Raw genomic sequence first — 56,219 nt, 5'->3', positions numbered from 1 at the left:
CGTCGGCCCCGTCATCTCGATGACCATCACGCTAGCGGCCGTGTACGCACCGATCGGCTTTCTTGGCGGTCTCACCGGTTCGCTGTTTCGCGAATTCGCCTTCACGCTGGCGGGCTCGGTGATCGTGTCGGGCGTGGTCGCGCTGACGCTGTCGCCGATGATGTGCTCGGTGCTGCTGAAGAACACCGAAGAAGGCCGGTTCTCCAAGCTTGTGAACCGGGTGTTCGGCGCCATCACGCGGTGGTACGGGCGCAAGCTGGACCGCTCGTTGGATTACAAGGCGATCACCGGCCTGTTCGCGGTGACGATCCTCGGCTTGGTCGGCTTCCTCTACATGCACACCTCGAAGGAGCTGGCGCCGGAGGAAGACCAGGGCATCGTGTTTGCGGTGACCAAAGCGCCGAAATACGCCAACATCGACTATGTCGATTTCTATGGCGAGAAGCTCGACAAGGAATTCCAGAAATTCCCCGAGACCGATCTGCGTTTCGTGCTGAACGGCATCAACGGGCCGCAGGGCGGCATCGCCGGCATGCTCCTGAAGCCTTGGGACGAGCGCAAGCGGTCGTCGATCCAGCTCAAGCCGCTGGTGCAGGCCGAGCTCTCCAAGATCGAGGGCGTGCAGGCCTTCGCATTCAACCTGCCGCCGCTGCCGGGCGGGCCGGGCGGTCTGCCGATCCAGATGGTGATCAACTCCACCGCCGGATTCCAGACGGTCTATGAGCAGATGGAGAAGCTGAAGGACGCCGCACGCAAGAGCGGCATGTTCATCGTCTCCGACAGCGACCTTGCCTACAATCAGCCGAACGTGAAGGTCACGATCGATCGGACCAAGGCGCAGGACCTCGGCGTCAACATGCAGAACCTCGGCTCTACGCTCGCGGTGCTGCTTGGCGGCAACTACATCAACCGCTTCAACCTCGAGGGCCGCTCCTACCAGGTGATCCCGCAGGTGCCGCGCGGCAAGCGTCTGTCGCCGGAATCGCTCGGCGGCTACTATGTGACGACCAACACCGGCCAGCAGCTCCCGCTGTCCACGGTGGTGTCGATCGAGACCAAGACCGACCCGAACTCGCTGACCCACTACAACCAGCTCAATTCGGCGACGTTCTCGGCCGTGCCGATGCCCGGCGTGACCGTTGGTGCGGCAGTCGATTTCCTCGAAGGCGAGGCCAAGAAGCTGCCGCAAGGCTTCAGCCACGATTATCTGGCGGACAGCAGGCAGTATGTTCAGGAAGGTAACCAGCTCGCGATCACCTTCGGCTTCGCGCTGATCATCATCTTCCTGGTGCTGGCGGCGCAGTTCGAGAGCTTGCGCGACCCGCTGGTGATCATGATCTCGGTGCCGATGGCGATCGTCGGCGCGCTGATCCCGCTGTTCTTCGGCGTGGCGACGATGAACATCTACACCCAGGTCGGCCTGCTCACCCTGGTCGGCCTGATCACCAAGCACGGCATCCTGATGGTGGAGTTCGCCAATGAGCTCCAGGTCAGCGAGCGGCTCGACCGCCGCTCGGCCATCGAGATGTCGGCGCGCATTCGCCTGCGCCCGATCCTGATGACCACGGCCGCGATGGTGACGGGTCTGATCCCGCTCCTGACTGCGACCGGCGCCGGTGCGGCCAGCCGCTTCTCGATCGGTCTGGTCGTCGTGGCCGGCATGTCGATTGGCACGCTGTTCACGCTGTTCGTGCTGCCGGCGGTCTACGTGGTGCTGGCGACCGACCATCGCGCGGCGGCCGATTCGGAGCGGAACAAGCAAGTCAACGAGCTCGACCTCGGCTCCAACAAGGCCTTGCGGCCGACCTGAGGCTGTAGGCGCGCGAACCAGAGGGCGGCAGCGGTTTCCGTTGCCGCCCTTTTATTGTGTTTTTTGTGCCCCGGCGCGTAGTGAGGCGCCGCACCGGCCATCGGGCGGCCGCTCCCGGGTGCTTGCGAGAGACAAGGTCCGCTCTTCTTGGTAGTTTCCAAGGGATGAGCCTTTCCGTTGTTCCCGACACCCCGCAAGCCAGGACGCTGCCGACCGCGGCAGCGGATGGTGTCCCTGCCGGCGCGGGGATGGGGCAGGGGATCAGGAGCCGGTTGTTCACCAAATATGTCGCGCTGTTCGTGGCCGTGGTCACCGTCGCGCTCCTCGCCAACGGCCTGTTCGAGGTCTTCTTCTATTATCGCGAACACAAGGCCTCGCTGATCCGGGTCCAGCATGAGCAGGCCGAGGCGGCCGCGGCCAAGATCGGGCAGTTTGTCAAGGAGATCGAGAGCCAGCTCGGCTGGACCACGCAACTGCCCTGGTCGGCGGGCTCGATCGAGCAGCGCCGGTTCGACGCGCTGCGGCTGCTGCGTCAGGTGCCTGGGATCACCGAGTTTGCCCAGGTGGATTCGACCGGCAAGGAGCGGTTGCGGGTCTCGCGGCTGGCGATGGATGCGATCGACAGCGGCATCGACCTATCGAGCGACCCAAAGTTCACCGAAGCAGTCGCACACAAGGTCTATTACGGACCCATCTATTTCCGCAGGGAGTCCGAGCCGTACATGACGCTGGCGCTGGCCGGTGCGCGCAAGGATGCCGGCGTCAGCATCGCCGAGGTCAACCTCAAGCTGATCTGGGACGTTGTGTCCCAGATCAAGGTCGGTGAGCGCGGAGTTGCCTACGTGGTCGGACCGGGAGGGCGCCTGATCGCGCATCCCGACATCAGTCTTGTGCTGCGCAACACCGACATGTCTGGTCTCGCGCAGGTGCGCGGCGCTCAAGCCGGGGGCGGCGTCATGCCGGACGCATTGCAGGAGGCGACGAACATTCAGGGGCAGAAGGTTCTGACGGCCTCCGCCCCGATCGCGCCGCTCGGCTGGACAATGTTCGTGGAATTGCCGGTCGAGGAGGCCTACGCTTCGCTCTACGCCTCGTTACAGCGGCTTGCGATCGTGCTGCTGGCGGCTTCGATTTTCGCGGTGCTTGCGGGGATCTTTCTCGCGCGCCGCATGGTCGGTCCGATCCAGGCGCTGCGCAGCGGCGCCGAGCGGATCGGCGGCGGCGACTTCTCCCAGCGCATCTCGATCAAAACCGGCGACGAGTTCGAAGGTCTCGCCGACCAATTCAACGAGATGGGCGCGCGCTTGCAGGAATCCTACGCCGACCTCGAAAACAAGGTCGAACGGCGCACAGCGGAATTGAGCGAGTCCCTGCAGCAGCAGACTGCGACCGCCGACGTGCTGAAAGTCATCAGCCGTTCGGCGTTCGACCTGCAAGCCGTGCTGAACACGCTTGTTGGCTCGGCAGCCCGCCTGTGTGACGCGGACGAGGGAACGATTTTCCGGCCCAATGATGGCGTTTTCTATTTGGCGGCAAGCTGCGGGCTCGGCGCGGAGCAGGAAAACAAGCTTCGGACTTTCGCGTCTGTACCTGAACGGGGAAGTGTGGTCGGCCGCACGCTGCTCGATGGCAAGACGGTTCATGTCCCGGATGTGCAGGCCGACCCGGAATACGCGCCTTCGTCCGCCCGAAGGCGCGCCAACGTACGTACGATGCTGGGTGTGCCCTTGCTTCGAGAGGGCACACCGATCGGCGTGTTCGTTCTGACGCGACACGAGGTGCGGCCGTTTAGCGCGAAGCAGATCGGACTCGCCACGACCTTCGCAGACCAGGCCCTTATCGCGATCGAGAATGTCCGGTTGTTCGAGGAGGTCCAGGAACGGACCAGAGAGTTGTCGCAGTCGCTCGACGACCTGCGCGCCGCCCAGGATCGCCTGATCCAGACCGAGAAGCTCGCGTCCCTCGGCCAGCTCACGGCGGGCATCGCCCATGAGATCAAGAATCCGCTCAACTTCGTCAACAACTTCTCAGCGGTGTCGACCGAGCTGCTCGACGAGCTCAAGGAGACCCTGCAGTCGGCCGCGCTCGACGGCAAGATGAAGGAGGAGGTCGATGAGCTGACCGGCATGCTCAGGAGCAATCTCGAGAAAGTGGTGCAGCACGGCAAACGCGCCGATTCCATCGTCAGGAACATGCTGCTGCATTCGCGCGAGGGCTCCGGCGAGCATCGCGTCGTCGATATCAATGCAGTCCTGGAGGAGAGCCTAAATTTGGCCTACCACGGCGCGCGCGCCGAAAGACCGGCCTTCAACGTCACGTTCCAGCGCGAACTCGATCCCGCCGCCAGTATGGTCGATATCTATCCGCAGGAGATCACGCGCGTCTTTCTCAACCTGATCTCCAACGGCTTCTACGCAACTGCCAAGCGCAAGGAGAGCGCCGTTGACGCCTTCGAGCCGATCTTGCGCGCGGCAACGAAGAACCTCGGCGAGAGAGTCGAGATCCGGATCCGCGACAACGGCACCGGGATCCCGCCCGAGGTGAAGGAGAAGATGTTCAATCCATTCTTCACCACCAAGCCGGCCGGCGAGGGCACCGGGCTCGGCCTTTCCATGAGCCATGACATCGTCGTGAAACAGCACGGCGGCACGATCGACGTGAACACCGAGCCCGGTGTATTCACCGAATTCATCATCACGCTGCCGCGCATGATGGCGGCAAGTGGAACTACTGGAGACAAGACTTGAACGTTTATATCCTGGTCGTCGATGACGAGCCCGACGTCGAGGCGCTGTTCCGGCAGCAGTTCCGGCGGGAGCTGCGCGCGGGACGCTTCCAGATGGAGTTTGCGTCCTCTGCGCCAGATGCGCTGAGGCGCGCGGCCGAAGTTCGCGATCCCTCGCTGATTTTGATTCTCTCGGACATCAACATGCCCGGCATGAGCGGGCTCGACATGCTGCCGAAGGTGCGTGCCGCGCATCCGGATGTTCCCGTCATCATGATCACGGCCTATGGCGATGCCGAAACGCGCCGCAAGGCGATCGAGCGCGGCGCCGTCGGGCTCCTCACCAAGCCGATCGACTTTGCGCTGTTGCGGCAGGAGATCGACACGAGGCTCGAGCAAGCCGCATGACTGCGACCATCCTCTTCGTCGATGATGAACCGGATCTCGAGGCGCTGATTCTGCAAAAATTCCGCAGGCAGATCCGGGACGGGCTCATCGACATCATGTTCGCGCGCGACGGCCTTGAGGCGCTGCAATCGCTTGAGCGGAATCCGCATGTCGATATGGTGGTCTCCGACATCAACATGCCGCGGATGGACGGACTGTCGCTGCTCACGAAGCTTCAGGAGGCCGAGGACAAGAAGTCGACCATCATCGTCTCCGCCTATGGTGACATGAGCAACATCCGTACCGCCATGAACCGCGGCGCGTTCGACTTCCTGACCAAGCCGATCGATTTCGCCGATCTGGAAGCCACGATCGATAAAACCATTCGCCACGTCGAGATGCTGCGCGAGGTGCGGCGGCGCCAGATGGAAGCCGAGCGCGCCCATGCCTCGCTGTCGCGCTTCTTCTCGCCGGAGATCGCAAGGCGCCTGGCGGCGGATGTCGCCGGCGACGGCATGGAGGTGCAGTGGCGCGACGTCGCGACCATCTTTACCGACATCACCGGCTTCACCTCGCTGGTGGAGAGCGCACCGCCCCAGATGCTCGGCGAGCTCCTCAATGAATATGTCGGCGGCATGACCGAGATCGTCTTCGCACATGAGGGGACGGTCACGAAAATCATCGGCGATGCGATCCAGGTGCTCTTCAACGCGCCGGGGGACCAGCCGGATTATGCGACGCGTGCAGTCACTTGCGCACATGATCTCGACGCCTGGGCGGAGGCCTTCTCGGCGCGTTGGAGGGGCAGAGGCGTGAATTTCGGGACCACTCGGATCGGCGTGCATGCAGGCCCGGCGCTGGTCGGTAATTTCGGCGGCAATCGCTTCTTCGACTACACCGCCTACGGCGACACCATCAATATTGCGGCGCGGCTGGAGGCTGCCAACAAGCATCTGGGAACGCGCATGTGTGTCAGCATCAGCGTCGCCACGTCGGCCGATAACTTTCAAGGCCGCCCAATAGGCGAGCTGATGCTGCGCGGACGCAGCGAGCCGCTGCGCGCGTTCGAACCGCTGTCGGAGGCCAAATTCGAAGCGTCGGAAACGGCGCTATATTCCCAGGCTTTTGCCAAGATGGAGGCCGGCGACGTCGCCGCCATGCCGGCATTCGCGGCGCTGGTCGGCATGAACGCCGACGATCCCCTGGCCGGCTTTCACCTGAAGCGCCTGCTCAACGGCGCCAAGGGCATTCGCATGCAACTGGAATAGGAGTCCGTCATGATTCGTGAGTTCTCTGCCGGCAATTATCGTTTCATTCCGTCCGTGTTCCAGTATTCGGCGGGTGCCGCCGCAGATGACGGCTACGAGATCGAGCGCGTCCGGTTCGATCGCCTGGTGCCGCTTGCGGAAGGATTTGCGCTGGCGGCAAAGCTCATCCAGGAGGCAGGGCGGCCGCTCACGGCGTTCTGTGCCTGCGAATTGCGCTCGCCGGCGGCCTTCAGCGAGGAAGGTTTTCGCGCGTTCAACCTGCACTATGTGAAGACGCTGTCGGAATGGGGGATCTTCGACGGCACCAACAATCCCGTGGCACGCAGCAATGTCTGTCCCGAGATCGATCCGCCGTCGGAGCCGTCGTTCTACGCGTTCTCCTTCACGCGCCCGACCCCGTCGAAATCGCCGAGCTTCGTGATCGCCGGCGGAGCCGAGGCTCGCGAGGGCAGCGGCACCTATGTCGAGCGCACGGTACGTTACCGCGACCTCAGCCCGGAAGGGCTGCGGGAGAAGGTACGCTTCACGACGACCGCGCAGATGGAGAACCGGATGGCGGCCTTCGGCTTCGGCTGGAAGGACACCACCGGCGTGCAGGCCTATTCGGTGCATGACTTCCATCACGCGCTGGTCGACGAGTTGGTGCGCCGCGGCGCGTTGCGCTCCGGCCTCACCTGGCATTTTGCCCGACCACCCGTGGTCGATCTGGAATATGAGATGGACTGCCGCCGCGTGATGCGGGAGATCGTCATTTAAGATCCTCATCCTGAGGAGCGGCCGCTAGGCCGCGTCTCGAAGGATGGCTACAGGGACAGTCGGGCCTTCATGGTTCGAGACGCGCGTAAGAACGCGCTCCTCACCATGAGGGACAGCTAGCGCTGGCGCGGGTCGAGCGCGTCGCGCAGGCCGTCGCCAAGCAGGTTCAGCGACAACACCACGAGGAAGATCGCGAGCCCCGGCCAGATCGCCATCCAGGGCGCCTGGGTCAGGAAGCGCTGTGCGGCATTGAGCATGCTGCCCCAGGACGGTGCCGGCGGTTGCTGGCCCAGGCCAAGGAACGACAGCGCCGCTTCGGCGATGATGGCGGCGGCGATCGACAGCGTCGCCTGAACCAGCAGCGCCGGAAGGATGTTCGGCAGGATGTGCGAGAATGCGATCCGCCATGGCGGATTGCCGAGTGCGCGCGCGGCCTCGACATAATCCTCGGCCTTGACGCTCAGCACCTGGCCGCGGGTCAGGCGGATGAAGATCGGGGTGGCCGAAATGCCGATGGCGATCATGGCGTTGCCGAGGCTGGGGCCGAGGAATGCCGCGAGCGCAATTGCCAGGATCAGGAACGGGCAGGCGAGCATTGCGTCCGTGATCCGGCTGATCAGTGCGTCGGTGAAGCCGCCGCGATAGCCTGCGAGGAGGCCCAACGGGACGCCGATGCCGAGCGCGATCGCAACCGAGATCAGGCCCGCGAGCAGCGAGGCTCGCGCGCCGTAGACGACGCGGCTCAGGATGTCGCGGCCGAGTTCGTCGGTGCCGAACCAGTGCGCGGCGGTCGGCGGCTTGCGCACCAGGCTCCAGCTCGTCGCGATGGGATCGAAGGGAACGAGGACCGGCGCAAGCACCGCAAGAAGGATGAACGCGATGATCACGATGAGGCCAAACACAGCGGCCTTGCGCTTGAACAGGCGCCGCCGCGCGCGGCGTGCCGGGCTGTCCAGCTCGTGAGCTTGCGTGAGGGGACTGGCGAGCGTCGTGTCGCTCATGGCACTAGCCCCGCAGCCGCGGATTGACGAGAATATAGGCGACGTCCGCAATGAGATTCAGCGTGATGTAGACGGTGGCTGTCACCAGCACCACGCCCTGCACGACCGCATAATCGCGATTGAACACCGCATCCACAATCAGCTTGCCGAAGCCGGGGATGGAGAAGATCTGTTCGGTCAGCACGGCGCCTGACAGCAGCGTGCCGAGCTCGAGCGCACCGAGCGTGATGATAGGTGTCAGTGCGTTACGCATCGCGTGCTTGAGGATGACCGAGCGTTCCAACAGTCCCTTGGCGCGCGCAGTGCGGACATAGTCGCTCTCCATCACCTGGAGCATAGCGCTGCGGGTGTGCCGCATCAGGATCGCGGCAATTGCATTGCCGAGCACGAAGGCGGGCATGATGGTGGCAGCCAGGCTCGCGCGCCAGTTTTCGGTGAGCGGCACATAGCCCGAGGCCGGCAACCAGCCGAGCTCGATCGAGAACAGGAAGATCAGCATGATGCCGAGCCAGAAGTTCGGCGTGGAGATGCCCCATAGCGCGAAGAAATTGGCGCCATAGTCCCAGACGGTGCCCTTCTTCACCGCCGCGACAATGCCGGCGGGGATGCCGATCAGGAAAGCGATCAGGATTGCCATCGAGCCGAGCTGTAAGGTCACCGGCAGCTTCTGCGCGATCAGCTCGCGCACCGGCATCTTGTTGCGCAGCGATTCGCCGAAATCGCCGGCGAGTACGCCCTTGATCCAATAGGCGTACTGCACAGGGATGGGCTGATCGAGCCGGTACTGATGCCGGATCTGTTCGATCACGGCAGGATCGCGCTCTTCGCCCGCCATCACCAGCGCAGGATCTCCCGGCAACAATTGCTGGAGCGAGAAGATCAGCACCGAGACGAAGAACAGTGTCGGCACGATCTGCACAAGGCGGCGCGCGAGGAACTTCAGCATCCCTTCATTGTCACTTCAGCTTGAGGCCGATAACGCGCACGAGCCCGTCAGGCATCTGCCTGTAGCCTTCGAGCTTCGTCGCATGCGCGATGATGATGCGGCGGTGGTAGAGGTACAGGAGGGGCTCTTCGTCCTGGACCAGCCTCGCCAGGGCTTCGTAACTGGCTTTGCGCTTGGTGGGATCGGTCACCGATCGCGCATCCTCCAGCGCCTTGTCGGCCTGCGCATTGTTCCAAGCGCCGTAATTCTGCGGCGCGCCGCTGTGCAGGAAGACGAAGGTGTTGCCGTCGGGATCGACGCGCCCGCTCCAGGCCAGCATGAAGGCTTGGTAATCGCCGGCCTCAGCCTGCTTCAGCCCGGTTGCGAATTCGGTGACGCGGAGCTTCATGTCGAACCCGGCTTCGGCCGCCATGGACTGGATCACCTGCGCCGGCGTTTCGGTCTCCGCGCCCTTCGATACCAGGAAATCGACGCTGACCGGCGGTGTCACGCCGGCTTCCTTCAGCAGCGCCTTGGCCTTCTCGACGTTGCGGGGACGGACCGGCAGGGATTTCTGATAATAGGGATGATCGGGATTGACCCATTGATTGCCAACCTGAAACTCGCCGTTGAACACGACCTGGTTGATCGCCTCGCGGTCGATGGCAAGGTCGAGCGCCTGGCGCACCTTGGCCGATTGGCTGAGTGGCCCCTTGGCCTTGTCCTTGCCGATGTTGAGCGTGATGCCCTGATACCCGAGCTCGATGGCGGTCGCGACCTTCAGCCGCGAATCCGCGCGGACCTCCTTGAGGTCGGTGGCGAGCACGCGCTCGATCAGGTCCAGTCCACCGGATTTCAGGTTCGCGAGCCGCACCGTGGCATCGACGATCGGCTGGAACACGATACGATCGATGAAGACGTTGTCCTTGTTCCAGTAGTCCGCGAACCTCTCGAATACGATGCGGTCCTGCTGCACGCGTTCGACGAACTTATAGGGGCCGGCGCAGACCGGACGCAGGCCGAACTTATCGCCGGCTTCCTTCGCCGCCTTCGGCGACATCATCATGCCCGCGCGATCGGTGAGCTGCGCGAGCAATGGCGAGAACGGCGACTTCAGTACCAGCTTGATCGTGAGGGGATCGACGACCTCGACGTGATCGACCGAGGCCAGCTCCGGCTTGCGGAACGAGCCGGGAAAGGTGAGGTGGCGTTCCAACGAGAACTTGGCGGCCTCGGCATCGAACGGCTCGCCGTCGTGGAATTTCACACCGGGGCGGAGCTTGATGACGAGCGCCTTGCCGTCGTCGTCCGTTTGGCTCGATAGCGCGAGCTGCGGCACGATGTTGAGCTTCTCGTCGATGTCGAACAGCTTGTCGCAGAATGCGGAGAACACGATCCGGCCGACATAGGTGCGCGCCATGGTCGGATCGAGGATGTCGGGGTCCTCGGCGAGGCCGATGCGCAGCGTGGTCTGGGCTTGCGCTGTTACGACCGACAGCAGGAAGGCGGTGGCCGTTATGGCCAGGCGAAACATGTTCATCGGGCAGTCCCCATTGCTTCGGCTACGTCGTGGTGGGTGCGGTGCCTTGTATACCAACCCCGGAAACCGCTGCGCCTTCCGTCTTTCGGCTGAAAGCCGCGACCAATTTCGCAAGTGCTGGCGAAAACCCGCCGGCTGCCGGCAGGATGGCGTCGGTAGACGGTAGCTCTGCCGTACGGTGACAGGCGGCGGCGTGGCCCGCGCTGTCTGCCAGGAGCTCCGGCGCTTCAATGCGACAGCGCTCGACAACGAAGGGGCAGCGGGTATGGAAGCGGCAGCCCGCCGGCGGATTGAGTGCGCTCGGGATCTCGCCCGTCAATAGGACGGTCGTTCGTTTCGCTTTCGGCTGGGGCAGGGGGATCGCGGACAACAGCGCCCGGCTATAGGGATGGCGGGGCGCTGCGAACAGCGCGTCCGCCTCCGCCGTCTCGACGATCTGGCCAAGATTCATCACCGCCACGTGGTCGGCGATATGCTTGACCACCGCGAGGTCATGCGACACGAAAATATAGGCGAGGCCGAGCCGGTCCTGGAGCTCGCGCAGCAGGTTGAGGATCTGCGAGCGGATCGAGACATCCAGCGCCGAGACCGGCTCGTCGCAGACGATCAGCTTCGGCTCGACTGCGAGCGCACGGGCGATGGCAATGCGCTGGCGCTGACCCCCGGAGAATTCATGCGGATAACGGCGCTCCAGCCGCGGCTCCAGCCCGACCAGCCGCAGCAGTTCGGCGACCCGCCCGCGCCGCTGCGTCGGCGGCACCAGATCGTGCAGCGCCAGCGGCTCGGTCAGGATCTGGCCGACGGTCATGCGCGGATTGAGCGAGGCGTAGGGGTCCTGGAAGATGATCTGGGCTTCGCGGCGGAAGGCGCGGAGCGCATTGGCGTCGAGGGAGAGAAGATCGCGGCCGTCAAAACGAACCGTACCCGCGTCCGGCTCGATCAGCCGCAGCACCAAGCGGCTGACGGTGGATTTGCCGCAACCGGACTCACCGACCAGGGCCAGCGTCTTGCCGGCCTCGAGCGAGAAGCTGACGCCATCGACGGCCTTGACATGCGCCCGCGCGCGGCCGAACAGCGAGCGTTCGGCGACGAAATGCTTGACCAGGTCTTGGACCTCGAGCAGTGCCATCACGACACCAAACGTTCGAGCGGCGCACGGATGCAGCGCGAGAGGTGGCCGGGGCTGACTTGCAGCAGTGGCGGCGGCGCCCTGGTGCAGGCGTCCAGCACGAACGGGCAGCGCGCGGCGAAGCGGCAACCGGCGGGCAGCCGTGCCATGTTCGGCACCATGCCTTCGATCGTGGCGAGCTGCTCGGCGCGATGATCGAGCCGCGGGATCGAGCCAAGCAGGCCGACCGTGTAGGGATGCTGCGGCGCCGAGAACAATTCGTCGACAGGCGCGCGTTCGACGATCTCACCGGCATACATCACCGCGACCTCGTCGCAGACTTCGGCGACGACGCCGAGATCATGCGTGATCAGGATGATGGCGGCACCGCTCGCCGCCTTCAACTCGCGCATCAGCTCCAGAATCTGGGCCTGCAAGGTGACGTCGAGCGCCGTGGTCGGCTCGTCCGCGATCAGCAGGCGCGGATCGCAGGCGAGCGCCATTGCGATCATCACGCGCTGGCGCATGCCGCCGGAGAGCTTGTGCGGGAATTCGTCGATCCGTCGCTCCGGTGAGGGGATGTGGACGCGGCGCAGGAGCTCGATCGCCCGCTCCCGCGCATTGCGCCGCGAACCGCCGCGATGGCGCTGGATCGTCTCGATGATCTGCTCGCCGATGGTCAGGCTCGGGTTAAGTGAGGTCATCGGCTCCTGAAAGATCATCGCCAGACGGTTGCCGCGCAGGTCGCGTAGCGTCTGGTCCGGCGTCTTCAAGAGGTCGAGCCCCTCGAAGCGGATCGCTCCGGATATCTCCGCGCTTCTCTTCGGCAGCAGGCCCATGATCGCCAACGAAGTCACGCTCTTGCCGCAGCCGGATTCGCCGACGAGGCCGAGCGTCGCGCCATTGGCGACGCTGAGATCGACGCTGTCGACCGCATGCGTGATACGGCCGTCGTCGCCGTGGAAGCGGATGCGCAGATCCTTGATCTCGATGAGTGGGGTGGCGCTCATGACTGTCTTGCGCGGGCTGCGGTGATGCTGGCGTCGATCACGCTGCGATCGGTGTTGCCGGCCGGATTCTGCCGCGTCGGCATGGAGGCGCGGAAGTGCACCCAGAGCTCCTGGCTGACACGCTCGAGCCGTTCGAGCTCCCCCAGCGGATCGGGATGATCGTCGGCCCGAATGTCGAGCGCCGGCCATTCCTCCTCGCCGTGGATCAACAGCGCGGCCGACTGCTTGCCGCGCTTGTCGCCGCCGGCGGCTTCGCCCGCACGCATGGCCGCGAGCAGGCGGCGCGGAAAGGGCAGGCTGTCGTTGGCAATGTAGGTCTTGGCCGTCTCGTCGAGCACGTCGGCTCCCGTCAGCATGTTGCCGGCGATCGAGAAGCCGCTGCCTGCGATGTGCCCGCACCATTCGACGCAATCGCGCCCGGTGTGCGCGGCGATGTCGCCGCTAGCGTCCATGATGTGGATCTGCCGGCTTTCGCGGCCGTCATCGGTCGCGAGCAGGGCGGCGAGCACGTCGTGTGCATTGAGGCCTTCGCGCAGCAGCTTGACACCGTCGATGCCGTAATAGGGATTGACGAAGGCCTGCGTCGCGATGGCGCCGAGGCCGGCGGCAATGTACGGAACACGCGCGCCGACCGCGAAGAAGCGGGTCGCGACGACAATGCCGAACTGGCCGGTGGCAGCATCTCGCGCGATGATCGACCAGGTCATGTGCTGCCTTCAGCGTCCCGCGGCATAGCCCTGCATCCCGCGCGGATTGGCGGCAGCGCGTCGACGGGGGCCGACGCGCGAGGCCGCGGTAAGACGGCCTTCGGACCAGTCGGGACCGACCTCGACGATATGCCCGCGCTCGCGAAGGTTCTCGATCGTGGCCTTTGGCACGCGGTTCTCGACCACGAGCACGCCCGGGCGCGCAGTGCGCGGCCAGAACGAGATCGGAAAATGCTCGGAGTGCCAAGCCGGCGCGTCGATCGCCTCCTGGAGGTTGAGGTTGCAATGGACGTGGCGCAGGAAGAACTGTGTGATCCACTGGTCCTGCTGATCGCCGCCCGGCGAGCCCCAGGCGAGATAGGGCTCGCCGTCGCGCAGCGCCATGGTCGGCGACAGCGTGGTGCGCGGCCGCTTGCCCGGCGCAAGCGCGGCGGGATGGTTCTCCTCCAGCCAGAACATCTGCGCACGGCTGCCGAGGCAGAAGCCGAGCTCGGGAATGATCGGCGAGGATTGCAGCCAGCCGCCCGATGGCGTCGAGGACACCATGTTGCCGGCCTCATCGATGATGTCGAAATGCACGGTGTCGCCGCGCACTTCGCCGAAGCGGCCCACCGTCGGCTCGCCGGCGCCGAGCGCGCCGACCGCCTCGCGCTGGCCCTCGGCACGGCGCAGCCTGACCACGCCACCAAAACCCTCGACCGTGCCGGGCACGAAGTCGAGCGAGGCCTTGTCGGTGACGAGCTTGCGGCGCTCGTCATTATAAGCATCCGACAGCAGCGTCGTGATCGGGATCTCGGTGAATTTGGGGTCGCCGTAGAATTTTTCGCGGTCGGCGAATGCCAGCTTGGCGCATTCGATCTGGAAATGGATGAACTCCGGCCCGGTCGGATCGAGCCCATCGAGCGCAAAGCCTTTCAACAGAGCGAGCTGCTGAAGCGTCACCGGCCCCTGGCTCCAGACGCCGGCCTTGCAGACGGTGTAGCGACCGTAATCGTAGGTGAGCGGCGCCTCGATCGTCGGCTGCCACCGCGCCATGTCGTCCGCTGAGAGGACGCCGCGATGCGGCGAGCCGCTGACGTCCATCACCTCTTGCGTCCGACAGAATTTGTCGATTGCTTCTGCGACAAAGCCTTGCGACCAAGCCTTGCGCGCGCGCTCGATCTCGGCGTCGCGGCCGCCGCCGCCGCTTTCGGCTTCGCTGAGAATGCGGGAGTAGGTCGCAGCCAGTGTCTTGTTGGTGAACAGCGTACCGGGCTTTGGCACTTCACCGTTCGGCAGGTAGACGGCAGCCGAGGTCGGCCAATGCTTGCGGAACAACTGCTCGACGGTCTGGATTGTGGCGCAGGCGCGCTCGACCAGCGGATAGCCGTCACGCGCATAGGAGATCGCGGGCTCCAGCACGTCGCGCACACGCATCGTGCCATAGTCGCGCAGCAGCATCATCCAGGATTCGAAGGTGCCGGGGACGCAAGCGGCGAGCAGGCCGGTGCCGGGCACCATGTCGAGTCCCTCGCTCCTGTAGTGCGCGATGGTGGCGCGCGCCGGTGCGGGGCCCTGGCCGCAGATCACCTCGGTGCGCCCGCGCTTCACGTCATGGACGATGATGGGCACATCGCCGCCGGGGCCGTTGAGATGCGGCTCGACGACCTGGAGCGTGAAGGCTGTGGCGACGCCGGCATCGAAGGCGTTGCCGCCCTTCTCCAGAATGGCCATGCCGACGGCGGTCGCGATCCAGTGCGTGCTGGCGACGACCCCGAAGGTGCCTTCGATTTCCGGTCTCGTCGTGAACGGATCGGGATTGATGTTGCTGGCCATAGGCTACCTCATTTGCGGCGCGCGCAATTGATCACAGGGCCACCCCGCCGCCAAATGCGCAGGTTGCATGGCACGCGCGCGTCACGCCGGGATCGGCGCGGTGTTGACCGCGTGGCAGGCGACGCCGTCGATCAGTTCGGGGGTCTCCTTGCGGCAGCGATCGAACGCCAGCGGGCAGCGCGGATTGAAGGCGCATCCGGGGGGCGGATTGATCGGGTTCGGGATCTCGCCCTTGACTGGAATGCGCTGGCGGCCGCTCATGGCGAGATCAGGCACGGCACCGAGCAGCATCTTGGTGTAGGGCATGCGCGGACGGGCGAACAGCTCGCGTCCTTCCGCGATCTCGACGATGCGGCCGAGATACATCACGCCGACCCGGCTCGCCATGTGGCGGACCACGGCGAGGTTGTGGCTGATGAACATGTAGGTCAGGCCGAATTTGTCCTGGAGGTCGCGCATCAGGTTCAGGATCTGCGCCTGCACTGAGACGTCCAGGGCCGAGGTCGGCTCGTCGCAGACGATGAACTCGGCGTCCGATGCGAGCGCGCGCGCGATCGCGATGCGCTGGCGTTGGCCGCCAGAGAATTCATGCGGAAATTTCAGTCGGTCGTCGGGGTGCAGGCCGACGAGGCTGAGCAGCTCGCCGACGCGCGACTGGATGTCACGCTCACCCTGGATCAGGTCGAAGGCGCGGATCGGCTCGGAGATGATGGCGTCGACCCGGAAGCGGGGGTTCAGGCTCGCATACGGATCCTGGAAGATCATCTGGATGCGGCGGCGCAGCTTGCGGCGTGCGGGAGCCTGTCGCGGATCGGTCATCGACACGCCGTCGATCAGCACGTCGCCGGAGCTCGGCGGCAGCAGGCCGACGACCATCCGCGCCACCGTGGTCTTGCCGGAACCGGATTCACCGACCAGAGCAAACGTCTCGCCCTTCCTGATCTCGAAGGTGACGTGGTCGACCGCCTTGAGATATTCGAGATGCCCGCCTTCGAGCACGCGGTTGAGCCATGGCTTCGACACGTCGAACACCCGGCGCAGATTTCTAGCCTGGACGAACGGTGCGCTCATACCGCGCTCTCCGCCGGCACATTGTCATAGAGGTGGCAGGCGACCGACTGCGCGCCACGTGGGAGCGGCTCCGGCCGCTCCACGCGGCAGCGGTCAAAGGCGAACGCGCAGCGCGGGTTGAACGAGCAGCCCGGCGGGATCGCCGACAGGCGCGGCATCGACCCGGGAATCTGCACGAGGCGCTTGTCGTCTCCGGCCAGCGTCGGGATCGCGCCCATCAGCCCCTTGGCGTACGGGTGTAGCGGGTTCTTCACGACGTCCTGCACGGGACCGATCTCGGCGATGCGGCCGGCATACATCACCGCGACGCGGTCCGATGTCTCTGCGATCACGCCCATGTCGTGGGTCACCAGCATCACGGCCGTGCCGTGGTCGCGCCCGAGCCGCTTGATCAGCGAAATGATCTGCGCCTGCACGGAGACGTCGAGCGCGGTCGTCGGCTCGTCCGCGATGATCAGCTCCGGTTCGGCGCAGATCGCCAGCGCAATCACCACGCGCTGGCGCATGCCGCCGGAGAATTCATGGGGATAGCCGTCGATGCGTTTTTCCGGCGCTGGGATGCCGACTTCGGCCAAGAGTTCGACGGCGCGGCGCCGCGCCGCTTGTTCGGAGAGATTGAGATGGGTTCGGATCGTCTCCACGATCTGGTCGCCGACCCGGTAGAGCGGATTAAGCGAGGTGAGGGGATCCTGGAAGATCATGCCGATGCGCTTGCCCCGGATGCGGCGCATCTCTTCCGGCGGCAGATTGTCGATGCGCAGGCCCGCGAGATGAATCTCGCCGCCGGCGATGCGGCCGGGTGGATCGATCAGACCGATTACCGAGAGGCCGGTGACGGATTTGCCGGCGCCGGATTCGCCGACGACGCCGAGCACCTCGCCCTTGGCAATGTCGAAGGAGATGCCGTCGATGGCGCGCAGCGTGCCGCGGCGGGAGGCGAACTCCACATGAAGATTACGCACGGAGAGAACAGGTACGGTCATGAGCGAGGCGTACTCATCTGAGCTTCGGGTTGAGCGCGTCGCGCAGCCAGTCGCCGAGCAGGTTGATCGAGAGGATCAGCGCTGCCAGCGCAAGCCCCGGGAAGGCGACGATCCACCATTCGCCGGCGAACAGGTAGTTGTTGCCGATCCGGATCAGCGTGCCGAGCGAGGGCATGGTGTCGGGCAGCCCGACGCCGAGGAAGGACAGCGTCGCCTCGGTGATGATCGCAAGAGCGAGATTGATCGTGGCGATCACCAGGATCGGGCCCATCGTGTTCGGCAGCACATGCCGCAGCATGATCTTCGGTGCGGGCAGACCGATCAGCTGCGCGGCGGCGACGTAGTCCTTGTTCTTCTCGACCATCACGGAACCGCGCACGGTCCGGGCGTAACCCACCCAGAAACTGAGGCCGATCGAGATCACCAGCACGACCAGCATGCTGGTGGCATCCAGCCGGTTGCCAAGGATCGATTTGGCGACGCCATTGACCAGCAGCGCGATCAGGATGGCGGGGAAGGTGAGCTGCACGTCGGCGATGCGCATGATCACGCCATCGACTGCACCGCCGAAATAGCCGGCGATCAGGCCGAGCGCGATACCGAGCGCACCGGCGAAGATCACGCCGGCCACACCCACGGCGAGCGAGATGCGCATGCCGTAGAGAATGGCGGAGAACACGTCGCGGCCCTGCTCGTCAGTGCCGAGCAGGAACGGGCTCTGGCCGTCGGCGGTCCACAGCGGTGAAATACGCGAATTCATCAATTGCAGTTGTGCCGGATCGAACGGGTTCTGCACCGCGAGCGCGGATGCAAAGATCGCAAGCAGGAAGAACAAGACCGTGATGGCCGCCGCTACCATGGTGAGCTTGGAGCGCCGAAACGAATAGAAGATATCGCTGTCGAGCGTGCGGCTGAGCCAGCCGCGGGCCGTTTGCGCTGGCTGCGTGCTCTGCCCATTGGAATTGGAGACGACTGCGTCGGACATACAGGCTGCCTTACGTGGCGCGGCCGACGGTCGCGCGTAGACGCGGATCGACCACGGTGTAGAGGATATCGACCACCAGATTGATGGTGACGAAGATCAGCGAGACCATCAGCAGGTAGGCGGCCATGATCGGGATATCGACGTTTTGCACGGCCTGCACGAACAGAAGTCCCATGCCCGGCCATTGGAACACGGTTTCGGTGATGATCGAAAATGCAATAACCGAGCCAAACTGCAATCCCGCCACCGTGATCACGGGGATGAGCGTGTTCTTCAGCGCGTGGCCGAAATGGATGGCGCGGGTGGTCAACCCGCGCGCGCGGGCGAAGCGGATATAGTCGGTTCGCAGCACCTCCAGCATCTCCGCGCGCACCAGCCGCATGATCAGGGTCATCTGGAACAGGCCGAGCGTGATCGCGGGCATGATCAGCGCCTTCAGGCCCGAAAGCGTGAGCAGGCCCGTAGTCCACCAGCCGAGCTTCACCACCTCGCCGCGGCCGAAGGAGGGCAGCCAGCCCAATGTCACCGCGAACAGATAGATCAGAAGAATACCGATCAGGAAAGTCGGCAGCGAGATGCCGATCAGCGAAACCGCCTGGAATAACTTGGCGAGCACGGTGTCGCGCTTGAGCGCCGAATAGACGCCCATCAGGATGCCGAGCACCATTGCAAAGACGGTCGCGCAGATCGCAAGCTCCAGCGTCGCGGGCATGCGCTCCATCAACAGCGTCGAGACCGGCTGGCGGAACTGATAGGACACGCCGAACTTGAATTGCGCGGCATCGGCGAAATAGCGCACGAACTGCACCGGCACGGGATCATCGAGGCCGAGCGACTTGCGCACGGCTTCGCGTTCGGCCGCCGACGTGTCGATCGAGACGATCTGGTTGACGGGGTCGCCGGCGAAACGGAACATCGAGAAGGCGATGATGCCGACGGCGAACATGACGCCGATGGCCTGAACGGCGCGGCGAAGAGTGAAAGCGAGCATGCCTTCCACTGTCCTTGAGTGTGTGTCTGGCCGACGCCTTTGTCAGCCGGAAAAGGAAAGGTCCCGGAGGCCTGATGCTGCCGGGACCTTGTGTTCAACGGAGGCTATTCCTTCTTGGTCGCCCAGTGGAACATGACGAGATTGTCGGCGCGCTGCGGCAGGTTGACCTTTTTCGATACGCCCCAGGCCAGCGCCTGCTGGTGCAGCGGGATGTACGCCCAGTCCTTGTTGGCGATTTCGTAGGCTTGCTTGATCAGCTGGTTGCGCTTGGCGGTGTCGGTTTCAACCAGCACCTTGTCGGTGATGGCGTCGAACTCCTTGTTGCAATAGCCGCCGAGATTGGCTTCGCCGCGCGAGGATTTCGCATCGTCCCGGCAGCCCATGATGTCGTAGAGCACGTTGTGGGAATCCATCGTGCTCGGCGTCCAGCCCAAGAGATAGAACGAGGTCTGGTAGCCGCCTTGCTTGAGCACCTTGGCGAAGTATTGCGCCTTCGGCTGCGCCAGGAGATTGATCTTGATGCCGATACGGGCGAGCATGCCGACGACGGCCTGGCAGATCGCCGCATCGTTTACGTAACGATCGTTCGGGCAATCCATGGTGACCTCGAAGCCATCGGGGTAACCGGCCTCGGTCAGGAGCTTCTTGGCGCCATCGGGGTCGAATTTCGGCCGCGTGAACTCCTTGGACAGCGCGAACAGTTCCGGCGCAATCATCAGAGCTGACGGCGTCGACAGCCCGCGCATCACGCGCGTCTTGATCAGCTCGATGTCGATAGCCTTGTAGAAGGCTTCGCGGACGCGGACGTCCTTGAACGGATTCTTGCCCTTGATGTTGGAGTAGAGCAACTCGTCGCGGGTCTGATCGAAGCCGATGAAGAGGGTGCGCAGTTCCGGCCCTTTCAGCACCTGGGCATTCGGGCTGGAATCGACGCGGGAGATGTCCTGGATCGGCACCGGCTCGATAACGTCGACTTCGCCCGAGAGCAGCGCGGCAACGCGGGTGGCGTCGGAGGCGATCGGAGTGAAGGTGATCTCCTTCAGGTTACCATCCATCTTGCCCCAGTAATTGGGGTTGGCCTTGAACACCGTCTTCACGCCGGGCTGATGGCTTTCGATGATGAAGGGGCCGGTGCCGTTCTCGTGGAGCGAGGCGTAGCTCGGCGTGGTTGCCGCCACCGGCGTCGGATCGACGACGTTGTTCTCCTCGGCCCATTTCTTGTCCATGATATACCAGACATCCCACGACGAATGCAGGATGGGATTGGGCGAGGGCAGGACGAAATCGACGGTGTAGTCGTCAACCTTGACGACCTTGACGTCGGGTGCAAGGCGGGTCTGCATATTGGACCCCTTCTTGCGGACGCGATCGGCGGAGAACAGCACGTCGTCGGCGGTGAACGGATCGCCGTTATGGAATTTCACGCCCTTGCGCAGGTGGAAGCGCCAGCGGGTCGGCTCCGGCGTCTCCCAGCTTTCCGCCAGCGCCGGAATGATCTTGAGATCCTTGTCGCGCGCGGTGAGGCCCTGATAGACGTGGCCGAGATGGGCGTGGGTGGTGCTCTCGTTGAGGGTATAGGGATCGAGCGACTTCAGGTCGCCCTGGTTGGCATAGCGTAGTGTCTGGCTCTTCGCCGGCGAGACCGAGAACGCAGCCATACCGGCGAGCGTCGCCACAAACAGACTTCGACCTACTGACATTCTTGACCCTCTCCACACTGCCGTGCCGGTGATTTTTGATTTGTTCGGCCGGCCGATCAATCCATGTTGCCCAGAGTTCTCGACCCGTGCAAGCGCCATTCCAGCAAGGAACGCGCCAAGTTGCACCGCTGTGCAGCAATGCTGATCGTGCCGCCTGGCTTGGGCGGCTTACGACTTTGGACTTGGTTGACCATATTCGGCCGTTGCGGGTCGGGACATGTCGCGCCGGCATCAGGCGCTTGCGTCGCACCACAACTCGCGGCGATACTGCCGGCAGGCCGCTCGAATCTCATCCGGAGGGGACATGAAGGTTAATATCGAAATCGACTGCACTCCCCTCGAGGCCCGCCAATTCTTTGGACTGCCCGACGTGTCGCCGATGCAGACGGCGGTGATGGACAAGCTGCAGCAGCAGGTCCTGAGCAACATCGACAAGGTCTCGCCTGAATCGTTGGTGCAGAGTTGGTTTACATACGATCCCAAGCTCGCCGAACGGTTTCAGGACATGTTCGTCGCGATGGCAGGCCTCGGCGGCACGCGCAGCAGCGACAAGAAGAAATAGTGTCATCAGGGCCGGACGGGACGCGGGATTCCGGCCGGCTTCGTCCGCCGGGTATCGGGCTGCTACTTGCCGAGGCTCGGGGTCTGCTCGAATTCAATGCGAGCCTGCTGCTGTCACCGCTGCTGATGCGCGCGCCCAGGGGCGACGGCCATCCGGTGCTGGCGCTGCCGGGCTTCCTCGCCAGCGATCTCTCGATGGCACCGATGCGACGCTATCTCAGCGAGCTCGGTTATGAGGCACATGCCTGGCGGATGGGCCGCAATCTCGGCGGGCTCGGGCGGATGCGGGATTCGCTGCGCATGCGCTTGGCCGAGATCCACGCCGCGTCGCGTCGCAAGGTCAGCCTGATCGGATGGAGCCTCGGCGGCGTCTATGCCCGCGATCTCGCACTTCAGGCGCCGGAGATGGTCCGCTATGTCGTCACGCTCGGCAGCCCTTTTGCCAACGACGTACGGGCGACCAACGTCACGCGGCTGTACGAGGCGCTGTCCGGCGAGCGGGTCGAGGATTTTGCCGAACAGCGCGAGGCGCTCGCCGGCGATCTGCCGGTGCCCACGAGCTCGATCTATTCGCGTGCCGACGGCATCGTGAACTGGCGGACCTGTCTGCTCCGTCCCTCTGCCCGTGCCGAGAACATCGAGGTGCACCTGGCGAGCCATATCGGGCTCGGGGTCAATCCCGCGGCGCTATGGGCCGTGGCGGACCGCCTGGCGCAATCGGAGGGGGAATTCCGGCCATTTGACCGGGCCGGGCCGTTTGCCATTGCATATGCCCCGGCGGAACAGGCAGTATCGGCCTGACGAGAAGCGCCGACCAAAGGCGCCCGTCTAGTCTTGCGGGAGGGAATTATGGCTGACGGGAAGAAGCTGTCGTCGCTGGACGCGTCGTTTCTCTATCTGGAAACGCCGGAAATGCCGATGCATGTCGGAAGCATGGCAATCTTTCGCCTGCCCGACGACTACAAGGGCGACTTCTTCGAAGACTTCAAGGCCATGATCGTCTCGCGCCTGCACATCGCGCCGATCCTGAAGGCGCGGCTGGAGAAGGCGCCGCTGGACATCGATCATCCCTCCTGGGTCGAGGACGATCAGTTCGACATCGATCGTCACATTTTCCGGGCCAGCCTGCCGCAGCCGCGCGACCGCGCCACGCTCGAACGCATCGTCGGCTGGATGCATGCCAAGCTCCTGAACCGGGCCCGTCCGCTCTGGGAGTTCTACGTGTTCGAGGGCATGAAGGACAACGAGGTCGGCCTTTATTCCAAGATGCATCATGCCGCCATCGACGGGGGCGCCGGTGCAGCCTTCACCAACATGATCTATGACATCTCGCCGATCCCGCGGAAGGTCGATCCGCCGACGGCTGGATCCAAGCCCGGACAGGAGCCGCGCGATATCGCGGCCAACCTGCTCGATTCCTATCAACAGCTTTTCAGCCAGCCGCTCGACGCGTCGGCGGCCGCGAAGAACCTGCAATTGCCGCGTACCGGCAAGAGCGACATCGGCTCGATCCTGTTCGACAATGCGATGTACCAGATCGAGAGCGCGGTGCGGTTTGCCGGCAACATCCCGACGGTGCTCAAGAGCGTCTCCGACGTGCTCGGTAAGGTCGCAGATCCGAAATCGCGCGAGAGCCTCGCCAGCATGGTGTCGCCGCCGACCATGCTCAACAAGACCATCTCGTCGGAGCGGAGCTTCGCCGGCGTATCGATCTCGTTGTCGCGGGCCAAGGCGCTGGCCAAGCAGGCCGGCGGCAAGCTCAATGACGTCGTGCTGGCGCTCGCCTCCGGCGTGGTCCGCCGTTATCTTCAGCAATATGGCACGCTGCCGGCGAAATCGCTGACTGCGGCGGTGCCGATCTCGCTGCGCGAGGAGGGCAACACCGAGGCCAATAACCAGGTGTTCGGCATGATCTGCTCGATCGCAACCAACATCGACAATCCAAAGGCGCGGCTGGAAGCCATCATCGCGCAATCGGCCAAGTCCAAAGAGATGTCGCATCCACTGCGGGCGCTGATGCCGCAGGTCTCCAACATCTCGATGCTGGGTGCCCCGATCATGGTGCAGATCCTGGCGCTGCTCTACGGCCGCTCCAACCTGTCCGACGTGCTGCCGCCGGCCGCCAATATCACGGTGTCCAACGTCCCGGGACCGCGGCAGACGCTCTATGCTGCAGGGGCCGAGCTTCTGCACATTTTTCCGGTCTCGATCTCGACGCATGGGCAGGCGCTCAACATCACCGTGCAGAGCTATCGGGACCAGCTCGATTTCGGCTTCATCGTCGGCGCCAACATCATTCCGCATGTGCAGGTGATGTGCGACATGCTGCCGGAAGAGTTCGCCGCACTGGAGGCGGCCTATGCGCCGCCCGCGGCCGACATCAAGCGCGCTGCGGAATAAGGAGTTCGCGATGATTGAAATGCCGCCGCTCAAGTTCGCGACGACGAACGGAATCCGCATGGGCTATTACGAGGCTGGCCCGGCAGACGACAAGCCGCCGGTCGTGCTGTGCCACGGCTGGCCCGAGCTCGCCTTTTCCTGGCGCCACCAGATCAAGGCACTGAGCGAGGCCGGCATCCGCGTGATCGCGCCCGACCAGCGCGGCTACGGTGCGACCGACCGGCCCGAGCCGGTCGAGGCCTACGACATTGAGCACCTGACCGGCGATCTCGTCGGACTGCTTGATCATCTGCAGATCGATAAGGCGATCTTCGTCGGTCACGATTGGGGCGGCTTCATCGTCTGGCAGATGCCGTTGCGGCACATCGACCGGGTCGCCGGGGTAGTCGGCATCAACACGCCCCACACCAATCGCGCCTGGGCCGATCCGATCGAGCTGTTGCGCGCACGCTTCGGCGACAAGATGTACATCGTTCAATTCCAGGATCCGGCGCGCGAGCCGGACAGGATTTTCGGCAGCCGTGTCGAACAGACTTTCGATGCGTTCATGCGTAAGCCGGTGCCGCGCCCGGCCGACACCCCGCCGGAGGAGGTGGTTGCCGGTGTCGGCGCTTCGCCGCGGCTCAATCTGGCATTTCCGCAGATGATTGCCGGCTATGATGCGAGGCACGATCCGCGTACGCCGATCCTGTCGCCGGAAGAGAAGAAAGTCTTCGTCGATGCCTTCACCAAAACGGGTTTTACCGGCGGCATCAACTGGTACCGCAACATGTCGCGCAACTGGGCGCGCTCCGAAGGGCTCGATCATACGGTCCGCGTGCCGTCGCTGATGATCATGGCCGAGAACGACGCGGTGTTGCCGCCATCCTCCGCTGATGGCATGGACAAGCTGATTCCCGATCTCGAGAAGTATCTCGTTAAGGACAGCGGCCATTGGACGCAGCAGGAGAAGCCGGAAGAGGTCAGTGCCAAGCTGATCGAATGGCGTAGAAGGCGGTTCGGCTAGGCCGTTATTGCGAGCGCAGCGAAGCAATCCAGGAATGTGCCCGCGGAGGCAGTCTGGATTGCTTCGTCGCTTCGCTCCTCGCAATGACGAGATCGACGCCTGAGGCAGGGGGAAGCACTTCTGATGTCATCCAAGAACCGACTGGACCCGATCCCGCATCCGCCGACCAAGCCGGTGGTCGGCAACATGCTGTCGCTGGACTCGGCCGCCCCCGTGCAGCACCTGACGCGGCTCGCAAAAGAGCTGGGTCCGATCTTCTGGCTCGACATGATGGGCTCGCCGATCGTGGTCGTCTCCGGCCACGACCTCGTCGACGAGCTCTCTGACGAAAAGCGCTTCGACAAGACGGTGCGCGGTGCGCTGCGGCGTGTGCGTGCGGTCGGTGGCGACGGCTTGTTCACGGCCGATACCAAGGAGCCGAACTGGAGCAAGGCGCACAACATCCTGCTCCAGCCGTTCGGCAACCGGGCCATGCAGTCGTATCACCCGAGCATGGTCGACATCGCCGAGCAGCTCGTCCAGAAGTGGGAGCGGCTCAACGCCGACGACGAGATCGATGTCGTCCACGACATGACCGCATTGACGCTGGACACAATCGGCCTGTGCGGCTTCGACTACCGCTTCAACTCGTTCTACCGCCGCGATTACCACCCGTACGTCGAGTCGCTGGTGCGCTCGCTCGAAACCATCATGATGACGCGTGGCCTGCCCTTCGAGCAGCTTTGGATGCAGAAGAGGCGCAAGACCTTGGCCGAAGACGTCGCCTTCATGAACAAGATGGTCGACGAGATCATTGCAGAACGACGCAAGAGTGCGGACGAGATCGACGACAAGAAGGACATGCTGGCCGCGATGATGACCGGCATCGACCGCGCGACCGGCGAGCAGCTCGATGACGTCAACATTCGCTACCAGATCAACACCTTCCTGATCGCGGGCCACGAGACCACCAGCGGCCTGTTGTCCTACACGCTCTATGCACTGCTCAAGCATCCGGACATCCTCAAGAAGGCCTATGACGAGGTCGACCGCGTCTTCGGTCCCGACGTCAATGCGAAGCCGACCTATCAGCAGGTGACGCAGCTCACCTACATCACGCAGATCCTGAAGGAGGCGCTGCGGCTGTGGCCGCCGGCGCCAGCCTATGGTATCTCGCCGCTCAACGATGAGACCATCGGCGGCGGCAAGTACAAGCTCAGGAAGGGCACGTTCACCACCATCCTGGTGACGGCGCTGCATCGCGATCCCTCAGTCTGGGGACCGAACCCTGATACCTTCGATCCCGAGAATTTCAGCCGCGAGGCGGAAGCCAAACGGCCGATCAATGCCTGGAAGCCGTTCGGCAACGGCCAACGGGCTTGCATCGGCCGGGGCTTTGCCATGCACGAGGCTGCGCTTGCGCTCGGGATGATCCTCCAGCGCTTCAAGCTGATCGATCACCAGCGCTATCAGATGCACCTGAAGGAAACGCTGACGATCAAGCCGGAGGGTTTCAAGATCAAGGTTCGCCCGCGCGCCGATCGCGAGCGCGGTGCCTTTGGCGGACCAGTCGTGGCAGTGGCTTCGGCACCCAAAGGACGGCGTCAGCCGGCCGCCCGGCCCGGCCACAACACGCCGATGCTGGTGCTCTACGGCTCCAATCTCGGCACCGCCGAGGAACTCGCGACGCGCATGGCCGACCTCGCTGAGATCAACGGCTTTGCCGTGCGTCTCGGCCCGCTCGACGATTACGTCGGCAAGCTGCCGCAGGAAGGTGGCGTACTGATAATCTGCGCCTCCTACAACGGCGCACCGCCTGACAATGCGACGCAGTTCGTCAAATGGCTCGGCAGCGATTTGCCGAAGGACGCCTTTGCCAATGTGCGCTACGCCGTGTTCGGCTGCGGCAACAGCGACTGGGCAGCGACGTATCAGTCGGTGCCGCGCTTCATCGACGAGCAATTGTCGGCACATGGCGCGCGCGCCGTCTATCCGCGCGGCGAGGGCGATGCGCGCAGCGATCTTGACGGCCAATTCCAGAAATGGTTTCCGGCGGCTGCCCAGGTCGCGACCAAGGAATTCGGCATCGACTGGAATTTCACCCGCACCGCGGAGGACGATCCGCTCTATGCAATCGAGCCGGTGGCGGTGACCGACGTCAACACTATCGTGGCCCAGGGCGGTGCTGTCGCGATGAAGGTTCTGGTCAATGACGAGCTTCAGAACAGAAGCGGGCCCAATCCGTCGGAGCGTTCGACGCGCCATATCGAGGTGCAACTGCCGTCCAACATCACCTATCGGGTCGGCGATCATTTGAGCGTGGTCCCGCGCAACGACCCGACACTGGTAGATTCGGTCGCCCGCCGCTTCGGCTTCCTGCCAGCCGATCAGATCCGGCTTCAGGTCGCCGAAGGCCGCCGGGCGCAATTGCCCGTCGGCGAGGCCGTGTCGGTCGGCCGTCTGCTCAGTGAGTTCGTCGAGCTGCAGCAGGTCGCGACACGGAAGCAGATCCAGATCATGGCGGAGCACACGCGCTGCCCGGTGACGAAACCAAAGCTGCTGGCGTTTGTCGGGGAGGAGGCTGAGCCACTCGAGCTCTACCGCACCGAGATCTTGGCCAGACGCAAATCGGTGTTCGACCTGCTGCTCGAATATCCGGCCTGCGAATTGCCGTTCCACGTCTATCTCGAAATGCTCTCGCTGCTCGCGCCGCGCTATTACTCGATCTCGTCCTCCCCGTCGGTCGACCGGGCGCGGTGCAGCATCACCGTCGGGGTGGTCGAAGGACCGGCCGCTTCCGGGCGCGGCACCTACAAGGGCATCTGCTCCAATTACCTGGCGAACCGGCGAGCGGGTGATACGATCTACGCCATCGTGCGTGAGACCAAGGCCGGCTTCCGCCTCCCCGACGAGTCATCCGTGCCGATCATCATGATCGGACCGGGCACGGGACTTGCCCCGTTCCGCGGGTTCCTTCAGGAGCGCGCTGCGCGCAGGGCGAAGGGGACTGCTCTTGGTCCGGCGATGCTATTCTTCGGCTGCCGCCATCCCGATCAGGATTTTCTCTACGCAGACGAGCTGAAGGCGCTGGCGGCAAGCGGCATCACCGAGCTTTTCACCGCGTTCTCGCGTGCCGATGGCCCGAAGACCTATGTGCAGCATCTCCTGGCCGCGCGGAAGGACAAGGTCTGGTCGCTGATCGAGCAAGGCGCCATCATCTATGTCTGCGGCGACGGCAGCAAGATGGAGCCCGATGTGAAGGCAGCCCTTGTCGCGATGCACCGCGAAAAGAGCGGTAGCGATGCCGCGGCCAGTGCACGCTGGATCGAGGAGATGGGCGCGAGCAACCGCTATGTGCTGGACGTTTGGGCGGGTGGGTGACCACGGGCGCGATCGTGCTAAACGTCAGGCATGATTCCCTGGGAAAAGATCGACACCGCGCAAATCCCCGGTTCCGACGGTGAGCTCCGCCTGATGCGGCGCGGCAAGGAGTTCTCCATCAAGCTCGGCAGCAACGAGCTGATGAACAGCCGCTTGTCGGGCTCGGAGGCCGCGCTTGCAACGCTGGCGGCAAAGCAGATCGAGAACGTCGCAAAGCCCGTCGTCCTCATCGGCGGCCTCGGCATGGGTTTTACGCTGCGCGCGGCGCTTGCCGTGCTCGGAGGCAAGGCGAGGATCGTGGTCTCCGAACTTGTGCCTGCGGTGGTGGCCTGGGCACGCGGCCCGATGGCGTCGGTCTTCGGCGACAGCCTCGACGATCCCAGGGTGAGCATCCGGGAGACCGACGTTGGCGAAATCATTCGGGCGCAGCGCTCCGCCTTCGACGCCATTCTCCTCGACGTCGACAACGGGCCGGAAGGGCTGACACGAAAGGATAACGACGCGCTCTACAATGCGGACGGTTTGATGGCGGCTAAGACGGCGCTGCGGCCAGGCGGCGTGCTCGCTGTCTGGTCGTCAGGGCCCAACCCGGCCTTCACCAAGCGCATTGCGAGCGCCGGCTTCGACGTCAACGAAATCAACGTCCGCGCCACCGGCAGAGGCGGCGGCGCGCGCCACGTGATCTGGATCGCGAGGAAGGGCGCGGCGGCTTGCGCCGCCGCGCCATGCGCGTGGTCGTCGATGGCGCCGATGATCTCGGGCCAGAAGCGCATCGGCAGCGCGTGGCCCATGCCTTCGATCATCAACAGCTTGGCGCCGAGAATTGACGCTGCCGTGTCCTTGCCGCCTTCGGGATGGACCAGGGGATCGACGGTGCCGTGAATGACGAGCGTCGGCGTCTTCACCCCATGCAGCCGTTCCTTGCGGCTGCCCGAGGCGAGCGCGGCGCGGAGCTGCCGGCCGACGCCGGCCGGATTGAGTCCGCGTGCGAACACGCGCTCGGCGCGTTCAGGGTCGAGCGCTTCCTCTTCCGGAAAAGACCCGCCGCGCAAGATCTTCCATGTCTGGCCGAAGCGGACCATAAATTCCTCCTTGCTGCGTGGCGGCGGCGCCATCAGCATTGCGGCGGCCTCGCGTGTCGGCGGCGGCACGCGCGGATTGCCCGTCGTCGACATGATCGAGGTCAGCGAGCGTACGCGCTCGGGGAATGATAGCGTCACCGCCTGGGCGATCATGCCGCCCATGGAGGCCCCGACCAGATGCGCCGACTTGATGCCGAGCGCATCCATCAGCCCGACCGTGTCCTTCGCCATGTCGATCAGCTTGTAGGTTGCGGCAACCGGAATCCTGAGGAAGCGTAGCTTCAGCAGCTCGAGCGGCGTCAGCCGCTTGCCGCCGGTCAGATGGCTCGACTTGCCTATGTCGCGGTTGTCGAAGCGGATCACGCGAAAGCCGCGCGCGGCAAGCTGCTCGCAGAATGCATCATCCCAATGGATCATCTGCGCCCCGAGCCCCATGATCAGCAGCAGCGGCTCGGCATTGTCGTTGCCGAAGATTTCGTAGCAGATGTCGATCCCGTTGGCGCGGACGGTCTGGGGCGGCTGATGGACGTTCACGGTCGCTATCCCTTGCTGCTGACCAATGCTGTATTGCACGGTTTCCCGCGGCAAAGAAGCCGTGTGGGCGGCACCGGACCGCTCGCCGGTTGACCGGCCCCTCGCAACGGTGTGGTATGGCCCAAAAGAAGGGCATCGAAGCTCTCGAGATCAGGAGGACGCCGATGACCGACAAGCTCAACGACCCTGTCGCCATGTGGCAGAAGATGATGGGCGAGATGGAGAAGGGGTTCAACTCCTTCGCCAACGAAGCCATGTCGTCGCCCGAATTCTCACAGGCGATGAACCGCGCGGGAGGAGTTGCTGCAGGTGCTCAGAAGCAGCTCGGTGAACTCATGGAGAAGTATCTCGTCGCAATGAACCTGGCGAGCCGGCAGCAGGTCATGGGCCTTGCGGAACGGCTCCAGTCCATCGAAGCCCAGATCGGCGAGATGAGGTCGATGCTGAGCCAGATGGCGGCAAATTCCGGAATCTCGCAAGGCGGCGCCGGCGCCCCACGGCCGCCGCGGACGAAGCGCCCGCCCTCTGAAAACGGAGAGCGGACATGAACGCGGCGACGGGACTTGATTTCGCATCTATCCCGGAGCGCATCCAGACCGAGGTGCAGCGCGCAATCCAGCGCAGCATTAAGGGCGTCGAATATTTCTCGACCTCCGGCCCCACGCTCGGATCGACACCGAAGGACGTGCTGCATTCGCGCGGCACGATGAGCCTCTATCACTACCGGCCAATGTCGGACGAGATCTACCGCGTGCCGGTGCTGATCGTGATGGCCACCACCAACCGTGGCTACATTCTCGACCTCGTCCCTGGCCAGAGCTTCATCGAGTTCCTCTTGAGGCGCGGCTACGACGTCTACATGCTCGATTGGAGCGCGCCGCGGCCGGAGGAGAAGAGCCTGCGGATGGAGGACTATGTCCTCGACTTCATTCCGGATTGCGTCCGCCGTGTGCAAGCCGATTCCGGCGAGCAGGACGTTTCCGTCATCGGCTATTGCTTCGGCGGCGTGCTGTCGCTGCTCTACGGCTCGATCCACAAGGACGGGCCGATGAAGAATCTGATCTGCTTCACTACGCCGATCGACTTCCGCGAGATGAAGCTGTTGTCGAACTTCTCCGATCGCCGCTATTTCGACGTCGACCATCTTGTCGATAGCGTCGGCAACGTGCCGCCGGAGATGATCCTGTCCTCGTTCGAGATGTTGCGCCCGGCCTCGCGCACGGTGAGCCAGATCCAACTTTGGGAGAACATCTGGAACGACGAGTTCGTCAAGTCTTACCGCATGTTCGACCGTTGGGCGACCGACACGCTGCCGCTGGCGGGTGAATATTTCCGCACCATCACCAAGGATCTGATGTGGGACAACAAGCTGTTCAATGACAGCATGTCGGTCGGCGGGCGCGCGGCGAAGCTGGAGAACATCAAGGTGCCGATCCTGCATGCGGTCGCCGAGCATGACCACATCGTGCCTTATGACGCGGCAAAGCACCTGATCGCAAAGATCGGCTCCGAGGACAAGGAAGAAGTGATGTTGAAGGGCGGCCACGTCTCCCTCGTGGCCGGTGCCAATGCGGTGAAGCGGCTGTGGCCGAAACTGGACTCCTGGCTGGGAAAGAGATCGACATGAATGAGCAGCGTTCCTATCCGCGTCACCTCAAGACCGATGCCGGTGATATCGAAATCCGCCTGATGTCGCCTAGAGACGAAGCCGCGGTGCTGGCCTTCGGCCAAGGTCTTCCGTCCCATGATCTGTTGTTCCTGCCGCGCAATATCAGCCAGCCGAAGGTGCTCTCCGCCTGGGTCAAGGAGATCGAGCGCGGCGCGATCACGAGCCTGCTCGCGGTGAGGGACGGCAAGGTCGTCGGCTGCGGCACGCTGGTGCGCGATCCGCATTCCTGGTCGCCTCATGTCGGTGAGATCCGCATGGTGGTCTCGTCCGACGTACGCGGGCAGGGTGTCGGGAAGGCGCTCTCGCAGGAGACCTTTGCACTTGCGCTCGGAGCTGGCCTGGAAAAGCTCTCGGTGCAGATGACGGTCGACCAACAGGCGGCGATTGCCTTGTTCGAAAGCCTCGGCTTCAAGGCCGAGGCTCTGCTGCGCGATCATGTCCGGGACGTCGATGGCAAGACCCACGACATCGTCGTGCTCGGGCACAATATCGCGCAGGTTCAGGCCCAGATGGAGGCCTATGGATTGCCAGGCGCGGTCCAGCATTAAGACGAAGATCGGGCCGAAACGGACCTAATTCGTTCGGGACGGCCGCTGACAAGAGCTCGCGGTGCCCTTTTGGGAGGCTGTTCACGATTCCGTGATACCGCAGTGCAATAAGGTTATTGCATCGCACAATAGTCCATGCCATATATGTCGTGCCCCGGGCCATGCGGACGGGGTGAGCCATAGCTCAGAGCAATGAGGATGGAGAGAACCCCATGACCACCGAAACCAACACCGCCTTCGAGGGCTTCAAGGACGCTTTCAAGAACATCCAGAATCTGGAAGTTCCTGAGGCCGCCCGCGAGTTCGTCAAGAAGACTGCCAACACCGCCAAAGACCGTGCTGCCGAAGCTTTCGCCGGCTCCGAGCGGGTGACCGCCGCCGTCGAGAACGCGGTGACAGAATCCGTCGCCGAGGCCGGCAAGATCAGCCGCAACATTCAGCAGGCGATCTATGAGGACGCCGAGGCGTTCTTCTCGGGCATCGACAAGCTCGCGTCCGCCAAGTCGATCAGCGAGGCCGTCGAGATCCAGTCGAGCCTGCTCCGCGCCCGCGGTGAAGTGTTCGTCTCGCGAGCCAAGGCGACTGCCGACTATTTCGGCAAGCTCGCCGCCAACGGTGCGAAGTCCGCTCAGGACAATTTCGCCAAGGTCTACAACAAGACCGCGTGATACGGCGCCTTGAGACGAGAAACTGATTTTGAGGCCCGCTTCGGCGGGCCTTTGTTTTTTTGCGCCACCGTCACTGCGAGCCACCGGGCCCGCGCAAAGCGCGGCCCCATGACCGGCTCAGCGAACCAAATCCAGAGTCTTTCCACGGAAGCAGACTGGATTGCTTCGCTTGGCTCGCAATGACGAGTACTGTGATGCAGTGATGACTCCACCCGCCGCCTTCTCCTTCGACACCCCTGGTGACGCCAAACGTGCGGCCGAGCTGCGCCGCGTGAAAGCGCTCGCGACGTTGGTTCTGGCCGCGACGCTTGCGCTCTTCATCGTCGCGAAGATCCTGCTGAACGTGCATCCCGTGTTCGGCTTCGTCGCGGCCTTCGCGGAAGCCGCGACCATCGGCGGGCTCGCCGATTGGTATGCCGTGGTTGCGCTGTTCAAGCGGCCGCTCGGCCTGCCGATCCCGCATACCGCGATCATCCAGAGCAACCAGGCCCGCATCGCCGACAAGCTCGGCGAGTTCATCCAGGTGCATTTCCTCGAGGCGGGACCCGTCGAGGCCAAGCTGAAGGAAATCGATTTCGGCTCCTTCGTTGCCGACTGGCTGCGTGATCGCAAGCGCAGCGACGATCTTGCGCGCTTTGCGCTGCGTCTGCTGCCGGAGGCGTTCTCAGCGACGGAAAGCTCGGGCCTGATGACGTTCATCATCCGCCGCATGTCATCGCAGCTCCAGGCGATCGACCTTGCGCCGCTCGCGGCCGGCACGCTGCGCGGCTTCATAGCTGAGGGACGGCACCAGATTCTGTTCGACGATCTCCTGCGCGTGATGCACGAGACGCTAAATCAGAAGGAGACGATGGCGATGATCCGCGAGAAGGTGCGCGCGGAATTGCCGACCCTGCTCAGGCTCTACCGCGCCGACAAGTTTCTGGTGAACAAGATCGTCGCATCCGCCACCGCCTTCTTCAATGAAGTGCGCAGCGATCCCAAGCATCCGTTTCGCGGTGAATTCGACCGCATGGTGCTGACCTTCGTCGAGAGGCTCGGCACCGACCAGGCCTATATCGACCGTATCGCCGGGCTGAAGCGCGATCTGCTGGCGCGCCCCGAGCTTGCCCAACTCGCCCGCACCGTTTGGGCCAACACGCGCTCCTTCATCGAGCGCAGCGCCAGCGGCGAGACGCAGGTGCTCCAGCATCATCTCGCCGGCATGTTCGTTGCCGCAGGCGAAGCGCTCGCGGGCGATGCCGAGTTGCGCGGCGAGATCAACAAGGGCCTGGTGACCGTGCTGCGCAGCTTCGTCGCCGATCAGAAGGGCGGCGTCTCGACTTTCATCTCCGACCAAGTCAAGGCGTGGAATATGACGCAGTTGATTTCTCTGATCGAAATCAATATCGGGCGCGACTTGCAATACATCCGCTTCAACGGCTCGCTGATCGGCGGTCTCGCCGGACTTGTGCTCTACTCCGTCGAATTCCTGGTCCGATTGTTGTGACTTTTGCGTCACGGCCGTTAGCATTAACGCCTGAGCCTATTGTCGCCTTGCGCCTCTCCCGCTTGAATGTCGGGAACCGGCCCCCCTAGCTGATTCATGTTGCGCTGCGGAACGTTCAAGAGGCCGGCGTGTTGGAATCCATGCCCATTTTCCGGCAACGCGGCCGGGCTTTTCAGGAATTCTTCCCAGGGGAACATTGATGACCGCAACTGCCCAGACGCTGCGTCCGCCGTCCCGCTCTCTGATGTTGCTGGAGGGGCGCGCGATCCACGAGTTCGGCGCCTTCCTTGGCGCGCTGCCGCTCTTGAGCCTCGCGCCGCACGGCGATGGGCATCCGGTGCTGGTGCTGCCAGGCCTCGTCGCCTCCGATTCCTCCACGCGCGCGCTGCGCGCGTTTCTGATCAGCAAGGGCTATGCGGTGAGCGGCTGGGGCCAGGGTCGCAACTACGGCCTGCGTCCCGGCGTCCAGCAAGCGATGGTCGATCTGGTCCAGGAACTCAGCGACGCGCATGGCCGCAAGATCAGCCTGATCGGCTGGAGCCTCGGCGGCCTCTATGCACGCCAGCTCGCCAAGATGATGCCGGAGCGCGTGCGCCAGGTGATCACGCTCGGCAGCCCCTTTGCCGGCAATCCGCGTTCGACCAACGCCTGGCGCGTCTATGAATGGGCGAGCGGGCGCAAGGCCGACGAGGTCGATCCGCACTTCGGCGGCGAGCTCGCCGTCCCGCCGCCGGTGCCGACCACCGCCATCTTCAGCCGCACCGATGGTGTCTGCGCCTGGCAGGGCTGCATGGAGAAATCGGGAGCGCAGACCGAGAGCATCGAGGTCGAAAGCAGCCATTGCGGCATGGGACACCATCCCGCCGTGGTCTACGCGGTCGCCGATCGCCTCGCACAGACGGAAGGCCAGTGGCAGCCGTTCGACCGCAGCGGCTGGCGCAGCCTGGCCTATCCCGATCCGCATCGGTGATGCTTCGCCTCTGGCCGTAAGAACGAAACGGGAGAGGAGCAACGGCGTGGTTCCCTCCATTGTCGCGCCCGCTCCAAACGCGCTATGCCTTCCGCATGGCACATCCGTTGTCCCGCATCATCGACCAGCTCAAGCGCGAGCCGTCGCGCACGGGCTCCATCGTCATCACCGTATTCGGTGATGCCATCGTACCGCGCGGCGGTGTGGTGTGGCTCGGTACGCTGTTGGAATTCTTCGAAAGCCTCGACATCGACAGCGGCGTGGTGCGTACCGCGATGTCGCGCCTTGCAGCCGATGGCTGGCTGACGCGCGAAAAGGTTGGCCGCAACAGCTTCTATCGGCTGGCCGAAAAGGGACGCCAGACCTTCGAGGCCGCGACGCGCCACATCTACGATCCGCCGCCGTCCGACTGGACCGGGCGTTTCGAGCTGCTGCTGATCGGCAATGGCGAGGACCGCGACGCCTCGCGCGAGGCACTCCGCAATGCCGGTTTCGGCACTCCGCTGCCGGGCGTATGGGTTGCGCCATCGGGCGTACCGGTGCCCGACGAGGCGGTTGGCGCGATCCGTCTTGAAGTCTCGGCGGAGGATGACAGCGGCCGTCGCCTGCTCAGCGCGAGCTGGCCGCTGGACCGTACCGCGGACGCCTATGTGAAATTCATGAAGACGTTCGAGCCGCTCCGTGCCGCGATCGCGCGCGGCACGGATTTGTCCGAGACCGACGCCTTCACCGCGCGCATCCTCCTGATCCACTATTACCGCCGCGTCGTGCTGCGCGACCCGCTGTTGCCCGAAAGCCTGCTGCCGGCGGATTGGCCGGGCAGGGCAGCGCGTGCGCTTTGTGGCGAGATTTATCGCGCACTGCTGGCTCCGTCGGAACAGTGGCTCGACAGGCATGGAACCAACGAGAGGGGACCCTTGCCGGCGGCGCGGAAGCTTCTGGAACGGAGGTTCGGGGTCTGATATATGTTACAGAAATATCTTGCATGAACTAAATTTTGTTATACATTTCCTCCCAACAAATCGGGAGGATGCGCATGTACACCCAGGCGCTGAACACGGCCGAGACCGACGATCGCGGTCTTGAGGACGCAGCCAGGGCTGCACAATTCCAGGCCCGCATTGATGCCGAGGAGCGCATCGAGCCGAACGACTGGATGCCGGCGGCCTATCGCAAGACGCTCACCCGCCAGATCTCCCAACACGCCCATTCCGAGATCGTCGGCATGCTGCCGGAGGGCAATTGGATCACGCGCGCCCCGACGCTGCGCCGCAAGGCCGCGCTGCTCGCCAAGGTGCAGGACGAATGCGGCCACGGGCTCTATCTCTATGCCGCCGCCGAGACGTTAGGGACCTCGCGCGAAGAGCTGGTCGATGCCATGCTCGCCGGCAAGGCCAAATATTCCTCGATCTTCAATTATCCGACGCTGACCTGGGCCGACATCGGCACCATCGGCTGGCTGGTCGACGGCGCCGCGATCATGAACCAGATCCCGCTGTGCCGCTGCTCCTATGGCCCCTATGCGCGCGCGATGATCCGCGTCTGCAAGGAGGAGTCCTTTCACCAGCGCCAAGGCTACGAGATCATGTTGACGCTGTGCCGCGGCTCGGAGGAGCAGAAGGCGATGGCGCAGGATGCGTTGAACCGCTGGTGGTGGCCGGTGCTGATGATGTTCGGCCCGCCCGATGCCGCGAGCCAGCACAGCGACACCTCGACGAAGTGGAAGATCAAGCGCTTCTCCAATGACGAGCTGCGCCAGAAATTCGTCGATGCCACCGTGCCTCAGGCGCAATATCTCGGCCTCACCATTCCCGATCCCGCCATGACCCAGGATGCCGACGGGCACTGGCGCTACAGCGAGATCGACTGGACCGAATTCAAGCAGGTGCTCGCCGGCAACGGCCCCTGCAATCGCGATCGGCTCGCCGCGCGCCGCAAGGCGCACGAGGAGGGCGCCTGGGTGCGCGAGGCGGCGGCTAGCTATGCCGCCAAGCGCGCGCAGCGTCAGATCGCACAAGCCGCGGAATAGGAGATCACGATGGCCACGCCGAACACGCCGCTGTGGGAAGTGTTCATTCGCAGCCGCAACGGGCTCGCGCACAAGCATGTCGGCTCGCTGCATGCGAGCGACGCGACGATGGCGCTGCAGGCCGCTCGCGACATCTACACCCGCCGCGGCGAGGGCCTGTCGATCTGGGTCGTGCCGTCCACTGCGATCACCGCGAGCGATCCCGCCGACAAGGGCATGATGTTCGAGCCGGCGGAGTCGAAGATCTATCGGCACCCGACCTTTTATGAGGTGCCCGAAGAAGTGGGACATATGTGATGCCGGTCGCCAATATTCAGGTCTCTGAAACGCCGCTGGTGCTCTACGCGCTGCGCCGGGCCGACGATGCGCTAATTCTCGGCCACCGGTTGTCGGAATGGTGCGGGCATGCGCCGATGCTGGAAGAGGACATGGCGCTGTCCAACATCGCGCTCGATCTTATCGGGCAGGCGCGGGAGCTCTATGGCTATGCTGCCAGGATCGAGGGCGAGGACAACGACGAGGACAAGTTCGCTTATCTGCGCGACGTCAGGCAGTACCGCAATCTGCTGCTGGTCGAGCAGCCGAACGGAGACTTCGCTCAGACGCTGGTTCGGCAGTTCTTCTATTCCGCCTTCGCCGATTTCTATTGGCGCGCGATGATGACCTCGCGCGATACGACGCTTGCCGCCATTGCAGCCAAGTCGGAGAAAGAGAGCGCCTATCATCTGCGCCATGCCTCGGAGTGGATCATCCGGCTCGGTGACGGCACGGACGAAAGCCACGCCCGCGCGCAGGCCGCGATCGATCATCTCTGGGCCTTCACCGGTGAGATGTTTGCCGTCGACGAGGGCGAACGCGCCCTGATCGATGCCGACATTGCGGTTGATCCGGCGAGCTTGCGCGGTCGCTGGTTGACGACGTTGTCGGATATCGTCAGCGAGGCGACACTTGAGCTGCCGCAGAACGGCTGGATGCAGCAGGGTGGCCGTTCTGGCCGGCACAGCGAGCATCTCGGCCATCTCCTGTCCGAGCTGCAATCGATGCAGCGCACTTTTCCGGGGCTGACATGGTGACGGCGCTGGATCGCGACACTGACCTGCGCCGGCGCGCCTGGGATGCTGCGGCGAGCGTGGTCGATCCCGAGATTCCGGTGCTGACTATCGGCGATCTCGGCGTGCTCCGTGACGTCGTTCTGGACGGCGATCGCGTCGAGGTCGCGATCACGCCGACCTATTCGGGCTGCCCTGCCATGAACATGATCGCACTCGAAGTCGAGCTCGCGCTGGAACGCGCCGGCTTCCGTCGTCCGAACGTGCGTACGGTGCTGTCGCCGGCCTGGACCACGGATTGGATGAGCGGGGAGGGGCGCGCCAAGCTGCGCGCCTACGGCATCGCGCCGCCGCAGGCCTCAAGCTCGCGCCGCGCGCTATTCGGCGGACAGACCGTCGCGTGTCCGCAATGCGGTTCTGATAAGACCGAACTCTTGTCCGAATTCGGCTCGACCTCCTGCAAGGCGCTCTGGCGCTGCAAGGCCTGCCGCGAACCCTTCGACTATTTCAAGTGTCATTGAGCTGAACGAATGCCAACCCCATCGTCATTGCGAGGAGCTCTTGCGACGAAGCAATCCAGACTGCTTCCGCGGAGAGACTCTGGATTGCTTCGCTTCGCTTGCAATGACGTCGGAGAGACCGAACGAGGGGGCACGTAATGTCAGCAGCCGCACCGCGCTTCCATCGCCTGGCCGTCAACGACGTCCGTCGCGAGGCCTCGGACGCCATCTCGCTGACCTTCGCCATTCCCGGCGAACTCGCTAGCGATTACGCCTTCACGCCCGGCCAGTACCTGACGCTCCGCACGACGCTCGATGGCGAAGAGGTGCGCCGTTCCTATTCCATCTGTTCCGGCCCCCACGACGGCGAGATCCGCATTGCCGTGAAGAAGATCGACGGCGGCGCGTTTTCGAGCTGGGCGGCGGACGAGCTGAAATGCGGCGACGAACTCGACGTGATGACACCGACCGGACGCTTCGGCCTGGTCCCATCGGCGGAGAGCGGGCGCATCCATGTCGGCTTTGCCGCGGGCTCCGGCATCACGCCCATCCTCTCGATCGTGAAGGGCATACTCGCGCGTGAACCGCAGAGCCGCTTCTTCCTGTTCTACGGCAACCGCTCTACCGACAACATCATGTTTCTGGAAGCGCTGGAGGAGCTGAAGGATCGCTTCATCGACCGTCTTTCGATCTTCCACGTCATCTCCGGTGAGGAACAGGACATCGCGATCCTGCATGGCCGGCTCGACGGCGACAAGGTGAGGGTGCTCTTGCGTTCGCTGGTGCCGGCGGAAAGCGTCGACCATGTCTTCATCTGCGGTCCATCAGGCATGAGCGAGGACATCGAGGCGACCTGCCGCGATCTTGGGGTCGCGGAAGAGCGTATCCATGTGGAGCGCTTCGTCTCCGAATTCGGCGGCAAGCCGCGGCCGAAGAAGGCCGTTGCCCCCGACGCGCCACCGAAGGCGGTCGCGTCCCTCATCATCGACGGCAAACGCCGCGATGTGCCTGTTGCCGAGGACGAGGTGATCCTCGATGCCGCGCTCCGCGCCGGCGTCGATCTGCCCTTCGCCTGCAAGGGCGGCATGTGCTCGACCTGCCGCGCCAAGCTGGTCGAGGGCGAGGCGCCGATGGACATCAACTACTCGCTGGAACCCTGGGAGCTGAAGGCCGGCTTTATCCTGACCTGTCAGGCGAAGCCGTCGTCGGAGCGCGTCGTGGTCGATTACGACCATGTTTGACAGTTTTGGCCGAGCAGCAGAGCATGATGGATAAACACTTGCCCGGGAGAAGCGCGTGAACATCAAAGCTGCCCTGTCGTCCGAGGATATCGCCCGCGCCTGTGCTGACGCGATGTGGGCGGAGGACGATGCCTCCAAGGGGCTCGGCATGGAGATCGTCGACATCGGCCCGGGCTTCGCGACGGTGACGATGGTGGTGCGGCCGGACATGGTCAACGGCCAGCGCATCGCCCATGGCGGTTTCATCTTCACGCTCGCCGATTCTGCCTTCGCATTTGCCTGCAACTCGCACAATGAGCGCGTCGTCGCGGCGCAGGGCCAGATCACTTTCATCAGGCCGGGCAAGCTCGGCGATTGCCTGGTTGCGAAGGCTAGAGAGATCACCCGTGGCGGCCGCTCCGGCATCTACGACGTGCGTGTCACTGTCGGCGACACCGTCATCGCGGAGTTCCGCGGGCATTCGCGTGTCATTCCCGGCGCGTGGCTGCCGGCGCAGGATCAATAAGAAAGCAAAGAAAAGAACAACGAAGATGAGGGGAAACGAGGATGGCTCTGACGAGGCTCAAGGAAGGTGGCAACACTTATAGCGCGGAGATGGACGCGCAGGAGCGCGCCTCGCGTGACGAGATCATGGCACTGCAGAAGCAGCGGCTGGCCTGGTCGCTGAAGCACGCCTATGACAACGTCGCGCATTACCGCAACGCCTTCGACAAGGCCGGCGTGCATCCGTCCGACTTTCGCGAGCTTGCGGATCTCGCAAAATTCCCCTTCACCGTGAAGACCGATCTCCGCGACAATTATCCTTTTAACATGTTCGCCGTGCCGCGCGAAAAGCTGGTGCGGGTGCATGCCTCCTCAGGCACCACGGGCAAGCCGATCGTAGTCGGCTATACCCAACGCGACATAGACACCTGGTCGGACGTGATGGCGCGCTCGATCCGCGCCGCCGGTGGCCGGACTGGCATGATCATCCACAATGGCTATGGTTATGGTCTTTTCACCGGCGGACTCGGCGTCCACTACGGCGCCGAGAAGCTCGGCTGCACCGTGGTGCCGATCTCCGGCGGCATGACTGAACGGCAGGTGCAGCTCATCAACGATTTCCGGCCCGACATCATCACGGTGACGCCGAGCTACATGCTGGCGATCCTCGACGAGTTCAAGCGGCAGAAGCTCGATCCGCGCCAGTGCTCGCTCAAGATCGGCATCTTCGGCGCCGAGCCTTGGACCAACGCCATGCGCGGCGAGATCGAGGACGCCTTCGACATGGATGCGACCGACATCTATGGTCTCTCCGAGGTGATCGGTCCCGGAGTCGCGCAGGAATGCATCGAGACGAAGGATGGGCTCCATATCTGGGAGGACCATTTCTATCCCGAGGTGATCGACCCCAAGACCGGCGCGGTGCTGCCCGACGGCGAGAAGGGCGAGCTGGTCTTCACCTCCCTCACCAAGGAAGCGTTCCCGGTGATCCGCTATCGCACCCGCGACCTGACGCGGCTATTGCCGGGTACGGCGCGGCCGGGCATGCGGCGCATGGAGAAAGTGACGGGGCGCTCGGATGACATGATCATCCTGCGCGGGGTCAATCTGTTCCCGACCCAGATCGAGGAGGTGCTGCTCGCCACCGACTGGTGCGGCGGCCACTTCATCCTGGAACTCACCCGCGAAGGCCGCATGGACGAGCTCACCATCATCGCCGAAGCGCGTCCCGAAAGCTGGGACGGTCGCGGGCTTGTCGATCACGCCGACAGGGTATCGACCCAAATCAAGAATACGATCGGGATCAGCTCCAAGGTTCAGGTGGTCGCACCGGCCACGCTGGAGCGCTCGCTCGGCAAGGCCAAGCGGCTCTACGACAAGCGGCCGAAGGATTGACTTGATCGTCTCCAAAGGCGACAAGCCCCGCAAGAAATCACGGGTCTTTCGATGTCGCCAGCCGATGCCAAAACCGTTGAAGCGCGCTGCGTCCGCCTCAATGCCAAGGCCGAGAACGCCGCGGCGCTTGCGCCGGTGGTCGAGCCTCAGACGCTCACGCGTGGTCTGAACGATCTCCTGATCGAGGTGAAGGCTGCCGCAGTCAATCCCTCGGATGTGAAGGCCGCAACGGGCCTGATGCCTTATGCCGTCTTCCCGCGGACGCCCGGCCGTGACTACGCTGGTGTGGTGATCGATGGGCCGGCCGGCACGATCGGCCGTGAGGTGTTCGGCTCGTCCGGCGATCTCGGCATCCGCCGCGACGGCACCCACGCAACCCATCTCGTCGTCGAAGCCGATGCCGTGGTGGAGAAGCCGAAGACGTTGTCCTGGGAGGAAGCCGCCGGCATCGGCGTGCCCTTCGTCACGGCCATGGAAGGCTTTCGCCGCGCCGGCGTGCCGAAGAGCGGCGAGACCGTGTTGGTGTTCGGCGTCAATGGCAAGGTCGGCCAGGCTGCTGTGCAGATCGCGACCTGGCAGGGCGCACGCGTGATCGGCGTGGTGCGCAAGGCAGAAGCCTATGAAGGCCACACCAACGCGCTGGTCGAGGTGATCGATGCCTCCATGAGCGATGTCGCCACGCGCGTGCGCGATTTGACCGGCGGCAAAGGCACAGACGTCGTCTTCAACACGGTCGGCGATCCCTATTTCCAGGCGGCGCACAAGTCGCTTGCCTTGCGCGGCCGCCAGATCCTGATCGCCGCGATCGACCGCATCGTGCAATTCAACATTCTCGAATTCTACCGGGGGCAGCATACATATGTGGGCATCGACACGCTTGGCCTGTCGTCGTCGGCGACCGGCGCGGTGCTGCGCGATCTCGGCGCGGGCTTTGCGAGTGGCCACCTAAAGCCGTTCCCGATCAAGGCGAATGCCGTCTACCCGCTGGAGCGCGCCAAGGACGCTTATGTCGCGGTTGCGGGTTCGTCTCGCGACAGGGTAATCCTGCGGCCATGAAAACGCGTCATTGCGAGCGTAGCGAAGCAATCCAGGGTCTTTCAAGGGCGGCAGTCTGGATTGCTTCGCTGCGCTCGCAATGACGGCGAAGGGCGAGAGACCTGAGAACTACCGATGGAACCTGCACAACTCGTCATCCTCGCCGGTCTCGTCATCGGCCTGATCTATGGCGCTGTCGGTCTGCTCAGCGGCTTCTGTCTGATGAGCAGCATGCGCGGTTTTCTGGCGGGGGGCGACGGGCGGCTGGTGCGCACTTATGCGCTGGCGATTGCGGTTGCGATCGCCGCCAGCCAGTTGCTGGCGGGCAGCGGCACGGTCGATCTCGGCAAGTCGATCTATCTGCAACAAACCTTCTCTGCGCCGTCGCTGTTCCTCGGCGGCTTGCTGTTTGGCTACGGCATGGTGCTGTCAAATGGCTGTGGCTCGCGCGCGCTGGTGCTGCTCGGCCGCGGCAATCTGCGCTCCTTCGTCGTCGTGATCGTGCTTGCGATTGCCGCGCAGATGACGCTCAAGGGCCTGATTGCGCCGGCCCGCATTGCGCTGGTTCAGGCGTCGCAAGCTACCGTCAACGCGAATTCGCTGCCGTCGCTGCTGGCCGCGCTTGGTGCCGCTGAACCGGTTTCGCGCGCGCTCGCTGCTGCCGCTGTCGTCGTCGCGCTGATCCTGTTTGCCTTCGCGCAGCCGGCGTTCCGGCGCTCGCCGGGCCAGATCGCGGCCGGCGTCATCGTTGGACTTCTCGTTGCCAGTGGCTGGTTCGCCACCGGCTCTCTCGGCGCCGACGATTTCAATCCGGTGCCGGTGACTTCGCTCACCTTCATCGCGCCGATCGCCGATAGCCTGCAATACGCCATGCTCTCGACCGGCCTGACACTCAATTTCGGAATCGCGACCGTCGCCGGCGTCTTCGCCGGTAGCCTGGTCACGGCGCTCGCGACGGGTCGTTTTCATGTCGAAGGCTATTCCTCGCCCCGCCACATGCTGCGTTCAGCCGGCGGCGCCGCGCTGATGGGAATCGGCGGCGTGATGGCGTTCGGTTGCTCGATCGGGCAGGGGCTCACCGGAATGTCCACACTGGCGCTGGGCTCGTTCGTCGCTGTTGCCGGCATCCTGCTCGGCACGGCGGCGGGACTGCGCGGTGCACTGCGCGTTCAGCCTCTCAAGACGGCAGCCGGGGCCGGCTCACCGGCCCCTTGAGCTACTCCACGGCTTTCGTCACGATGCGGATCTCCGAGGTCAGCGTCCGGTGCACCGGGCACTTGTCGGCGATCTCCATCAACCTCTTGCGCTGCTCGGCATCGAGCGCGCCCTCCATTGCAATGCCGCGCTCGATCTGATCGAGCATCCCCTCGCGCGTTTCGCACTCCGCACAGTCCTTGGCATAGATCTTGGAGTGCTTCAGTGTGACCGTGACACGGTCGAGCGGCAGTGACTTGCGCTCGGCATAAAGACGCATGGTCATGGAGGTGCAGGCGCCGAGGCCGGCGAGCAGGAAATCGTAAGGGCCGGGGCCGGCATCCTCGCCGCCGGCGGCCACCGGCTCATCCGCTGTCAGGCGGTGCGGACCGACGGCGATGATCTGGTGGAACTTGCTCTTGCGGGTCTCCTGGACCACGACCTGGCGCGGCGTCTCCGGGAGATCCATCGCCTTCGCGGACTTTGCGGTGTCGACATAGCGGCTGGCCCAGGCCGCGATCACGTCGGCCGCGTAGAGGGCATCGCCGGGCTTCGCCAGAAGATGATCGGCGTGGTCGAGGGAGATGAAGCTCTTGGGGTGCTTGGCCGCGACGAAGATCTTGGTCGCATTGTCGATGCCGACGGTATCGTCGACCGGGGAGTGCATCACAAGCAGGGCTTTGTGCAGACCGGTGACGTCCTTCATCAGCTCATGCTCGACGATATCGTCGAGGAATTCACGCTTGATCCGGAATGTACGGCCGGCCAGCGAAACGTCGACTTCGCCTTGCGCGCGGATGTTGTCGATGTGGTCCTTGAAGAGACCGGTGACGTGGGCGGGATCGGACGGCGCCGCGATGGTCACAACCGCAGTGGCTTCGGGGATCTGTCCTGCTGCCGCGAGGATCGCGGCACCGCCGAGGCTGTGCCCGATCAAGACGGACGGCGCTCTGCGCGTCGCGCGCAGGTGATCGGCGGCGCGCACGAGATCGGCGACATTGGAGGAGAACGTGGAATTGGCGAAATCGCCCTCGCTGGAGCCGAGCCCGGTGAAGTCGAAGCGCAGCACAGCAATGCCCTTGGCCGCGAGCGCGACCGCGATGCGCTTGGCCGCCAGCGTATCCTTGCCGCAGGTGAAGCAATGCGCGAACAGCGCGAAAGCCGTGGGCTCGCCGTCGGGCAGTTCCAGCGCGGCCGAAAGCTGATGGCCGCCTTCACCCCTGAATTGAAAGCGCTCCGTCGGCATTGGACTTCCCCGTCCTTTGTTCAACCTAATCGCCTGAATAGCGCTGCTCGGTCCACGGATCGCCGCGGTTATGATAGCCGCGGACTTCCCAGAAGCCCGGCGCGTCCTTGTTCAAAAATTCGATGGCCTGGAGCCATTTGGCGCTCTTCCAGAAATACAGATGCGGCACGACCAGCCGCACCGGGCCGCCGTGCTCGGCCGATAGTGGCTGGCCGGACCAGCTATGGGCGAGCAGCGCATCCTCGGCGGCAAAGTCTTCCAGCGCGAGATTGGTTGTGTAACCATCATAGGAATGCAGCACGACGAAGCGCGCATCCTCGCGCGGCTGGCAGGCCGCGAGCAGCTCACGCGTCGCGAGTCCTTCCCACTCATTGTCATAGCGCGACCAGGTCGTCACGCAATGGATGTCGGAGGTGAACCGCGCCTGCTTCTGCGCGATAAACTCGTCGAAGGTCCAGAACACGGGATTTTCGATCGCGCCATAGACGTCGAGCCGCCAGCGCTCGCGCGATACCGGCGGCACGACCCCGAGATCGAGCACAGGCCAATCCTTGGTGAGATGCTGGCCGGGCGGTAGCCTTTGGTCTTCAGGCCGCGTGATCTTGCCGGTGAGGAAGCGGCCCTCGCGCGCCCATTTCTCCTTGGTGCGCGTCAGCTTGCTGTCGGATGGCGTCTCGTCGGTCATGGCCTACTCGTGCCGATGCATTGCAGAGGCGTGCTTGGTGTCGCGCATGGTGGAGTAGATGATCAGCGACAAGCAGATGATGCCGGCAAGATAGAAATAGAACCACTCCTCGTGCCCGATGCTCTTGAAGTAGAGCGCGATCGCCGGCGCGGTGCCGCCGAAGATCGAGACCGTGATGGCGTAGGGCAGGCCGACGCCGAGCGCGCGGACATTGGTCGGGAACAACTCGGCCTTCACCACCGCATTGATCGAGGTGTAGCCGGCGACGAACAGCCAGGCGGCGCAGATCAGGATGAACGCGACGAAGGGTGACTTTGTCTCCTTCAGCGTCATCAGCAGCGGCACGGTCGCGAGCGTGCCCGCGGCACCGAAGAAGATCAAGAGCGGCTTGCGCCCGATCCTGTCTGAGATGGCGCCGTAGATGGGCTGGAGGATGGTCGCGAAAATCAACGTGCCGAAGATCACGAAAGTGGTCTGGTCCTCGGTCAGCCCGACCGAAAGCTTGACGAAGGTTTGCATGTAGGTGGTGAAGGTGTAAAACGCCGCAGTGCCGCCGGCGGTGAGGCCGACGACCAATAGCAGTTCGCGCGGATAGCGCAGCAGATTGGTGATCGAGCCGGTCGGCTTCACCACCTTCTTGGCTTCCTCGAACGCTTCGGTCTCGTGCAGGCCGCGCCGCATCACCGCGGCGAAGATCGCGAGAGCCGCGCCGATCGCGAAGGGGATACGCCAACCCCAGTCCTTCAGCTCCTCCGGCGTGAGGAAGACCTTCTGCAGAAGCAGCAGCACGATGATCGCGGTGAGCTGACCACCGATCAGCGTCACGTACTGGAAGCTGGAATAGAAGCCGCGGTGCTTGGGGTCGGCGACTTCGCTGAGGTAAGTGGCGCTCGCGCCATATTCGCCCCCGAGGCTCAGGCCCTCGATCACACGGGCGAGCGCCAGGATCACCGGTGCGGCGAAGCCGATCGTGGCATAGGTCGGCGTCAGCGCGATGATCAGCGAGCCGAAGCACATGAAGACGACAGACAGGGTCAGGGAGATGCGGCGGCCGAAATGGTCGGCGAGATAGCCGAAGAACCAGCCGCCCAGGGGCCGCATCAGGAAGGTCGCCGCGAATACAACGGCGACGTTCAATTGCTGCACGACGGGGTCGTTACCAGGGAAGAACGCGGGAGCGAAGTAGAGCGCGAACGCCGTATAGGCGTAGAAATCGTACCATTCGACGAGATTGCCGATCGAGCCGATGAAGATCGCCTTGATCCGCCGTTCAGCGTCGGCGACGTCAAAATGCCCAGAGGCCGGTTTGGTTGCTTGCTCTGTCACGTCCGGCCTCCCGTACTCTGTTGGAGAGGCCTACATCGCCTTTCCGAGCAGAAATGGCAACTGGCGGGGGCCTCTCACCGTGCCCTGCGACCAGGTCACGGTGCCTGCCGGGTCGAGCGCGAAGTCTGGAATGCGTCTCAGCCATTCCTCCAGCGCAACCTGCATTTCCATGCGCGCAAGGTTGGAACCGACGCAGCGATGGATGCCAAGCCCGAAGGCGGCGTGGCGGTTTTCGCGGCGGTCGATCACGACTTTGTCAGCGTCCGGAAACATCTTGGGGTCGCGGTTCGCCGCCGGGAAGGACAAGAGCACCATGTTGCCCGCCTTGACCGGGCAGCCCGAAATTGTGGTGTCCTGGACCACCTCGCGCGCCATTGTCACCGGCGAATAGGCGCGCAGCAGCTCTTCCACCGCGATCGGGATCAGCCCGGGCTCGGCGATCAGCCGCTCGCGATCGGCCGGCGTTTTCGCAAGATGCCACAGCGAGGAGCCAATCGCGCTCCAAGTGGTGTCGATGCCGGCGATCAGCAGCAGGCGCAGCGAGCCCACCGCGTGGGAGTCCTCGAGCGGATTGCCGTCCTTGTCCCTGGCATTCATCAGATAGGAGATCAGGTCATCGGTCGGCTTCGTCTTGCGCGCCTCGATGTGTCCGCTGAAATAGGCGCTCATCTCCTCGACGGCCTGGAGCAGCTTGGTCTCGTCCTTGATGCCGAGCTCGAGGATCATGTGGATCCAGTTGATGAAGAGGTCGCTGTCGCTCTCGGGAATGCCGAGCATATGCGCGATCGCGCGCACCGGAATGTGCTTCGTGTAGCGCGCCGCAGCGTCCACGCTCTTTTCGGCGATGAAGTCGTCGATCAGTTCGTTGCAGATAGCGCGGACCCGCGGTTCGAGCTTCTTCATCGCATCCGGCGTGAACGGCGGCAGCAGCAATTGCTTGGCCGGCTTGTGCACGGGCGGGTCGGAGGTGATCGGCGGGGCGGCGTTCTTGCTGGTGATCTCCGGCCGCACGTCGCGGACGATGATCCGGCGCGAGGAGAAATGCGTGGTGTCGTTGGCGATCTCGCGCACCGCCTCATAGGTCGTCGGCAGATAGCAGCCGAGGAAGCGTTTTGTGTGCACCACCGGACTCGCGGCGCGCAACTGGTCCCAGATCGGGAAGGGATCTTCCGTCCATTGCGGATCGGTGTGGTCGAAATCATGAAACCAGTCGGTGACGGGTGGATGGGCGGCAGGCAGGCTGGCGTCGGACATCTCTAATCCCTCGGGTTCGTGGTCGCTGAAGACAGGCGAGCGGGCGGAGAGCGCGCTACTCCTCGATCACGTCGATTGCGATTTCCGGGCAGTTGGATTTGGCAAGCCAGGCTTTGTCTTCCTGACCCGCCGGGACCGTGCCGTCGCCGGTTTCATGGGCGTTGCCGAATTCGTCGAGCTCGAATAGCTCCGGCGCGAGCGCCTTGCAGCGGGCGTGGCCCTGGCACTTGTCGGGATCGACGTGAACCTTCAGTCGCTCTGTCATCGCGGCTTCCTCGGTCGTTTGCGCGCGAGGCCCGAAGGCGGCGCGTTTCCTCATCTGAGCTCTTCTTAAGTTATATCCTATTACATTCGCGGCAGGCTTCCCCTGTCAAGCGCAAACTTATAGGCTTTGCTCGATATGCGCTCACAACCCATCCGCAAGCCCGAGAAGACCTACCACCATGGCGATCTTCGCGATGCCTTGATCAAGGCCGCTCTGCGCGAAGCGGAACGCGGCGGCGCCGAGGCGATCAGCATCAAGGCGCTGGCCAAGCAGCTCGGCGTCTCGCAGCCGGCGCCGTACCGGCATTTTGCCGACCGCGAGGCCTTGCTCGCGGCGGTGACGGCGGAGGCGTTCCGGCAGCTCAGTGCAATTTTGCGCGAGGCGATGGCAAGCCCGTCGAAGCAATCGAAGCTGTCGCGGCTCGCGCTGGCCACGCTCGACTTCGGCCTCCGTCGCAACGGTGTCTACCGCCTGATGTTCGCCTCGCGCACTGTGTCATGCGCCGCCAAGGGCAGCGAGCTGCACGAGGCGACGCGCGAAACCTTTGCGCTCGTGATCGAGGCCTTGGAGGCTCCGGCGGTCGGTTACTTGCGCGAGCGGCAAGCGCTCAAGATCTGGGCGGCACTGCACGGCGTCGTGATGCTTGCTGAGCAGGGCTTGTTCACCGGCGAGGCGGCGCATGCCACGCGTGAGGAATTGGTCGAGGACTTCGTGAGCGAAACCAAGGCCGCCCTGGCCGTCGCGATCAAGGATGCCCGGCGAAAAAAGAACGGCGCTTAGGCTCCCGCTTTCAGCAGCCTCATCAGCTTGTCGACCGCGCTCTCCGGTGTAGTTACGACAGGGCGGCCGGTGGCCTCGGCGACCAGCGGCGCCGTCGCGGCGATGCTGAACTGCGCGAGCGCAATGACGTCGCAATCGCGCAAGTCGCGCGATGCGTCTGCAATCAGCCGATCGTGCGTGGCGCGATCGCCGCGGTCGAGTGCCGCCAGCGCCCCTTCGGCGAGTTTCGGTACGACCTCGACGGCGGCCGGAAATTCCTCGGGCATCGAGGCCAGGGTCGGCGGGAAAGTCGAGAGCAGGCCGATGCGCTGACCCAAGGTCACGGCACGTTCGATCATGGCCTCGTTCGGCCTCAGCACCGGCATCGGTGCATGCGCGCGCGCGACCGCTTCGATGCAGGGACCGAAGGCCGAACAGGTGAACAAAATCCCATTCGCCCCCGTTGCCGCCGCGTAGTCGCCCAGTGCCAGGAAGCGCTCGGTCATGGTATCGCTGAGCACGCCGTCGCGCGCCAGATCGGCCGACAGGCTGTCGTCGAGCAGGTTCATCAGCCGTACCTCGGGCCAAGCCTTCGCGAACGCCGTCTCGATCGGGGCGATGGAATGCTTAAGGGCGTGGATGAGGGCGATCCGCATATCTTCGCTGCTTCTCCCTCTCCCCGTTCTTTAGGGGGAGAGGGCTGGGGTGAGGGGCTCTATCAGCGCATATGGCGACAGTCGGAGGGTGGAGAGTCCTTCCTCAGCCGGATTGCTGCGTAATCCGACCAAGCGGGGAGAGGTGAACTCCTTACTTGAACGGAATGGCGTACATCAAGCCGCCTTTACTCCAGAGCCCATTGAGGCCACGATCGAGCTTGAGCGGGCTGGCCTTGCCGACATTGCGCTCGTAGATCTCGCCATAATTGCCGGTGGTCTTGATCGCCGTGACCAGCCATTTGTTGTCGAGCCCAAGCCGCGAGCCGAGGTCGCCGGAGGCACCAAGGAGCCGCTGGATTGCAGGCGTCTGCGATTTCGCCATTTCCTCGACATTGGCTTGCGTGACGCCGAGCTCTTCTGCCTCGATCAGGCCGTAATGCAGCCAGGTGATGATGTCGCTCCAGACCTCGTCGCCGTTGCGGGTGAAGGGGCCGAGCGGCTCCTTGCTGATGGTCTGCGGCAGCACGACATAGTCGGCCGGGTTCGGCGCCGCGGTGGTCACTGCACCTGCGAGCGCGGAGGCGTCCTGGGTCATGGCATCGCAACGGCCGCCGAAAAAGGTCTGGTACATGGTGTCGATGCGGTCGAACACCAGCGGCTTCCAGTCGATGCCGTTGGCGCGGCCGTAATCGCCCAGCGTGACCTCATGCGTGGTGCCTTGAGCCACGCAGACGGTGGCGCCCTTGAGGTCCTTGAGCTCCTTCACGCCGAGGTCCTTCTTCACGACGAAGCCCTGGCCGTCGTAGAAGTTGATCGGACCCTGCCGCAGGCCCAGCGTGACGCCGCGCAAGTAGGTCTGGGTCGAGTTGCGGTAGAGTACGTCGATCTCGCCCGATTGCAGCGCGGTGAAGCGATTCTGCGCAGTCAGCGAGACGTAACGCACCTTGTTGGGATCACCGAGCACGCCGGCCGCAAGGGCGCGGCAATAGTCGACGTCGAGACCCTTGTAGTTGCCTTGCGAATCCGGCGCGGAGAAGCCGGCAAAACCGGCGCTGACGCCGCACACCAACGTGCCGCGGCTCTTCACCGTGTCGAGCGTCGCGGCCGAAGCGACAACAGTCGATGCTGCGAGCACGCCCGCTGCGATAACCACTTTCCTAATCATGCTACTCTCCCCTCAGTGATTGACATTACGCAACACGTTGTCGACGGCCGTGCCAAGCCTGTCGACGATCAGGTCGATCTCATCTGCGGAAGCGATATAGGGCGGCGCCAGCAGCACGTGGTCGCCGCGCGCGCCGTCCACGGTGCCGCCGCCGGGATAGCAGCCGAGCCCGTTGGCGAGCGCCTCCGCCTTGATTTTCTGGTGCAGCTTGAGCGCCGGATCGAACGAGGTGCGGCTGGCGCGATCGGCGACGAGCTCGATGGCCCAGAACAGGCCGCGGCCCCTGATGTCGCCGACATGGCGGTGATTGCCGAAGCGTTCGGTCAGCCGCTGCTCGAGTTGTCGTCCGCGCTCCCTGACCCGATCGAGCAGGCCGTCCTCGCGGATCACGTTTTGCACCGCGAGCGCCGCCGCGCAGGCGAGGGGATGCGCCAGATAAGTGTGACCGTGCTGGAACGCGCCTGAGCCGGCGCGGATCGTGTCGATGATCTTGCCGCTCGCGAGCATCGCGCCGATCGGCTGGTAGCCACCGCCGAGCCCCTTGGCGATCGCCTGGATATCGGGCGCGACACCTTCCTGCTCCCAAGCGTGCGTGGTGCCGGTGCGGCCCATGCCGCACATGACCTCGTCGAGGATCAGCAGCGCGCCGTGCCGGTCGCAGATCTCGCGCATGGCCTTGAAGTAGCCGTCCGGCGCGGTCACGGCGCCGGCGGTGGCGCCGACCACGGGCTCGGCGAGAAACGCCGCGACCGTGTCGGGCCCCAGCCGCTGAAACTCGGCCTCGAGCTCGGCGGCAAGGCGCGCGACGAACTGCGCGTCCGCCTCGCCCTCGCGCTTCTCGTGATAGGCGAAGGCCGGCATGACGTGGCTGAACGCAGCCGAGAGCAGCGGCGCGTAGGGCGCGCGTCGCCAGGCATTGCCGCCGGCGGCCAGCGCGCCGAGCGTGTTGCCGTGATAACTCTGCCGCCGCGCGATGAAGTGCTGCCGCTGCGGCTCGCCGCGCTCGATGAAATATTGCCGCGCGAGCTTGATGCTGGCCTCGATCGCTTCCGATCCGCCGCTGACGAAATAAGCGTAGGCGAGACCGCCGGGCTCGTGCCCAACCAGCGCGTCGGCCAGCGCCTCGGCCGGCTCGGAGGAGAAGAACGCCGTATGAGCATAGGCAAGCGTCGCGGCCTGCTTCGCCATCGCCGCGATCACGCGCGGGTGCTGGTGCCCGAGGCAGGAGACCGCCGCGCCGCCGGAGGCATCGATGATGCGCCGGCCATCCTCGGCGAAGAGATAGACGCCTTCGCCGCCGATCGCCTTGGGCGGCGTTTCGCGCAATGAGCGATGCAACACACGGCTGGTGCGGGCGGCCATGGGTCAACCTTTCTCTGGGACGTAAGTGGAGGCCGCAGCGAGTCGCGCCTCGGTACTTTCCAGACGCTTCTTCGCGGCAACCCCGCCGAGCGAGAACGTGACCGCCGCGAGCGACTGCGCGATCGCAATCGCGCCAGTGAGGCTCGGAAAGAAGCCGGGGGAGGAGGCCGCCTCGAACAGCAGCACGTGGTCGGCGCCCTCTGCCATCGGTGCCGAGAGACTATCCGCGATGGCGACCAGTGTCGCGCCGGTACGATAGACCGCCTGTGCGACGCGGACGCTTGCATGCGTGTAGGGCAGGAAGCCGACGACGATGACCGCTTCCCCGGGCCGGAACGCGCCGAGATCGAGGTCGTCGGGCCCGGAAGCGCCGACGAGTTGGACCTGTTCGGGTCGAAACAGTCGCAGCTCGTAGTTCAGCAATTCCGCGACGCTGCGGCAGCTTCGATAGCCGGCGATCCAAATCCGCTTGGCGTCGTGCAGCGCGCGGGCAGCTTCCGCGATCGGCTGCGCCGGGATCCGTCGAAGACCCGCGGCCTCCGCCTGGAGCTTGTCGATGACGAGCGCGACATCGGCGTTCGGCCCGTGCCGACGGCCCTTTGCGCGGCCGGAGAAGGGCGCGGTCTGCGATGGCCGCCGCGCCTCGGTCAGCGCCGCGCGCAATTCCTCCCAGCCGGAATAGCCGATCGCCTTCGCAAGTCGCGTGAACGCAGCAGGATCGGCGCCGGCTTCCGCCGCGAGATCGCGCATGGAACGGGTGGTGGCGTCGTAATCGTTGGCGGCGACGAAGCGTCCGACTTCCTGCAAGCGCATCGGGAGCGATGGCAATGCAATACGCAGCTCGCTCAACGGCGAGGATTTCGCGGGCTCGACCATGAAACATTTGTTGCATGGATTGAAGTTTGGTGCAACAGTTGACGTGCGCTGCCGGAAATCGCTGCCTTTTTGAGAAGGTTTTTGTGCCGTGACATCAGACGTGCCGAGACCGCCGCCACGCCGTCGTTTCATCGGCGCCTTTGGGCGCCGCGAACTGAAGGGCCTGTTCTGGCAGGTGCTGGTCGTCGGCATCGCGGTAGCGGTCGTCGCTTTCCTTTGGTCCAACACCGTCACGAACCTCTCGGCTCGGCGCATCACGACTGGCTTCGCCTTCCTCGGTCGCGAGGCCGGGATGCCGATCGCCGACAGTCTGCTCGCCTATAATCCGAGAGACACTTATCTCTGGGCGTTCATCGTCGGCGTCACCAACACCTTGCGCGTTGCCGTGATCGGAATCGTGCTCGCGACGATTTTGGGCACGCTGATCGGCATTTCGCGATTGTCGGCGAACTGGCTGCTGTCACGGCTCGCTGCGGTCTATGTCGAGACGCTCCGCGATATCCCGCTGCTGCTTCAGCTCCTGTTCTGGTACGTGTTGATGCAGGCGCTGCCGGCCGCACGCGCCGCGTGGCGACCAGTCGAGGGTGTGTTCCTGTCCAATCGCGGCCTGATCCTGCCGGCGATCCCGTTCGGGCCGGCGCAGCTCGCGGTCCTCGGCACCGCCGTGCTGGGTTGCGCGGTGTTCTATATCGTCCGGCGATCGCTGGTCGCGCAGCAGATGCGCGATGGCAAGCCGCGGTCGGCGTGGCCCTTTGCGGTTGCGCTGGTGATTGCGTTGCCGGCGCTGGCGTCCGTGCTGCTCGGTGCATCCTGGAGCATCGAATGGCCCGAGCTGCGCGGCTTCAACTTTGTTGGCGGGCTGACGCTGGCGCCGGAATATTTCGCGCTGTTGCTCGCACTCGTCACCTACACCTCGGCCTTCGTCGCCGAGATCGTGCGCAGCGGCATCCAGTCGGTGCCGCGGGGACAGTGGGACGCCGCCAACGCGCTTGGCCTGCGCCGCAGCTTCATGCTGCGGCAGATCATCCTGCCACAGGCATTGCGCGTGATCGTTCCGCCGATGACGAGTCAGTATCTCAATTTGACAAAGAACTCATCGCTCGCTGTCGCGATCGGCTACCAGGACGTGGTCTCGATCGCCAACACCACGCTGAACCAGACCGGGCAGGCGATCGAGGCGATCGCGCTGATCATGGCGGTGTTCTTGACCATCAGTCTCGGGATCAGCTTTTTCATGAACTGGTATAATGCGCGCATCGCGCTGGTAGAGCGCTGAGGATGACGGCGATCAGCGATATGCCGGACGTGCCGCGTGCCGCTCGCCGCCCGCAAGTTGGTAATCCGATGCTGCGCTGGCTGCGCAGCAACTTGTTCTCGTCGATTCCGAACGGCATCCTCACGATCGTGCTGCTGGCGGTGCTCGCGAAGGGCGTGATCAGCTTCGTGCAATGGGGCATCGCCAGCGCTGTCTGGCTTACGCCGGCGAATGATTCCAGCGCTTGCCGCGCGGTGCGCGGCATCGGCGCCTGCTGGGCTGTCATCCCCGAAAAGTACCGCTTCATCCTGTTCGGCACCTATCCATTCGACGAACAGTGGCGACCGGCGTTGTCGGTCGTGCTGTTCATTCCGCTGTTCTATCTCTCGACCCGCCGCGCACTGTGGCGGCGCGAACTCGTTTTCATCTGGATCGGTGCACTCGCGCTGATCAGCGTGCTGATGTGGGGCGGGGTGCTCGGGCTCTCGTTCGTCTCGCAGGACCGCTGGGGCGGATTGCCGGTCACGCTGATCCTGGCGACGTTTGGACTCGCGTTCGGCTTTCCGCTCGGCATCCTCGTCGCGCTCGGCCGTCGTTCGAAGCTTCCGGCAATCCGCTCGCTCAGCGTGCTCTATGTCGAGCTGATCCGCGGCGTGCCGCTGGTGAGCCTCTTGTTCATGGCGAGCGTGATGTTTCCGCTGTTCATGCCGAGTGGGTTCAACATCGACAAGCTGTTGCGCGCACAGATCGCGATCATACTGTTCGCGGGCGCCTACCTTGCCGAAGTCATCCGCGGTGGTCTCCAGGCCGTACCGCGCGGGCAGTATGAGGCTGCCGACGCGCTGGGACTGTCCTACTGGCGCAAGCACCGGCTGATCATCTTGCCGCAGGCGATCCGCCACGTCATCCCGCCACTGGTCAACACCTTCATCGCCTTCTTCAAGGATACCAGTCTCGTGCTGATCATCGGCATCTTCGACCTGCTGACGACGGCGAAGACCGCGATCATCGATCCCGCTTGGCAGCAGTTTTCCGTCGAGGTCTATATCTTCGTCGCCGCAATCTATTTTGTCTTTTGCTTTGCGATGTCGCGCTACAGCCGGAGTCTGGAGGCATCAGGCGCGCGGTGACGCTCGGGCCGCGGCGATGCAGCGCATCGCTGAAAGAGCGCTGCGCTGCGTCCGGGCACCAGAGCGAGATTAATTCTTCACCTTCGGATCGATCGGGGTCGTGCCGCGCAGGCCCAATATATCCTCCAGCACCTTCGCGCCTGCAATCACCTGCGCATCTGCGCGCGGTGCGCCGACCACCTGCACGCCGACAGGCAGGCCGGACGCGGTAAAGCCGCAGGGCAGCGACAGCGACGGGCAGCAGG

51 protein-coding genes and 2 pseudogenes (1 of these 53 only partly in view) are annotated in these 56,219 nt (G+C 64.1%); 30 read left to right on the top strand and 23 right to left on the bottom strand.

Annotation, left to right across the window (positions count from 1 at the left end; all coding sequences use genetic code 11):
* From IVA91_RS01830 to IVA91_RS01810, 5 genes are all read left to right on the top strand, one after another.
* Positions 1-1,810, top strand: a 1,810-nt coding sequence (locus tag IVA91_RS01830; RefSeq protein WP_247458285.1) for an efflux RND transporter permease subunit, incomplete at its 5' end; no start/stop codon positions are given.
* Between the two features lie 164 nt (positions 1,811-1,974).
* Entirely contained in the window at positions 1,975-4,557 is a 2,583-nt protein-coding gene (locus IVA91_RS01825) for an ATP-binding protein (protein ID WP_247458284.1), read from the top strand.
* Positions 4,554-4,943, top strand: a complete 390-nt coding sequence (locus IVA91_RS01820) for a response regulator (RefSeq protein WP_247279850.1) — start codon at positions 4,554-4,556, stop codon at positions 4,941-4,943. Before IVA91_RS01825 ends, IVA91_RS01820 begins: the two co-directional genes overlap by 4 nt.
* Positions 4,940-6,190 (top strand): adenylate/guanylate cyclase domain-containing protein, encoded by a 1,251-nt coding sequence (locus IVA91_RS01815; protein WP_247279849.1) that lies wholly within the window; start codon positions 4,940-4,942, stop codon positions 6,188-6,190. Before IVA91_RS01820 ends, IVA91_RS01815 begins: the two co-directional genes overlap by 4 nt.
* A gap of 9 nt (positions 6,191-6,199) precedes the next feature.
* Complete coding sequence (locus tag IVA91_RS01810; RefSeq protein WP_247279848.1) at positions 6,200-6,946, top strand: hypothetical protein; 747 nt, start codon at positions 6,200-6,202, stop codon at positions 6,944-6,946.
* Between the two features lie 116 nt (positions 6,947-7,062).
* Here the strand turns inward: IVA91_RS01810 and IVA91_RS01805 are convergent, their stop codons facing one another.
* The 12 genes from IVA91_RS01805 to IVA91_RS01750 all read right to left on the bottom strand — a co-directional run bounded on the left by IVA91_RS01805 (position 7,063) and on the right by IVA91_RS01750 (position 20,782).
* A complete protein-coding gene (locus IVA91_RS01805; protein WP_247279847.1) occupies positions 7,063-7,947 on the bottom strand; it encodes an ABC transporter permease in 885 nt (294 codons plus the stop codon).
* A gap of 4 nt (positions 7,948-7,951) precedes the next feature.
* The gene (locus IVA91_RS01800; RefSeq protein ID WP_247279846.1) at positions 7,952-8,893 is read right to left on the bottom strand and encodes an ABC transporter permease; all 942 of its coding nucleotides are present in this window, start codon (positions 8,891-8,893) and stop codon (positions 7,952-7,954) included.
* A gap of 10 nt (positions 8,894-8,903) precedes the next feature.
* On the bottom strand, positions 8,904-10,412 hold the full coding sequence (locus IVA91_RS01795; protein WP_247279845.1) for an ABC transporter substrate-binding protein: 1,509 nt from the start codon (positions 10,410-10,412) through the stop codon (positions 8,904-8,906).
* Between the two features lie 22 nt (positions 10,413-10,434).
* On the bottom strand, positions 10,435-11,541 hold the full coding sequence (locus IVA91_RS01790) for a dipeptide ABC transporter ATP-binding protein (protein WP_247279844.1): 1,107 nt from the start codon (positions 11,539-11,541) through the stop codon (positions 10,435-10,437).
* A complete protein-coding gene (locus tag IVA91_RS01785) occupies positions 11,541-12,530 on the bottom strand; it encodes an ABC transporter ATP-binding protein (RefSeq protein WP_247279843.1) in 990 nt (329 codons plus the stop codon). Before IVA91_RS01785 ends, IVA91_RS01790 begins: the two co-directional genes overlap by 1 nt.
* On the bottom strand, positions 12,527-13,237 hold the full coding sequence (locus IVA91_RS01780; protein WP_247279842.1) for a DUF1028 domain-containing protein: 711 nt from the start codon (positions 13,235-13,237) through the stop codon (positions 12,527-12,529). The genes IVA91_RS01785 and IVA91_RS01780 overlap by 4 nt, the downstream gene beginning before the upstream one ends.
* Positions 13,238-13,246: 9 nt before the next feature.
* Positions 13,247-15,052 carry a gamma-glutamyltransferase family protein gene (locus tag IVA91_RS01775; protein WP_247279841.1) on the bottom strand — a complete coding sequence of 602 codons (1,806 nt, stop codon included), beginning with the start codon at positions 15,050-15,052 and terminating at the stop codon, positions 13,247-13,249.
* A gap of 81 nt (positions 15,053-15,133) precedes the next feature.
* A complete protein-coding gene (locus IVA91_RS01770) occupies positions 15,134-16,123 on the bottom strand; it encodes an oligopeptide/dipeptide ABC transporter ATP-binding protein (protein ID WP_247279840.1) in 990 nt (329 codons plus the stop codon).
* On the bottom strand, positions 16,120-17,106 hold the full coding sequence (locus tag IVA91_RS01765; protein ID WP_247279839.1) for an ABC transporter ATP-binding protein: 987 nt from the start codon (positions 17,104-17,106) through the stop codon (positions 16,120-16,122). The genes IVA91_RS01770 and IVA91_RS01765 overlap by 4 nt, the downstream gene beginning before the upstream one ends.
* A 13-nt stretch (positions 17,107-17,119) precedes the next feature.
* Positions 17,120-18,091, bottom strand: a complete 972-nt coding sequence (locus IVA91_RS01760) for an ABC transporter permease (protein ID WP_247279838.1) — start codon at positions 18,089-18,091, stop codon at positions 17,120-17,122.
* Positions 18,092-18,101: 10 nt separating this feature from the next.
* Entirely contained in the window at positions 18,102-19,082 is a 981-nt protein-coding gene (locus tag IVA91_RS01755; RefSeq protein ID WP_247279837.1) for an ABC transporter permease, read from the bottom strand.
* A 104-nt stretch (positions 19,083-19,186) separates the two neighbouring features.
* On the bottom strand, positions 19,187-20,782 hold the full coding sequence (locus tag IVA91_RS01750) for an ABC transporter substrate-binding protein (RefSeq protein WP_247458280.1): 1,596 nt from the start codon (positions 20,780-20,782) through the stop codon (positions 19,187-19,189).
* A 304-nt stretch (positions 20,783-21,086) separates the two neighbouring features.
* Between IVA91_RS01750 and IVA91_RS01745 the strand changes: the two genes are divergently transcribed.
* The 6 genes and pseudogenes from IVA91_RS01745 to IVA91_RS01720 all read left to right on the top strand — a co-directional run.
* Positions 21,087-21,344: a DUF6489 family protein gene (locus IVA91_RS01745; protein WP_091891548.1), complete on the top strand. Its 258-nt coding sequence runs from the start codon at positions 21,087-21,089 to the stop codon at positions 21,342-21,344.
* Positions 21,344-22,144, top strand: a complete 801-nt coding sequence (locus tag IVA91_RS01740; protein ID WP_247279834.1) for an alpha/beta hydrolase — start codon at positions 21,344-21,346, stop codon at positions 22,142-22,144. Before IVA91_RS01745 ends, IVA91_RS01740 begins: the two co-directional genes overlap by 1 nt.
* Positions 22,145-22,192: 48 nt before the next feature.
* The gene (locus IVA91_RS01735) at positions 22,193-23,743 is read left to right on the top strand and encodes a wax ester/triacylglycerol synthase family O-acyltransferase (protein WP_247279833.1); all 1,551 of its coding nucleotides are present in this window, start codon (positions 22,193-22,195) and stop codon (positions 23,741-23,743) included.
* A gap of 10 nt (positions 23,744-23,753) precedes the next feature.
* A complete protein-coding gene (locus IVA91_RS01730; RefSeq protein WP_247279832.1) occupies positions 23,754-24,749 on the top strand; it encodes an alpha/beta hydrolase in 996 nt (331 codons plus the stop codon).
* A 123-nt stretch (positions 24,750-24,872) separates the two neighbouring features.
* On the top strand, positions 24,873-28,109 hold the full coding sequence (locus IVA91_RS01725; protein ID WP_247279831.1) for a cytochrome P450: 3,237 nt from the start codon (positions 24,873-24,875) through the stop codon (positions 28,107-28,109).
* 30 nt (positions 28,110-28,139) lie between these two features.
* A pseudogene (locus IVA91_RS01720) lies at positions 28,140-28,808 on the top strand (spermidine synthase); the annotation flags it as partial.
* Between the two features lie 5 nt (positions 28,809-28,813).
* Here the strand turns inward: IVA91_RS01720 and IVA91_RS01715 are convergent.
* Positions 28,814-29,725: pseudogene (locus tag IVA91_RS01715) on the bottom strand (alpha/beta hydrolase); the annotation flags it as partial.
* A 164-nt stretch (positions 29,726-29,889) separates the two neighbouring features.
* Between IVA91_RS01715 and IVA91_RS01710 the strand changes: the two are divergent.
* The 16 genes from IVA91_RS01710 (at position 29,890) to IVA91_RS01635 (ending at position 44,016) form a co-directional block, all read left to right on the top strand.
* Complete coding sequence (locus IVA91_RS01710) at positions 29,890-30,273, top strand: hypothetical protein (protein ID WP_247279828.1); 384 nt, start codon at positions 29,890-29,892, stop codon at positions 30,271-30,273.
* On the top strand, positions 30,270-31,352 hold the full coding sequence (locus tag IVA91_RS01705; protein WP_247279827.1) for an alpha/beta fold hydrolase: 1,083 nt from the start codon (positions 30,270-30,272) through the stop codon (positions 31,350-31,352). Before IVA91_RS01710 ends, IVA91_RS01705 begins: the two co-directional genes overlap by 4 nt.
* Complete coding sequence (locus tag IVA91_RS01700) at positions 31,349-31,942, top strand: GNAT family N-acetyltransferase (protein ID WP_247279826.1); 594 nt, start codon at positions 31,349-31,351, stop codon at positions 31,940-31,942. The genes IVA91_RS01705 and IVA91_RS01700 overlap by 4 nt, the downstream gene beginning before the upstream one ends.
* A 212-nt stretch (positions 31,943-32,154) precedes the next feature.
* Positions 32,155-32,610, top strand: coding sequence for a phasin (locus IVA91_RS01695; protein ID WP_130214759.1), 456 nt, complete (start codon positions 32,155-32,157; stop codon positions 32,608-32,610).
* Between the two features lie 202 nt (positions 32,611-32,812).
* Complete coding sequence (locus IVA91_RS01690; protein WP_247279825.1) at positions 32,813-34,099, top strand: DUF445 domain-containing protein; 1,287 nt, start codon at positions 32,813-32,815, stop codon at positions 34,097-34,099.
* Between the two features lie 199 nt (positions 34,100-34,298).
* Positions 34,299-35,069 (top strand): alpha/beta hydrolase, encoded by a 771-nt coding sequence (locus IVA91_RS01685; RefSeq protein WP_247279824.1) that lies wholly within the window; start codon positions 34,299-34,301, stop codon positions 35,067-35,069.
* 95 nt (positions 35,070-35,164) lie between these two features.
* Complete coding sequence (gene paaX, locus IVA91_RS01680) at positions 35,165-36,031, top strand: phenylacetic acid degradation operon negative regulatory protein PaaX (protein ID WP_247279823.1); 867 nt, start codon at positions 35,165-35,167, stop codon at positions 36,029-36,031.
* Between the two features lie 74 nt (positions 36,032-36,105).
* The gene (gene paaA / locus IVA91_RS01675; RefSeq protein ID WP_247279822.1) at positions 36,106-37,098 is read left to right on the top strand and encodes a 1,2-phenylacetyl-CoA epoxidase subunit PaaA; all 993 of its coding nucleotides are present in this window, start codon (positions 36,106-36,108) and stop codon (positions 37,096-37,098) included.
* Between the two features lie 9 nt (positions 37,099-37,107).
* Positions 37,108-37,395, top strand: a complete 288-nt coding sequence (paaB, locus tag IVA91_RS01670) for a 1,2-phenylacetyl-CoA epoxidase subunit PaaB (protein WP_106942621.1) — start codon at positions 37,108-37,110, stop codon at positions 37,393-37,395.
* Positions 37,395-38,171 (top strand): 1,2-phenylacetyl-CoA epoxidase subunit PaaC, encoded by a 777-nt coding sequence (paaC, locus tag IVA91_RS01665; RefSeq protein WP_247279821.1) that lies wholly within the window; start codon positions 37,395-37,397, stop codon positions 38,169-38,171. Before paaB ends, paaC begins: the two co-directional genes overlap by 1 nt.
* The gene (gene paaD / locus IVA91_RS01660; RefSeq protein WP_247279820.1) at positions 38,165-38,668 is read left to right on the top strand and encodes a 1,2-phenylacetyl-CoA epoxidase subunit PaaD; all 504 of its coding nucleotides are present in this window, start codon (positions 38,165-38,167) and stop codon (positions 38,666-38,668) included. Before paaC ends, paaD begins: the two co-directional genes overlap by 7 nt.
* 137 nt (positions 38,669-38,805) lie before the next feature.
* Complete coding sequence (gene paaE / locus IVA91_RS01655) at positions 38,806-39,888, top strand: 1,2-phenylacetyl-CoA epoxidase subunit PaaE (RefSeq protein ID WP_247279819.1); 1,083 nt, start codon at positions 38,806-38,808, stop codon at positions 39,886-39,888.
* Between the two features lie 55 nt (positions 39,889-39,943).
* Complete coding sequence (paaI, locus tag IVA91_RS01650; protein WP_247279818.1) at positions 39,944-40,393, top strand: hydroxyphenylacetyl-CoA thioesterase PaaI; 450 nt, start codon at positions 39,944-39,946, stop codon at positions 40,391-40,393.
* Between the two features lie 41 nt (positions 40,394-40,434).
* Positions 40,435-41,766, top strand: coding sequence for a phenylacetate--CoA ligase PaaK (gene paaK, locus IVA91_RS01645; RefSeq protein WP_247279817.1), 1,332 nt, complete (start codon positions 40,435-40,437; stop codon positions 41,764-41,766).
* Between the two features lie 51 nt (positions 41,767-41,817).
* Positions 41,818-42,822: a zinc-binding alcohol dehydrogenase family protein gene (locus tag IVA91_RS01640; RefSeq protein WP_247279816.1), complete on the top strand. Its 1,005-nt coding sequence runs from the start codon at positions 41,818-41,820 to the stop codon at positions 42,820-42,822.
* Positions 42,823-42,936: 114 nt separating this feature from the next.
* The gene (locus tag IVA91_RS01635) at positions 42,937-44,016 is read left to right on the top strand and encodes a YeeE/YedE family protein (RefSeq protein WP_247279815.1); all 1,080 of its coding nucleotides are present in this window, start codon (positions 42,937-42,939) and stop codon (positions 44,014-44,016) included.
* Between the two features lies 1 nt (position 44,017).
* Here IVA91_RS01635 and IVA91_RS01630 read toward each other — a convergent pair whose 3' ends face one another.
* The 5 genes from IVA91_RS01630 to IVA91_RS01610 are packed head-to-tail and all read right to left on the bottom strand — an operon-like array spanning position 44,018 to position 48,771.
* The gene (locus tag IVA91_RS01630; RefSeq protein ID WP_247449728.1) at positions 44,018-45,241 is read right to left on the bottom strand and encodes a bifunctional alpha/beta hydrolase/OsmC family protein; all 1,224 of its coding nucleotides are present in this window, start codon (positions 45,239-45,241) and stop codon (positions 44,018-44,020) included.
* A 25-nt stretch (positions 45,242-45,266) separates the two neighbouring features.
* Positions 45,267-45,926: a sulfite oxidase-like oxidoreductase gene (locus IVA91_RS01625; protein ID WP_247279814.1), complete on the bottom strand. Its 660-nt coding sequence runs from the start codon at positions 45,924-45,926 to the stop codon at positions 45,267-45,269.
* Positions 45,927-45,929: 3 nt separating this feature from the next.
* Positions 45,930-47,252 (bottom strand): MFS transporter, encoded by a 1,323-nt coding sequence (locus IVA91_RS01620; protein WP_247279813.1) that lies wholly within the window; start codon positions 47,250-47,252, stop codon positions 45,930-45,932.
* A gap of 30 nt (positions 47,253-47,282) precedes the next feature.
* Positions 47,283-48,506 carry a cytochrome P450 gene (locus IVA91_RS01615; protein ID WP_247458278.1) on the bottom strand — a complete coding sequence of 408 codons (1,224 nt, stop codon included), beginning with the start codon at positions 48,504-48,506 and terminating at the stop codon, positions 47,283-47,285.
* Between the two features lie 55 nt (positions 48,507-48,561).
* Positions 48,562-48,771, bottom strand: a complete 210-nt coding sequence (locus IVA91_RS01610) for a ferredoxin (protein WP_247279811.1) — start codon at positions 48,769-48,771, stop codon at positions 48,562-48,564.
* A 135-nt stretch (positions 48,772-48,906) separates the two neighbouring features.
* Between IVA91_RS01610 and IVA91_RS01605 the strand changes: the two genes are divergently transcribed.
* Entirely contained in the window at positions 48,907-49,551 is a 645-nt protein-coding gene (locus tag IVA91_RS01605; protein WP_247279810.1) for a TetR/AcrR family transcriptional regulator, read from the top strand.
* Here IVA91_RS01605 and IVA91_RS01600 read toward each other — a convergent pair.
* From IVA91_RS01600 to IVA91_RS01585, 4 genes are all read right to left on the bottom strand, one after another.
* On the bottom strand, positions 49,548-50,186 hold the full coding sequence (locus IVA91_RS01600) for an aspartate/glutamate racemase family protein (RefSeq protein WP_247279809.1): 639 nt from the start codon (positions 50,184-50,186) through the stop codon (positions 49,548-49,550). The genes IVA91_RS01605 and IVA91_RS01600 overlap by 4 nt on opposite strands.
* Positions 50,187-50,337: 151 nt before the next feature.
* On the bottom strand, positions 50,338-51,351 hold the full coding sequence (locus tag IVA91_RS01595; RefSeq protein ID WP_247279808.1) for an amino acid ABC transporter substrate-binding protein: 1,014 nt from the start codon (positions 51,349-51,351) through the stop codon (positions 50,338-50,340).
* 12 nt (positions 51,352-51,363) lie between these two features.
* Entirely contained in the window at positions 51,364-52,713 is a 1,350-nt protein-coding gene (locus IVA91_RS01590; RefSeq protein ID WP_247279807.1) for an aspartate aminotransferase family protein, read from the bottom strand.
* A 3-nt stretch (positions 52,714-52,716) separates the two neighbouring features.
* Positions 52,717-53,589 (bottom strand): MurR/RpiR family transcriptional regulator, encoded by an 873-nt coding sequence (locus IVA91_RS01585; protein WP_247279806.1) that lies wholly within the window; start codon positions 53,587-53,589, stop codon positions 52,717-52,719.
* Positions 53,590-53,677: 88 nt separating this feature from the next.
* Between IVA91_RS01585 and IVA91_RS01580 the strand changes: the two genes are divergently transcribed.
* Positions 53,678-54,865: an ABC transporter permease subunit gene (locus IVA91_RS01580; RefSeq protein ID WP_346015459.1), complete on the top strand. Its 1,188-nt coding sequence runs from the start codon at positions 53,678-53,680 to the stop codon at positions 54,863-54,865.
* 2 nt (positions 54,866-54,867) lie between these two features.
* Entirely contained in the window at positions 54,868-55,974 is a 1,107-nt protein-coding gene (locus IVA91_RS01575; RefSeq protein WP_247279804.1) for an amino acid ABC transporter permease, read from the top strand.
* Between the two features lie 69 nt (positions 55,975-56,043).
* Here the strand turns inward: IVA91_RS01575 and IVA91_RS01570 are convergent, their stop codons facing one another.
* Positions 56,044-56,219 carry the 3' portion of an amidase family protein gene (locus IVA91_RS01570; RefSeq protein WP_247279803.1) on the bottom strand. 1,243 nt of this gene lie beyond the right edge of the window, so only the last 176 of its 1,419 coding nucleotides appear in the window; the start codon falls outside the window, past its right edge; it ends in the stop codon at positions 56,044-56,046.

The sequence above is a fragment of the Bradyrhizobium sp. 153 genome (assembly GCF_023073835.1).
Classification (GTDB): Bacteria; Pseudomonadota; Alphaproteobacteria; order Rhizobiales; family Xanthobacteraceae; genus Bradyrhizobium.
Note: the sequence above shows the minus strand (reverse complement) of the source record. Positions and strands in the feature narration are given on the sequence as shown.

What these genes read in the sequence shown, in the direction of transcription:
- IVA91_RS01825 (WP_247458284.1), top strand. Translation starts at nt 1,975, where the DNA reads ATGAGCCTTTCCGTTGTTCCCGACACCCCGCAAGCCAGGACGCTGCCG.
- IVA91_RS01815 (WP_247279849.1), top strand. Translation starts at nt 4,940, where the DNA reads ATGACTGCGACCATCCTCTTCGTCGATGATGAACCGGATCTCGAGGCG.
- IVA91_RS01810 (WP_247279848.1), top strand. Translation starts at nt 6,200, where the DNA reads ATGATTCGTGAGTTCTCTGCCGGCAATTATCGTTTCATTCCGTCCGTG.
- IVA91_RS01805 (WP_247279847.1), bottom strand. Translation starts at nt 7,947, where the DNA reads ATGAGCGACACGACGCTCGCCAGTCCCCTCACGCAAGCTCACGAGCTG.
- IVA91_RS01800 (WP_247279846.1), bottom strand. Translation starts at nt 8,893, where the DNA reads ATGCTGAAGTTCCTCGCGCGCCGCCTTGTGCAGATCGTGCCGACACTG.
- IVA91_RS01795 (WP_247279845.1), bottom strand. Translation starts at nt 10,412, where the DNA reads ATGAACATGTTTCGCCTGGCCATAACGGCCACCGCCTTCCTGCTGTCG.
- IVA91_RS01790 (WP_247279844.1), bottom strand. Translation starts at nt 11,541, where the DNA reads ATGGCACTGCTCGAGGTCCAAGACCTGGTCAAGCATTTCGTCGCCGAA.
- IVA91_RS01785 (WP_247279843.1), bottom strand. Translation starts at nt 12,530, where the DNA reads ATGAGCGCCACCCCACTCATCGAGATCAAGGATCTGCGCATCCGCTTC.
- IVA91_RS01780 (WP_247279842.1), bottom strand. Translation starts at nt 13,237, where the DNA reads ATGACCTGGTCGATCATCGCGCGAGATGCTGCCACCGGCCAGTTCGGC.
- IVA91_RS01775 (WP_247279841.1), bottom strand. Translation starts at nt 15,052, where the DNA reads ATGGCCAGCAACATCAATCCCGATCCGTTCACGACGAGACCGGAAATC.
- IVA91_RS01770 (WP_247279840.1), bottom strand. Translation starts at nt 16,123, where the DNA reads ATGAGCGCACCGTTCGTCCAGGCTAGAAATCTGCGCCGGGTGTTCGAC.
- IVA91_RS01765 (WP_247279839.1), bottom strand. Translation starts at nt 17,106, where the DNA reads ATGACCGTACCTGTTCTCTCCGTGCGTAATCTTCATGTGGAGTTCGCC.
- IVA91_RS01760 (WP_247279838.1), bottom strand. Translation starts at nt 18,091, where the DNA reads ATGTCCGACGCAGTCGTCTCCAATTCCAATGGGCAGAGCACGCAGCCA.
- IVA91_RS01755 (WP_247279837.1), bottom strand. Translation starts at nt 19,082, where the DNA reads ATGCTCGCTTTCACTCTTCGCCGCGCCGTTCAGGCCATCGGCGTCATG.
- IVA91_RS01750 (WP_247458280.1), bottom strand. Translation starts at nt 20,782, where the DNA reads ATGTCAGTAGGTCGAAGTCTGTTTGTGGCGACGCTCGCCGGTATGGCT.
- IVA91_RS01745 (WP_091891548.1), top strand. Translation starts at nt 21,087, where the DNA reads ATGAAGGTTAATATCGAAATCGACTGCACTCCCCTCGAGGCCCGCCAA.
- IVA91_RS01735 (WP_247279833.1), top strand. Translation starts at nt 22,193, where the DNA reads ATGGCTGACGGGAAGAAGCTGTCGTCGCTGGACGCGTCGTTTCTCTAT.
- IVA91_RS01730 (WP_247279832.1), top strand. Translation starts at nt 23,754, where the DNA reads ATGATTGAAATGCCGCCGCTCAAGTTCGCGACGACGAACGGAATCCGC.
- IVA91_RS01725 (WP_247279831.1), top strand. Translation starts at nt 24,873, where the DNA reads ATGTCATCCAAGAACCGACTGGACCCGATCCCGCATCCGCCGACCAAG.
- IVA91_RS01710 (WP_247279828.1), top strand. Translation starts at nt 29,890, where the DNA reads ATGACCGACAAGCTCAACGACCCTGTCGCCATGTGGCAGAAGATGATG.
- IVA91_RS01705 (WP_247279827.1), top strand. Translation starts at nt 30,270, where the DNA reads ATGAACGCGGCGACGGGACTTGATTTCGCATCTATCCCGGAGCGCATC.
- IVA91_RS01700 (WP_247279826.1), top strand. Translation starts at nt 31,349, where the DNA reads ATGAATGAGCAGCGTTCCTATCCGCGTCACCTCAAGACCGATGCCGGT.
- IVA91_RS01695 (WP_130214759.1), top strand. Translation starts at nt 32,155, where the DNA reads ATGACCACCGAAACCAACACCGCCTTCGAGGGCTTCAAGGACGCTTTC.
- IVA91_RS01690 (WP_247279825.1), top strand. Translation starts at nt 32,813, where the DNA reads ATGACTCCACCCGCCGCCTTCTCCTTCGACACCCCTGGTGACGCCAAA.
- IVA91_RS01685 (WP_247279824.1), top strand. Translation starts at nt 34,299, where the DNA reads ATGACCGCAACTGCCCAGACGCTGCGTCCGCCGTCCCGCTCTCTGATG.
- paaX (WP_247279823.1), top strand. Translation starts at nt 35,165, where the DNA reads ATGGCACATCCGTTGTCCCGCATCATCGACCAGCTCAAGCGCGAGCCG.
- paaA (WP_247279822.1), top strand. Translation starts at nt 36,106, where the DNA reads ATGTACACCCAGGCGCTGAACACGGCCGAGACCGACGATCGCGGTCTT.
- paaB (WP_106942621.1), top strand. Translation starts at nt 37,108, where the DNA reads ATGGCCACGCCGAACACGCCGCTGTGGGAAGTGTTCATTCGCAGCCGC.
- paaC (WP_247279821.1), top strand. Translation starts at nt 37,395, where the DNA reads ATGCCGGTCGCCAATATTCAGGTCTCTGAAACGCCGCTGGTGCTCTAC.
- paaD (WP_247279820.1), top strand. Translation starts at nt 38,165, where the DNA reads ATGGTGACGGCGCTGGATCGCGACACTGACCTGCGCCGGCGCGCCTGG.
- paaE (WP_247279819.1), top strand. Translation starts at nt 38,806, where the DNA reads ATGTCAGCAGCCGCACCGCGCTTCCATCGCCTGGCCGTCAACGACGTC.
- paaK (WP_247279817.1), top strand. Translation starts at nt 40,435, where the DNA reads ATGGCTCTGACGAGGCTCAAGGAAGGTGGCAACACTTATAGCGCGGAG.
- IVA91_RS01640 (WP_247279816.1), top strand. Translation starts at nt 41,818, where the DNA reads ATGTCGCCAGCCGATGCCAAAACCGTTGAAGCGCGCTGCGTCCGCCTC.
- IVA91_RS01635 (WP_247279815.1), top strand. Translation starts at nt 42,937, where the DNA reads ATGGAACCTGCACAACTCGTCATCCTCGCCGGTCTCGTCATCGGCCTG.
- IVA91_RS01630 (WP_247449728.1), bottom strand. Translation starts at nt 45,241, where the DNA reads ATGCCGACGGAGCGCTTTCAATTCAGGGGTGAAGGCGGCCATCAGCTT.
- IVA91_RS01625 (WP_247279814.1), bottom strand. Translation starts at nt 45,926, where the DNA reads ATGACCGACGAGACGCCATCCGACAGCAAGCTGACGCGCACCAAGGAG.
- IVA91_RS01615 (WP_247458278.1), bottom strand. Translation starts at nt 48,506, where the DNA reads ATGTCCGACGCCAGCCTGCCTGCCGCCCATCCACCCGTCACCGACTGG.
- IVA91_RS01610 (WP_247279811.1), bottom strand. Translation starts at nt 48,771, where the DNA reads ATGACAGAGCGACTGAAGGTTCACGTCGATCCCGACAAGTGCCAGGGC.
- IVA91_RS01605 (WP_247279810.1), top strand. Translation starts at nt 48,907, where the DNA reads ATGCGCTCACAACCCATCCGCAAGCCCGAGAAGACCTACCACCATGGC.
- IVA91_RS01600 (WP_247279809.1), bottom strand. Translation starts at nt 50,186, where the DNA reads ATGCGGATCGCCCTCATCCACGCCCTTAAGCATTCCATCGCCCCGATC.
- IVA91_RS01595 (WP_247279808.1), bottom strand. Translation starts at nt 51,351, where the DNA reads ATGATTAGGAAAGTGGTTATCGCAGCGGGCGTGCTCGCAGCATCGACT.
- IVA91_RS01590 (WP_247279807.1), bottom strand. Translation starts at nt 52,713, where the DNA reads ATGGCCGCCCGCACCAGCCGTGTGTTGCATCGCTCATTGCGCGAAACG.
- IVA91_RS01585 (WP_247279806.1), bottom strand. Translation starts at nt 53,589, where the DNA reads ATGGTCGAGCCCGCGAAATCCTCGCCGTTGAGCGAGCTGCGTATTGCA.
- IVA91_RS01575 (WP_247279804.1), top strand. Translation starts at nt 54,868, where the DNA reads ATGACGGCGATCAGCGATATGCCGGACGTGCCGCGTGCCGCTCGCCGC.